The sequence below is a fragment of the Allobosea sp. OAE752 genome (assembly GCF_050433265.1).
GTDB classification, from domain to species: domain Bacteria; phylum Pseudomonadota; class Alphaproteobacteria; order Rhizobiales; family Beijerinckiaceae; genus Allobosea; species Allobosea spartocytisi.
In genome coordinates, this window is sequence record NZ_JBNPXO010000014.1 from 1 (window position 1) to 55391 (window position 55391).

The 55391-nt window shown below is 66.5% G+C and carries 52 protein-coding genes (1 of these 52 running past the window's edge); 21 read left to right on the forward strand and 31 right to left on the reverse strand.

Annotated elements, in window-relative coordinates; translation table 11 throughout:
* The first annotated feature begins 398 nt into the window (after positions 1-398).
* Entirely contained in the window at positions 399-749 is a 351-nt protein-coding gene (locus tag GGC47_RS25350) for an Atu4866 domain-containing protein (protein WP_038359458.1), read from the forward strand.
* 82 nt (positions 750-831) lie between these two features.
* Here the strand turns inward: GGC47_RS25350 and GGC47_RS25355 are convergent, their stop codons facing one another.
* A complete protein-coding gene (locus GGC47_RS25355) occupies positions 832-1443 on the reverse strand; it encodes an NAD(P)-dependent oxidoreductase (RefSeq protein ID WP_133561208.1) in 612 nt (203 codons plus the stop codon).
* A 124-nt stretch (positions 1444-1567) separates the two neighbouring features.
* On the opposite strand from GGC47_RS25355, the gene GGC47_RS25360 reads away from it, so the two are divergent.
* The 4 genes from GGC47_RS25360 (at position 1568) to GGC47_RS25375 (ending at position 5877) form a co-directional block, all read left to right on the forward strand.
* Entirely contained in the window at positions 1568-1975 is a 408-nt protein-coding gene (locus GGC47_RS25360; RefSeq protein WP_142023481.1) for a winged helix-turn-helix transcriptional regulator, read from the forward strand.
* Between the two features lie 323 nt (positions 1976-2298).
* Positions 2299-2568 (forward strand): 30S ribosomal protein S15, encoded by a 270-nt coding sequence (gene rpsO / locus GGC47_RS25365; protein WP_038359463.1) that lies wholly within the window; start codon positions 2299-2301, stop codon positions 2566-2568.
* 263 nt (positions 2569-2831) lie between these two features.
* Positions 2832-5003 (forward strand): polyribonucleotide nucleotidyltransferase, encoded by a 2172-nt coding sequence (gene pnp / locus GGC47_RS25370; RefSeq protein ID WP_142023480.1) that lies wholly within the window; start codon positions 2832-2834, stop codon positions 5001-5003.
* A gap of 238 nt (positions 5004-5241) precedes the next feature.
* Positions 5242-5877 (forward strand): pyridoxamine 5'-phosphate oxidase family protein, encoded by a 636-nt coding sequence (locus GGC47_RS25375; protein ID WP_038359471.1) that lies wholly within the window; start codon positions 5242-5244, stop codon positions 5875-5877.
* A 161-nt stretch (positions 5878-6038) separates the two neighbouring features.
* Here the strand turns inward: GGC47_RS25375 and GGC47_RS25380 are convergent, their stop codons facing one another.
* The 5 genes from GGC47_RS25380 to GGC47_RS25400 all read right to left on the reverse strand — a co-directional run bounded on the left by GGC47_RS25380 (position 6039) and on the right by GGC47_RS25400 (position 9973).
* Positions 6039-7037 (reverse strand): adenosine kinase, encoded by a 999-nt coding sequence (locus GGC47_RS25380; protein ID WP_038359474.1) that lies wholly within the window; start codon positions 7035-7037, stop codon positions 6039-6041.
* A 105-nt stretch (positions 7038-7142) separates the two neighbouring features.
* Entirely contained in the window at positions 7143-7520 is a 378-nt protein-coding gene (locus tag GGC47_RS25385; protein ID WP_038359477.1) for a helix-turn-helix domain-containing protein, read from the reverse strand.
* Positions 7517-7912 carry a Smr/MutS family protein gene (locus tag GGC47_RS25390; protein ID WP_318652318.1) on the reverse strand — a complete coding sequence of 132 codons (396 nt, stop codon included), beginning with the start codon at positions 7910-7912 and terminating at the stop codon, positions 7517-7519. The genes GGC47_RS25385 and GGC47_RS25390 overlap by 4 nt, the downstream gene beginning before the upstream one ends.
* 169 nt (positions 7913-8081) lie before the next feature.
* On the reverse strand, positions 8082-9248 hold the full coding sequence (mltA, locus tag GGC47_RS25395; protein WP_429069544.1) for a murein transglycosylase A: 1167 nt from the start codon (positions 9246-9248) through the stop codon (positions 8082-8084).
* Entirely contained in the window at positions 9245-9973 is a 729-nt protein-coding gene (locus tag GGC47_RS25400; protein WP_038359484.1) for a Tim44/TimA family putative adaptor protein, read from the reverse strand. Before GGC47_RS25400 ends, mltA begins: the two co-directional genes overlap by 4 nt.
* 255 nt (positions 9974-10228) lie before the next feature.
* Here GGC47_RS25400 and secB point away from each other — a divergent pair, with 255 nt between their 5' ends.
* Together secB and GGC47_RS25410 are read left to right on the forward strand one after the other, a co-directional pair.
* Positions 10229-10717: a protein-export chaperone SecB gene (gene secB / locus GGC47_RS25405; RefSeq protein ID WP_038359486.1), complete on the forward strand. Its 489-nt coding sequence runs from the start codon at positions 10229-10231 to the stop codon at positions 10715-10717.
* A gap of 168 nt (positions 10718-10885) precedes the next feature.
* Positions 10886-11617 carry a TerC family protein gene (locus GGC47_RS25410; RefSeq protein WP_142023478.1) on the forward strand — a complete coding sequence of 244 codons (732 nt, stop codon included), beginning with the start codon at positions 10886-10888 and terminating at the stop codon, positions 11615-11617.
* Between the two features lie 131 nt (positions 11618-11748).
* On the opposite strand, the gene dnaQ is transcribed toward GGC47_RS25410, so the two are convergent.
* From dnaQ to GGC47_RS25435, 5 genes are read right to left on the reverse strand one after another with little or no spacing between them, the layout of a single operon-like run.
* Entirely contained in the window at positions 11749-12465 is a 717-nt protein-coding gene (dnaQ, locus tag GGC47_RS25415) for a DNA polymerase III subunit epsilon (protein ID WP_038359491.1), read from the reverse strand.
* A complete protein-coding gene (gene coaE, locus GGC47_RS25420; protein WP_051987562.1) occupies positions 12458-13096 on the reverse strand; it encodes a dephospho-CoA kinase in 639 nt (212 codons plus the stop codon). The genes dnaQ and coaE overlap by 8 nt, the downstream gene beginning before the upstream one ends.
* Positions 13097-13112: 16 nt before the next feature.
* Positions 13113-13946, reverse strand: a complete 834-nt coding sequence (locus tag GGC47_RS25425) for a shikimate dehydrogenase (RefSeq protein ID WP_142023477.1) — start codon at positions 13944-13946, stop codon at positions 13113-13115.
* 12 nt (positions 13947-13958) lie between these two features.
* Positions 13959-14576, reverse strand: a complete 618-nt coding sequence (locus GGC47_RS25430; RefSeq protein WP_142023476.1) for a Maf family protein — start codon at positions 14574-14576, stop codon at positions 13959-13961.
* Positions 14573-15403 (reverse strand): pyruvate, water dikinase regulatory protein, encoded by an 831-nt coding sequence (locus GGC47_RS25435; RefSeq protein ID WP_038359499.1) that lies wholly within the window; start codon positions 15401-15403, stop codon positions 14573-14575. The genes GGC47_RS25430 and GGC47_RS25435 overlap by 4 nt, the downstream gene beginning before the upstream one ends.
* Before the next feature lie 424 nt (positions 15404-15827).
* Between GGC47_RS25435 and hemE the strand changes: the two genes are divergently transcribed.
* The 3 genes from hemE (at position 15828) to rho (ending at position 18799) form a co-directional block, all read left to right on the forward strand.
* Entirely contained in the window at positions 15828-16880 is a 1053-nt protein-coding gene (gene hemE / locus GGC47_RS25440) for a uroporphyrinogen decarboxylase (protein ID WP_142023475.1), read from the forward strand.
* A gap of 12 nt (positions 16881-16892) precedes the next feature.
* A complete protein-coding gene (gene hemJ, locus GGC47_RS25445) occupies positions 16893-17315 on the forward strand; it encodes a protoporphyrinogen oxidase HemJ (protein ID WP_113254747.1) in 423 nt (140 codons plus the stop codon).
* Positions 17316-17533: 218 nt separating this feature from the next.
* Positions 17534-18799, forward strand: coding sequence for a transcription termination factor Rho (rho, locus tag GGC47_RS25450; protein WP_038359505.1), 1266 nt, complete (start codon positions 17534-17536; stop codon positions 18797-18799).
* 98 nt (positions 18800-18897) lie between these two features.
* Here the strand turns inward: rho and GGC47_RS25455 are convergent, their stop codons facing one another.
* Entirely contained in the window at positions 18898-20901 is a 2004-nt protein-coding gene (locus tag GGC47_RS25455) for a thioredoxin domain-containing protein (RefSeq protein WP_142023474.1), read from the reverse strand.
* Positions 20902-20933: 32 nt separating this feature from the next.
* Here GGC47_RS25455 and mnmE point away from each other — a divergent pair, with 32 nt between their 5' ends.
* The 5 genes from mnmE (at position 20934) to GGC47_RS25480 (ending at position 26588) form a co-directional block, all read left to right on the forward strand.
* Complete coding sequence (gene mnmE, locus GGC47_RS25460) at positions 20934-22247, forward strand: tRNA uridine-5-carboxymethylaminomethyl(34) synthesis GTPase MnmE (protein ID WP_142023473.1); 1314 nt, start codon at positions 20934-20936, stop codon at positions 22245-22247.
* 68 nt (positions 22248-22315) lie between these two features.
* Positions 22316-24202 carry a tRNA uridine-5-carboxymethylaminomethyl(34) synthesis enzyme MnmG gene (gene mnmG, locus GGC47_RS25465; protein ID WP_142023472.1) on the forward strand — a complete coding sequence of 629 codons (1887 nt, stop codon included), beginning with the start codon at positions 22316-22318 and terminating at the stop codon, positions 24200-24202.
* Entirely contained in the window at positions 24199-24846 is a 648-nt protein-coding gene (gene rsmG, locus GGC47_RS25470; protein ID WP_370955748.1) for a 16S rRNA (guanine(527)-N(7))-methyltransferase RsmG, read from the forward strand. Before mnmG ends, rsmG begins: the two co-directional genes overlap by 4 nt.
* Positions 24843-25673, forward strand: a complete 831-nt coding sequence (locus GGC47_RS25475; protein WP_038359513.1) for a ParA family protein — start codon at positions 24843-24845, stop codon at positions 25671-25673. The genes rsmG and GGC47_RS25475 overlap by 4 nt, the downstream gene beginning before the upstream one ends.
* Positions 25674-25706: 33 nt before the next feature.
* On the forward strand, positions 25707-26588 hold the full coding sequence (locus GGC47_RS25480; RefSeq protein ID WP_133561182.1) for a ParB/RepB/Spo0J family partition protein: 882 nt from the start codon (positions 25707-25709) through the stop codon (positions 26586-26588).
* Here the strand turns inward: GGC47_RS25480 and holA are convergent, their stop codons facing one another.
* The 3 genes from holA to leuS are packed head-to-tail and all read right to left on the reverse strand — an operon-like array spanning position 26589 to position 30786.
* Complete coding sequence (gene holA / locus GGC47_RS25485; RefSeq protein WP_142023470.1) at positions 26589-27617, reverse strand: DNA polymerase III subunit delta; 1029 nt, start codon at positions 27615-27617, stop codon at positions 26589-26591.
* Positions 27618-27623: 6 nt separating this feature from the next.
* On the reverse strand, positions 27624-28175 hold the full coding sequence (locus tag GGC47_RS25490; RefSeq protein ID WP_112765099.1) for an LPS assembly lipoprotein LptE: 552 nt from the start codon (positions 28173-28175) through the stop codon (positions 27624-27626).
* The gene (leuS, locus tag GGC47_RS25495) at positions 28162-30786 is read right to left on the reverse strand and encodes a leucine--tRNA ligase (RefSeq protein WP_142023469.1); all 2625 of its coding nucleotides are present in this window, start codon (positions 30784-30786) and stop codon (positions 28162-28164) included. The genes GGC47_RS25490 and leuS overlap by 14 nt, the downstream gene beginning before the upstream one ends.
* A 166-nt stretch (positions 30787-30952) precedes the next feature.
* On the opposite strand from leuS, the gene GGC47_RS25500 reads away from it, so the two are divergent.
* Complete coding sequence (locus GGC47_RS25500) at positions 30953-31618, forward strand: YggS family pyridoxal phosphate-dependent enzyme (RefSeq protein ID WP_142023468.1); 666 nt, start codon at positions 30953-30955, stop codon at positions 31616-31618.
* Between the two features lie 164 nt (positions 31619-31782).
* On the opposite strand, the gene GGC47_RS25505 is transcribed toward GGC47_RS25500, so the two are convergent.
* Together GGC47_RS25505 and GGC47_RS25510 are read right to left on the reverse strand one after the other, a co-directional pair.
* Positions 31783-32160 (reverse strand): VOC family protein, encoded by a 378-nt coding sequence (locus GGC47_RS25505; RefSeq protein ID WP_185748083.1) that lies wholly within the window; start codon positions 32158-32160, stop codon positions 31783-31785.
* A 107-nt stretch (positions 32161-32267) separates the two neighbouring features.
* Entirely contained in the window at positions 32268-32834 is a 567-nt protein-coding gene (locus GGC47_RS25510; protein ID WP_370955747.1) for a L,D-transpeptidase family protein, read from the reverse strand.
* Positions 32835-32915: 81 nt separating this feature from the next.
* On the opposite strand from GGC47_RS25510, the gene GGC47_RS25515 reads away from it, so the two are divergent.
* Positions 32916-33602, forward strand: coding sequence for a response regulator transcription factor (locus GGC47_RS25515; protein ID WP_038359526.1), 687 nt, complete (start codon positions 32916-32918; stop codon positions 33600-33602).
* A 3-nt stretch (positions 33603-33605) separates the two neighbouring features.
* The gene (locus tag GGC47_RS25520; RefSeq protein WP_038359529.1) at positions 33606-34070 is read left to right on the forward strand and encodes a cyclic nucleotide-binding domain-containing protein; all 465 of its coding nucleotides are present in this window, start codon (positions 33606-33608) and stop codon (positions 34068-34070) included.
* A 15-nt stretch (positions 34071-34085) separates the two neighbouring features.
* On the opposite strand, the gene GGC47_RS25525 is transcribed toward GGC47_RS25520, so the two are convergent.
* The 7 genes from GGC47_RS25525 to tesB all read right to left on the reverse strand — a co-directional run bounded on the left by GGC47_RS25525 (position 34086) and on the right by tesB (position 42702).
* Positions 34086-35003, reverse strand: coding sequence for an EamA family transporter (locus tag GGC47_RS25525; protein WP_429069557.1), 918 nt, complete (start codon positions 35001-35003; stop codon positions 34086-34088).
* A 145-nt stretch (positions 35004-35148) separates the two neighbouring features.
* Positions 35149-35964 carry an exodeoxyribonuclease III gene (gene xth, locus GGC47_RS25530; RefSeq protein ID WP_142023467.1) on the reverse strand — a complete coding sequence of 272 codons (816 nt, stop codon included), beginning with the start codon at positions 35962-35964 and terminating at the stop codon, positions 35149-35151.
* Between the two features lie 107 nt (positions 35965-36071).
* The gene (locus GGC47_RS25535; RefSeq protein WP_142023466.1) at positions 36072-36932 is read right to left on the reverse strand and encodes a LolA family protein; all 861 of its coding nucleotides are present in this window, start codon (positions 36930-36932) and stop codon (positions 36072-36074) included.
* Between the two features lie 191 nt (positions 36933-37123).
* Positions 37124-39685, reverse strand: coding sequence for a DNA translocase FtsK (locus tag GGC47_RS25540; protein ID WP_429069559.1), 2562 nt, complete (start codon positions 39683-39685; stop codon positions 37124-37126).
* 183 nt (positions 39686-39868) lie between these two features.
* Positions 39869-41227: an ammonium transporter gene (locus GGC47_RS25545; RefSeq protein ID WP_429069560.1), complete on the reverse strand. Its 1359-nt coding sequence runs from the start codon at positions 41225-41227 to the stop codon at positions 39869-39871.
* A gap of 28 nt (positions 41228-41255) precedes the next feature.
* Positions 41256-41594 carry a P-II family nitrogen regulator gene (locus tag GGC47_RS25550; RefSeq protein WP_038358178.1) on the reverse strand — a complete coding sequence of 113 codons (339 nt, stop codon included), beginning with the start codon at positions 41592-41594 and terminating at the stop codon, positions 41256-41258.
* A 238-nt stretch (positions 41595-41832) separates the two neighbouring features.
* Positions 41833-42702, reverse strand: a complete 870-nt coding sequence (tesB, locus tag GGC47_RS25555) for an acyl-CoA thioesterase II (protein WP_038358177.1) — start codon at positions 42700-42702, stop codon at positions 41833-41835.
* Between the two features lie 223 nt (positions 42703-42925).
* Between tesB and GGC47_RS25560 the strand changes: the two genes are divergently transcribed.
* Complete coding sequence (locus GGC47_RS25560) at positions 42926-44173, forward strand: ubiquinone biosynthesis hydroxylase (protein ID WP_142023462.1); 1248 nt, start codon at positions 42926-42928, stop codon at positions 44171-44173.
* Between the two features lie 10 nt (positions 44174-44183).
* On the opposite strand, the gene GGC47_RS25565 is transcribed toward GGC47_RS25560, so the two are convergent.
* From GGC47_RS25565 to GGC47_RS25580, 4 genes are all read right to left on the reverse strand, one after another.
* Entirely contained in the window at positions 44184-44489 is a 306-nt protein-coding gene (locus tag GGC47_RS25565) for a type II toxin-antitoxin system RelE/ParE family toxin (RefSeq protein WP_142023461.1), read from the reverse strand.
* A complete protein-coding gene (locus GGC47_RS25570; RefSeq protein ID WP_038358171.1) occupies positions 44486-44755 on the reverse strand; it encodes a CopG family ribbon-helix-helix protein in 270 nt (89 codons plus the stop codon). The genes GGC47_RS25565 and GGC47_RS25570 overlap by 4 nt, the downstream gene beginning before the upstream one ends.
* Before the next feature lie 65 nt (positions 44756-44820).
* Entirely contained in the window at positions 44821-45018 is a 198-nt protein-coding gene (locus GGC47_RS25575) for a Trm112 family protein (RefSeq protein WP_038358169.1), read from the reverse strand.
* A gap of 9 nt (positions 45019-45027) precedes the next feature.
* The gene (locus GGC47_RS25580; RefSeq protein WP_429069564.1) at positions 45028-49791 is read right to left on the reverse strand and encodes an NAD-glutamate dehydrogenase; all 4764 of its coding nucleotides are present in this window, start codon (positions 49789-49791) and stop codon (positions 45028-45030) included.
* Positions 49792-50051: 260 nt separating this feature from the next.
* Here GGC47_RS25580 and GGC47_RS25585 point away from each other — a divergent pair, with 260 nt between their 5' ends.
* Both GGC47_RS25585 and GGC47_RS25590 read left to right on the forward strand, forming a co-directional pair.
* Positions 50052-50600 carry a peroxidase-related enzyme gene (locus GGC47_RS25585; RefSeq protein ID WP_112765123.1) on the forward strand — a complete coding sequence of 183 codons (549 nt, stop codon included), beginning with the start codon at positions 50052-50054 and terminating at the stop codon, positions 50598-50600.
* Between the two features lie 329 nt (positions 50601-50929).
* Positions 50930-51298, forward strand: coding sequence for a DUF2794 domain-containing protein (locus tag GGC47_RS25590; RefSeq protein WP_038358163.1), 369 nt, complete (start codon positions 50930-50932; stop codon positions 51296-51298).
* Between the two features lie 2 nt (positions 51299-51300).
* On the opposite strand, the gene GGC47_RS25595 is transcribed toward GGC47_RS25590, so the two are convergent.
* The 3 genes from GGC47_RS25595 to GGC47_RS25605 form a co-directional block, all read right to left on the reverse strand.
* Entirely contained in the window at positions 51301-51837 is a 537-nt protein-coding gene (locus tag GGC47_RS25595) for a GNAT family N-acetyltransferase (protein WP_142023459.1), read from the reverse strand.
* A 97-nt stretch (positions 51838-51934) separates the two neighbouring features.
* Positions 51935-52717, reverse strand: coding sequence for a Bax inhibitor-1/YccA family protein (locus tag GGC47_RS25600; protein WP_112765112.1), 783 nt, complete (start codon positions 52715-52717; stop codon positions 51935-51937).
* 218 nt (positions 52718-52935) lie between these two features.
* Positions 52936-55391, reverse strand: the 3' portion of a protein-coding gene (locus tag GGC47_RS25605) for an ABC transporter permease (protein ID WP_142023458.1). Its footprint extends 133 nt past the window's final position; the window shows 2456 of its 2589 coding nt (coding positions 134-2589); its start codon lies off the right edge, out of view; the stop codon is at positions 52936-52938.

Here is a 55391-nt window from a genome sequence, read left to right on the forward strand (position 1 = left end):
CCGCCTTCGTCCAGTCCCGGACCGCCCCAGCCCCCCGCAAGGTCGCCAATGGCCGCGCCATCGACACCGGATGGGAAGAGTTCTGAGGGAGCCCGCGCGCCGCGAACCCGGCATCGCCACAGATCCTAACGGCGCCGAAAGGCGCCGTTTCCTTTAGGCATCAACGGCTTGGATCGACCGAGCCCGGTCGCGGACGGCCGCGGCTCTTGCAATGAGGCGCTTCGCGCCTATCTAAGCTTTGTGCCGCCGCAATCATGCCCAGCAGGCGCCACCTTCGACAATCATTCTTCATACGGCTTCGACATCGCAGGTTTCGCCAGCGCGTGCTCGTCGTCGAATCCCTGTTCCGCTCACCAGAGCGGGCGCAGGGTTTTCTCATTTTCAGGGAGACCGGACCGATGCAGCTCAGCCAGGTTCTTCAGGCTCTCGGCCAGCTCGCCACCGGCATTGCGCCGCGCAGCCGAGACATTCGCCCGCTCGAAATCGATTTCCACGAGACCGACGCCCCTTCCCCCTTCGAGCAGGCCGCCATCGGCACCTGGAAGACGGAAGACGGCGCCATCCTGATCGATCTGAGGCCGGACGGGCAGTTCCACAAGCAGAAGCCCGAGCTCGGGGCCCGGCATAGCGGACGCTACGCCGTCGATCGCTCGAAGCTCTATTTCGAAGGCGAATCCGGCTGGGTCGCCCTCGGCAAGCTCAAGCGCGGTACGCTCAGCATCGGCGAGAAGCGCTTCCACAAGGCTTGAGGCAGCGCCGGACAGGTTAAAAAGGCCGCGCCTTCGAGAGAGGGCGCGGCCTTTTCATTTTCGGAACAGTGCGGAGAATCGCTCAGTAGCCGACGGTGAAGCGGCGACGGCTATGAGCCGGCTTTTCCAATTCGTCGACCAGCGCCACGGCATAATCCTCGGCCGAGATCGCGCTGTTGCCCTTGGCATCGACCAGGAGCTGGTCCGTTCCCAGACGGAACTTCCCCGTGCGCTCGCCGGGCTGGATCAGGGCCGAGGGCGACAGGAAGGTCCAGTCCAGACCCTGCTCCGGCTTCAGGAGATCGAGGAACGCGCCGCCCTTCCGGGCTTCGTCGAGATAGGCGGCCGGGAAATCCGGCGTGTCGAAGAGTTTGACGCCGGGCGCCACCTCGAGGCTGCCGGCGCCGCCGACCACGAGATAGCGCTTCACGCCCGACTGCTTCACCGCCGCAAGCAGGGTCTGCGGATCGCTGGCGGAGAAGTGCACGGCGCTGATCACCGCATCATGGCCGGCGAGAAGCTTCGCGAGCCCATCCTTGTCGAAGACGTCGCCCTTGACGGCGGTGACGCCCGGCTTGGCCGCAACCTTCTCAGGATTGCGGACGATGGCGGTCACGGTGTGGCCGCGGGAGGCGAGCTCGGCGAGCAGGCGCGAGCCGATGAATCCGCTGGCGCCGATCAATGCGATTTTCATGACATGGGTTCCTTTTTCCGGTATCTTCTGGATACCTGCATTCCAATGGAACCTATCTGATCACGCCGCGACGTTCCGTAAAGAAGGCACTTTCGCGCGACATGGTCACCTACCGGAAACCGCCATGCTCGGACGTCCCGACCCTTTTCAGGCCCTCTGCCCGACGCGCCGTGTGCTCGACCGCATCGGCGATACCTGGGCCGTATTGATCCTGATCGCGCTCGACGACGGCACGCTGCGTTTCAACGAGCTGAGACGCCGGATCGAGAACATCTCGCAGAAGATGCTGTCGCAGACGCTGAAGAGCCTCGAACGCGACGGGCTGGTCCGGCGCGAGGTCTTCGCGACCGTGCCGGTCACGGTCGAGTACTCGCTGACCGAACTCGGCCGCACCTTATCACAGACGGTGCATCAGCTCACGCTCTGGGCCGAAACCCATATCGGCGAGATCGAGGAGGCGCAGCAGCGCTATGATCGCGGGCTGACACCATCGGCAAGCGGCCGGGTCCCGCTCCCGCTCAACCTCCCGTGAGCGCCAGCCCGCGATGCCGTTTAGCGTGCTCAGGAGGCTGAGCGGGCGACCGACGACGAAGCGCCGCATCGGCGGCCAGAGCGGCTTGTCGGGTTCGTCAGCTCCATCCCGATCTCCTGCGGGTGCCGTGGCGAAACCGGGGTCCGACGGTCCTGTTCCGCGAGGCGCTGGCGTTTCCGCCGATTTCGTGTATATGCCCCCCATCCGGACCGAAAAGGCCGGCTGCGCGACGCTTCCACGATGAAGCGCTCGCGGGCTTCGGACCTCGCTGGACGACATCCCGGCCTGGCCCGCCAGATCAACCCGAACACGAGGATATCCCGATGTCGATCACTGCCGAGCGCAAGACCGCGCTGCTTCAGGAATACGCCACCAAGCCGAACGACACCGGCTCGCCGGAAGTCCAGGTCGCGATCCTGACCGAGCGCATCAACAACCTGACCGGCCACTTCAAGTCGCACGCGAAGGACAACCACTCGCGCCGTGGCCTGCTCAAGCTGGTTTCGCAGCGTCGTTCGCTGCTCGACTATCTCAAGGGCAAGGACGAAGGCCGCTACAAGACGCTGATCGAACGGCTCGGCATCCGCCGCTGATCGAAGGCTGAAAACCGTTTCCGCCCGGTGCATCGCGCTCCGGGCGGCTCCTTTTCGGGCGAGGCCGCCAGGGGCGGCGCGCCTGCCTGCCGCGGCGGCCGCATGGGGCGGCTTTCCCGCGTGACCCGCCGGGCGCCGAAAGACGTCCATGGCAGGATCGCCGAGCGCTCGGGCGCATAACCTTTCCCACCCGAGCGTTCCGCCGTCTTGCCCATGGGCCTGAAGGCACCGGACGGGTCGAACCCGACCGAAAGACAAAACACATGTTCGACATCCAAACCGAAGAACTGATCTGGGGCGGCCGCAAGCTCGTCCTCGAGACCGGCAAGGTCGCCCGCCAGGCGGACGGCGCCGTGATGGCCACCTATGGCGAGACCGTCGTGCTCGCGACCGTCGTCTCGGCCAAGGAGCCGAAGCCCGGCTTCGACTTCTTCCCGCTGACCGTCAACTACCAGGAAAAGACCTTCGCGGCCGGCCGCATTCCCGGCGGCTATTTCAAGCGCGAAGGCCGTCCGAGCGAGAAGGAGACGCTGGTCTCCCGCCTGATCGACCGCCCGATCCGCCCGCTCTTCGTCGAAGGCTACAAGAACGACACGCAGGTCGTCGTCACCGTGCTCCAGCATGATCTGGAGAACGATCCCGACATTCTGGCGATGGTCGCGACCTCCGCCGCTCTGACGCTCTCCGGCGTGCCCTTCATGGGCCCGATCGGCGGTGCCCGCGTCGGCTATATCGACGGCGCCTACAAGCTGAACCCGACCATCGAAGAGATGAAGGACTCGGTTCTCGACCTCGTCGTCGCCGGCACCCAGGACGCCGTGCTGATGGTCGAGTCGGAAGCCAAGGAGCTTCCCGAGAACGTGATGCTCGGCGCCGTGATGTTCGGCCACAAGCATTTCCAGCCGGTGATCGACGCCATCATCCGCCTGGCCGAGAAGGCCGCCAAGGAGCCGCGCGACTATACCCCGGCCGACAACTCCGTGGTTCTGGACGCCGTCCTCAAGCTCGTCGACGCCGATCTGCGCGCCGCCTACAAGATCACCACCAAGGCCGAGCGCTACAAGGCGCTGGACGCCGCCAAGGCCAAGGTCGCCTCGCTGATCTCGGCCGAGCCGGACGGCAAGACCACCTTCACCAAGGAGCAGGTCAGCGGCCAGTTCAAGGAAGCCCAGGCCAAGGTCGTGCGCTGGACCATCCTCGACGACGGCACCCGCATCGACGGCCGCGACCTGAAGACCGTGCGCAAGATCGTGGCCGAGGCCGGCATGCTGCCGCGCACCCACGGCTCGGCCCTGTTCACCCGCGGCGAGACGCAGGCGCTGGTCGTGACCACGCTCGGCACGGGCGATGACGAGCAGTTCATCGACTCGCTGGAAGGCACCTACAAGGAAACCTTCCTGCTGCACTACAACTTCCCTCCCTACTCCGTCGGCGAGACCGGCCGGATGGGTTCGCCCGGCCGCCGCGAAATCGGCCATGGCAAGCTCGCCTGGCGCGCCATCCGCCCGATGCTGCCGGCGAAGTCGGAGTTCCCCTACACGATCCGCGTCGTCTCGGAGATCACCGAGTCGAACGGCTCCTCCTCGATGGCCACCGTCTGCGGTACCTCGCTGGCGCTGATGGATGCCGGCGTGCCGCTGAAGGCGCCGGTCGCGGGCATCGCCATGGGCCTCATCCTCGAGGGTGAGCGCTTCGCCGTGCTCTCCGACATCCTCGGCGACGAGGATCATCTCGGCGACATGGACTTCAAGGTGGCCGGCACTGCGGACGGCATCACCTCGCTGCAGATGGACATCAAGATCGCCGGCATCACCGAGGAGATCATGAAGGTCGCCCTCGACCAGGCCAAGGGCGGTCGCGACCACATCCTCGGCGAGATGAACAAGGCGCTCTCCGCCTCGCGCAGCCAGCTCGGCGAGTTCGCGCCGCGCATCGAGACGATGAAGATCCCGGTCGACAAGATCCGCGAAGTCATCGGCTCCGGCGGCAAGGTCATCCGCGAGATCGTCGAAAAGACCGGCGCCAAGGTCAACATCGAGGACGACGGCACCATCAAGATCGCCTCGGCCGACGGCAAGTCGATCGAAGCCGCGATCAAGTGGATCAAGTCGATCGTCTCGGAAGCCGAAGTCGGCGTGATCTATGACGGCACCGTCGTCAAGATCATGGAGTTCGGCGCCTTCGTGAACTTCTTCGGCGCCAAGGACGGCCTCGTCCACATCTCGGAGCTGGCTCCGCAGCGCGTTCAGAAGGTCTCGGACGTCGTCAAGGAAGGCGACAAGGTCAAGGTCAAGTTCCTCGGCCAGGACGAGCGCGGCAAGATCCGCCTCTCGATGAAGGTCGTCGACCAGGCGACTGGCGAGGACCTCACGGAGAAGCTCAAGGCGCAGCGCGAGGCCGAGAAGTCCCGCGAGAAGCAGGGCGCGGCCGAGTAAGCCGACCCATCACGCGATTCACGTGAAACGAGACGCCCCGCATCGCAGGATGCGGGGCGTTTTGCTTTTCGGTGCGCCGTCATTCCGGACAACCCACGAAGCGGCGACGATCCGGAATCCACCGTAGAGTGGTGCGGTACCTTATGATGGATTCCGGATCTGCGCTTCGCTTGCCCGGAATGACGGTGGCGGTGTCACCTTTAATAGTCTAGACATATGCCGTTCCATGGAGACCGGCATGTCCGACCACCGCATCGCTTCGCTCGACGATCTCGCCCGCGCCTATCCCGCTCCCGTCGCGCCGGCTTCGGGATTCAAGGAGATCGATCATGTCGACGAGAATTATGCAGCGCTGATCGCCGCCTCGCCGTTTTTCGTGCTCGCGACGGTCGGTCCGGAGGGCCTGGATTGTTCGCCGCGCGGGGATCTGCCGGGCTTTGTCACGGTCCGGGACGCGAAAACGCTCCTGATTCCCGACCGAAAAGGCAATAACCGGCTGGATTCATTGAAGAATATCCTGTCCGACGATCGAATCGGAATGCTCTTCCTGATCCCCGGTTATGGGGAGACATTGCGCGTGAACGGACGCGCCGAGCTATCCTGCGATCCTGGGTTGTGCGCTCGCTTCGAGATGGCCGGAAAGCTGCCTGCGAGCGTGATGATCGTCCACGTCGAGGCGGTCTACTTCCAATGCTCGCGCGCGGTGGTGCGGGCCGAGCTCTGGAACCCGGAGCGGCAGGTCGACAAGCGGACCCTGCCCTCGCCCGGCACGATCCTGCGCGACATCACCGCGCGCAATGCCGCGGTCGAAACCTTCGACGGCGCGGCCTATGACGCGGCGCTGCCGGCGCGGGTCAAGGCGACGCTGTATTGAAGAGGCCGCGCTTCCTTCTCCCCTCCGGGGGAACAGGTGGCAGCGTGCGGCGCTGAGGGATGAGGGCGCACCTGCCGAAAACAAGAAAGGGCCGCTGACGCGACCCTTCCCTCATCCGTCTGCTCCGCAGACACCTTCTCCCCCGAGGGGAGAAGGAGAACTCACAGCAGCCCTTCGTTCCCGGCCAGCGTCTTCAGGCTGACATCCGGCCGGGCGCCGACATGCGAGATGATCTCGGCCGCGGCCAGCGCGCCGAGACGCAGGCAATCGCGCGTCTCGCGATTCGAGGTCAAGCCATAGAGGAAGCCGGCGGCGAAGAGATCGCCGGCACCGGTCGCATCGACAACGCGCTCGACCGGGAAGACCGGCTCCTCGACGATGCCGTCCGGCGTCACCGCCAGCGCACCCTTCTCCGAGCGGGTCACGACGGCGAGAATGTTCTCGGAACGCAGCCAGGACAGGGCCGTGTCGAAATCCGCGGTCTGGTAGAGGCTCTTCAGCTCGTGCTCATTGGCGAAGACGAGATCGACCATGCGGTTGCGGACGAGGCCGAGGAACTCGTCGCGATAGCGGTCGACGCAGAAGGAATCGGAGAGGGTGATGGCGACGCGCCCGTCACCCTTATGCGCGATCTCCGAGGCCTTGCGGAAGGCCTCCTTCGCCGCCGGCGGATCCCAGAGATAGCCTTCGAGATAGACGATGTCGGCGCTCTCCACGGCGGCTGCATCGACATCGGCGACCGAGAGACCCTGGCAGGCGCCGAGATAGGTGTTCATCGTGCGCTCGCCATCCGGCGTCACGATGATGAAGGAGCGGGCCGTGGCCGGGCCGTCCGCCGCGTCGGCGGTGCCAAACGAGACGCCGAGCGAAGTCAGGTCGTGCCGGTAGAGCTTGCCGAGCTCATCGGCCTTGACCTTGCCGATGAAGGCGCCCTTGCCGCCGAAGGAAGCGAGGCCCGCAATGGTGTTCGCCGCCGAACCGCCGGAGATGACGCGCGCCGGACCCATTGCCGCATAGAGCGATTCCGCGCGCGGCTCGTCGATCAGCATCATCGCGCCTTTGGTCAGCTTCTGCGCGATCAGGAAATCCTCCTCGGCCGAGGCGAGGACATCGACGATGGCGTTGCCGAGGGCGAGGACGTCCGTGCGGGTGCTGGTCATGAGCGGTCGGGTCCGGGTTAGGGTCGGCCGGAAAGGCCGAAAGGTTGGTGGCGCCGTGTCGCATCAGCCCGGCAGCGGGTCAAGCCGGGGACATCCGGGAGAGCTTCAATGGCCCGCATCGCGCCGCGCTGCGACCTCGTCGAGGATACCGGCCATGCGGCGCAGATCCTCGGCATCGAGCCCGCCGATCTCGCGGGCGAGACGATTGGCGAAGAGCGTCGCTTCCGCATCGAGCCCCGCCGTGTCGACGGTGACGCGCGGATGGGAGAGGTCGGCGAGGCGCACGAGCTCGTCCGCCTCGTCCCAGATGATGCCGAGGAGGTGGATGGCGCCCTGGATCAGGGTGAAGGTCGGCCGGCCGCGCTTGCCGTGTTCCAGCGCCGAGAGATAGGCCGGCGTCACGCCGAGCCCCTCGGCCATCTGGGCGAGCGTGAGGCCGCGCTGCTGCCTCAGCTCACGTACGCGCCGGCCGAAGGGCGTCACGGCCCGAACTCCCTGAGCCGCCGCAGGCGTACATAGAGCGCGCCCGAGCCGCCATGGCGCTGCTCGGCCTCCTCGAAGCCCAGCACCAGCGGGCGCAGCTCCGCGAGCCGCAACCAATGCGGCACCATCCGGCGCAGGACGCCGCGCTCCTCGCCGAACAAGGCCGGAGCCGGGCCGCCCTTGCCGGTCACGACGAGGCAGATGCGCGTGCCGCGCGCCTGTTCGCGCCGCAGGAAGGCGCAGAGCGCCAGATGCGCCTCGCCTTGGCGCATGCCGTGCAGGTCGATCGAGGCCTCGACGGTTTGCTGGCCGCGCCGAAGCTGCGTGCGCAGGCGGCGCTCGATCGGTGCGAGCGGCGGAGCGGCCGGCGGGGCCGTCTTCGCCGCGGACATGCTTGCAACGATAAGAACGGAGGTCTCCGTCGACGCGGGCGCTGCGGGCGGCGGAGCGGACTCGGGCTCCACGGGCGCACGACCCGGCAGCGGTTTGACCGAGCGCGCCACCTGTCGCCAGAGCGCGATATCGGCCTCGGTCAGCGTCTTGCCCCGGCGCGACCGCATCTCAGCGCGGCCAGAGCACAGTGAAGGAAACGGGATGCCGGATCAGCCCGGCGCGGTGTCCAGCGGCAGCGCCGGAACCGACGAAGAGATCCATGCGGGCCGCACCAAGGATGGCGGAGCCGGTGTCCTGCGCGACCACCAGCCGGGCGAGATGCGCGTCGCCTCCCTCGCCATCGGGAATGGTCGCATCGATCCAGACCGGCAGGCCATAGGGCCAGATATTGCGATCGATGGCGATGCTGCGCAGCGGCGTCAGCGGCAGCCCGGCGCCGCCGATCGGCCCGGCCTCCGCCGGCAGGTCGTCGCGGCGGGTGAAGAAGACGAAGGAGCGGTTGAGGCGGATGAGGTCGCGCGCGAAGCCGGCATCGGCCTTCAGCCGGGCGACGAGACGGTCCATGGTCATCTGCTCTGGCGGGATATTCTCACGCTGGCTGAGCACGCGGCCGAGCGAGGTATAGGGCAGGCCGTTGCGACCGGAATAGGTGAGCCGCGTCACTGAGCCGTCGGGCAGGCGCACGCGGCCGGAGCCCTGAACCTGCAGCACGAAGCGATCGACGGGATCGCGCAGCCAGAGGATTTCGAGTCCTTGCCCGTCGAGTGCGCCGGTCTCGATCGCGGTGCGGTCGGGGAAGGGTTCGAGGCCGTCACCGGTGCGGCGGGCGGCCGAGAGAGCCTTGTCGAGGCCGGGCCAGTCGTCGCCGGGCTGGCGCGTCACCAGATCCTTCGGGCGGTCATAGAGCGGGGTCGGGAACGCGTCGGAACGCGTCAGCGCGCCCTCGAATTCCGGCTCGAAATACCCGGTCATGAAGCCGGTTTCCGCATCGGCCGGGCGGATGCGACAGAAGCTGAAATTCCGCTCGAAGAAATCGCGCGCCTGCTCGGCGCTGACGGGACCGGCCGCAGCCAGCGCCTTCGCCTTCTCGCAAGCGGCATCCAGCCCATCCGGCAAGGGCACCGCCTGGCGCAATGGCGGGTCCGCCATGCAGCCCTGTGCGAAGATGGCAAAAGCCCTGGCCTGATCGTCCTGCCGCCAGCCGGCGATCTCGCCCGGCGACAGCGGTTCGGCGCGGGCGCCGTCCGGAAGAGGAAAAGGCGAAGCCAGAGCCGTCATGACAGGAAGAGAAGAGGCCGCCAGCAGCGCGAGCGCGGCCGCGGCGCCACGGATCACGCGCCGGCTTCGGTGGCGACGAGAAGCCAGTTGGGGTCCCTGCTGCCAAGCTGGCGCGAGAAGGTCCAGATGTCGTTGACCTCCGAAACCTGATCGGCGCTGCCGTCGACGACGGCGCCTTGCGCGTCGCGCGTCGCGCTGATGAGCTGCGAGACGAAGGCGATCGTCACCTGGGCCGCCTTGCCCTTGACCTCGACCGCGGTCAGATCGGCCTTGTCGATTGAGACGAAGTTGGATTCCGCTTTCTCGTTGCGCTTCTCGCGCTCGGTGATGGCCTGCTCGAAGCCGTCATAGACCTCCTTCGCCAGCAAGCCCTTCAGCATCTTGCGATCGCCGCGGGCGAAGGCCGTGACGATGGTCTCATAGGCGGATTTGGCACCTTCGACGAAGGCGCGCGGATCGAAATCCGGCTCTTGCCGGATGATCGCGTCGATGCCCTGACCGATCGGCGAATCCGGCGGGGCGATGTCCTTCCAGCGCTCGGCCGCCGGGACCGGAACCGCGGCGGGGTCGTTGGCCGCGCCCGGCAGACGGATGACATTGTCGCGCTTGTCGGACGATTGCGCCTGGTCCGGCCGCACCGGCGGCGCCTCGCGACGAATGAAGGGATCCTTCGGCGGCTGCTCGTTGCCGGTCTTCTGACCGAGGACAGAGCGCAGCTTCCAGGCGACGAAAACGGCCAGAGCCAAGAAGACCAGAGTCGTTATGTCGAAGGAATTTTGCATTGAAGGCTGACCCGCGGCTCCCCGTATTGTCATGGTTCTAACCGCTGCCAGATCGCCGGCGGCGGGCCGTCACCACAGTGATATGGTGAGACAGGCTCGTAACATCCACCCCCCGGCTTGTGAAGGCGACTTCTTGTGCCGTTCTCGTGTCCATGATAGCCGACGCGCGCGTCGCCCCGGAGGCGGAGCGCAATCTCGAATGCCCAAGGAGGCGCGGGATTTCCCGAGACAGCCTGCCAGAACAAGATGGGACCGATGGCCAACGAACTTCCCAACGGCAACGGCGCCGGCGCCGCTGATACGGCTCCGAGCCTCAATGCCCTGATCCAGTACACCAAGGATTTCTCCTTCGAGAACCCGAAGGCGCCGCGCGCGCTCGCCCAGCAGGACGCCCAGGCGGGCCCGCAGATGTCGCTGCAGGTCAATGTCGGCACGAGCAATATCGGCGGGATCGATTACGAGACCGTGCTGAAGCTCGAGGGCAAGGCCGAGCTCAACGGCGAGACGCTGTTCGCCTTCGACCTGAGCTATGCCGGCGTCTTCCGGCTGCAGAACATCCCCGAGGAGCACATCCACCCCGTGCTGGTGATCGACTGCGCGCGCCTGCTCTTCCCCTTCGCGCGCCAGATCATCGCCGAAGCGGTGCAGAATGGCGGCTTCCCGGCCTTCTACGTGCCGCCGATCGATTTCGCGGCGCTCTATCAGCAGCAGGTGCAGGGTCAGCCCAGCGCCGCCAATTCCTGAGCGCCGGTACTCCCCACGCCAACAGAAAGGGCCCCTCGCGGGCCCTTTTTCGTTTGTTGCGGATGATTGTTGCCCTTGCGAAGGGTCTGGCCCCTCGCCATGTCGGATGCGCATCTGGCGGACGCCCCAATCGGGACGCCCGCCTTTTCCTTATCCGATGGAGACCCGATGGACGCCCTTATGACGCTTGCTTCCGACCCCGCCGTTTGGGCCGCGCTCGGAGCATTGATCGCCATGGAGGTCGTGCTCGGCATCGACAACCTGATCTTCATCTCGATCCTGACCAACAAGCTGCCGGAGCATCAGCGCTCGAAAGGCCGCAAGATCGGCATCGGGCTTGCGCTCATCCTGCGGCTCGCACTGCTCAGCACGGTTGCGATCATCGTCAAGCTCACCGCCCCGCTCTTCACGGTCCTCGGCCAGCCCTTCTCCTGGCGCGACCTCATCCTGATCGCCGGTGGCCTCTTCCTGGTCTGGAAGGCGACGAAGGAGATCCATCACAAGGTCGATCCCGATCCGGGCCCGGACATGTTCGATGGCGGCCGCGCGGCCGGCGTCACCTTCGGCGGGGTGATCGTCCAGATCCTGCTGCTCGACCTCGTCTTCTCGATCGACTCGATCATCACCGCGGTCGGCATGACCGAGCATGTCCCGGTGATGGTGATCGCGGTGATCGTCGCGGTGCTGACGATGCTGCTCGCCGCCGATCCGCTGGCGCGCTTCATCGAGAGGAACCCGACCATCGTGATGCTGGCGCTCGGCTTCCTGCTGATGATCGGCGGCATGCTGATCGCGGAAGGTTTCGGCGTCCATGTGCCGAAGGGCTATGTCTACGCGGCGATGGCCTTCTCGGCGCTGGTCGAGGCGCTCAACATGATGTCGCGCCGGCGGGCTTCGTAAGCTCCCATCTCGTAGCCAGGCGTCATGCTCGGGCTTGACCCGAGCATCTCTTGCCGACGGAGTCTCGGAGCTTTCTGGTCTCGAGATTCTCGGGTCTGCGCTTCGCTCCGCCCGAGAATGACGCCCAGGGCTTACTGAGCCGCCTCGTCGGTGATGCCGAGATAGCCCTTCCAGAGCGGGGCCTTCAGCGAGCTGAGGATGAAGGCCTCATGCGCCTTGATGGCGGCCTCGTCGAGACGCGGTGCCAGCGGGCGCTGGCGCTGCGGCTTCTCCAGCACGGGCGCGGCGAGGCCAGGCCGCCCCGCCGCCGCCTCGACGCCAAGGCCGAGCGAGGCCTGCTTGCCGCCGATCAGCTCGATATAGACCTCGGCCAGAATCTCGGAGTCGAGCAACGCGCCGTGCTTGGTGCGGCGGCTGTTGTCGATGCCATAGCGCGAGCAGAGCGCGTCGAGGCTGTTGGAGGCGCCGGGATGCTTGCGGCGCGCCATCGACAGCGAATCGACCACGCGGGCCGGCTCGATCGGCGGCAGGCCGAGGCGCTTGAACTCCATGTTGATGAAGCCGACGTCGAAGGCGGCGTTATGGATCACCAACCGGGCATCGGCGATGAAGTCCAGGAACTCCTGGGCGATCTCGGCGAAGACCTGCTTGTCGGAGAGGAACTGCTCCGAGAGCCCGTGGACGTTGAAGGCCTCGACCGGCATCGAGCGTTCGGGATTGATGTAGACGTGGTAGTTGCGCCCGCTCGGGCAGTGGTTGATCAGCTCGACGCAGCCGATCTCGACGATGCGGTCGCCGTTATGGGGCTCGACGCCGGTGGTTTCGGTGTCCAGGACGATCTCACGCATCGGTCGGGACCTTGTTCCGGAGCTCTGGGCCGCCCCTACGTCCGGGGCGCGCGGCCAATGCCGTCAGGATAGAGCGGACTTGCCGTTCGGCCGCCATCAGACCGCGCGAGGTGTCCACAAGGAAATGGGCATGGCGACGCTTCTCCGCATCCGGCATCTGGCGTGACAGGATCGCGGCGAACTTCTCCGCCGTCATGCCGGGGCGCGACAGCACGCGCTCGCGCTGAACCTCGGCCGGGGCGGTCACAACGAGCACGGCGTCACAGCGCCCCTCGCCGCCCGTCTCGAGCAGGAGCGGCACATCGATGACCGCGAGGCCGGCGCCCTCTGCACGACACCGTGCAAGGAACGCCTCCTCCTCCTCGCGCACGAGCGGATGGATGATCGCTTCGAGCTGCTTGAGCGCCTCGGGCTTGCCCAGTACCGCCGCCCCGAGCCTGGCGCGATCGACCACGCCATCGACGACCGTGCCGGGAAAGGCTGCCGCGATCGGCGCCACGGCCCGGCCGCGATGCAGGCGGTGCACAGCGGCATCGGCATCATGCAGTGGCACGCCCTGCTTCACGAAGAGCCCGGCGGTCGTCGATTTGCCCATTCCGATCGAGCCCGTCAGCCCCAGTACGAAGGTCATGTCCACGTCCCGCGAATCAGGCCTTCAGGATATCGGCTTCGATCAGGCCGCGTAGTGTCGGCGTCACCTGCGGCGAGACGCCGAACCAGCGGGCGAAGCCCGGGGTCGCCTGGTGCAGCAACATGCCGAGGCCGTCGACGATGACACCGCCGCGCCGTTCCGCCTCGGCGAGCAGCGCCGTCTTCAGCGGGACGTAGTTGATGTCGTCGACGATGGTGCCCGGCCGCAGAGCCGAGAGGTCCATCTCCAGCGGCGGCTTGCCCTGCAGGCCAAGCGGCGTCGTGTTGACGATGAGATCGACCTGCCCGACGGCCTCGCTCCGACGCTCCCAATCGATCACCTCCAGCGGCGCTCCGAAAGCTGCGGCGAGCTCGTCGGCGCGGGCGCGGCTTCGATTGGCGATCAGGATGCGGCCGATCCCGCGCGACTGGAGACCGAAGGCGACGCCACGCGCAGCGCCGCCGGCACCGAGAACGAGGATCGTGTTCACCCGGCTCTCCCAATGGGGGACGGTCGCGTCGAGATGAGCGAGGAAGCCGGACACGTCGGTGTTATCCGCGATGATCCGGCCGCCATCGCGCCAGAGCGTGTTGACGGCTCCAACCACCCGGCCAGCCTCGCTGACCTCGTCGACCAGCGCCATCATCGCTTCCTTGAGCGGTGCCGTGACATTGCCGCCGGCGAACTCGCCGTCTCGCAGCCTCGCGACGAAGGCCGGCAGATCGACCGGCGCCACGTCGATGCGTTCATAGGAGCCGGCGATCCCGTATTGCCTGAGCCATTCGCGATGGATCAGCGGCGAGCGCGAATGCGCGATGGGGTGGCCGATGACGAAGCACTGAGGAGACATCGCAAAATCCAGTTAGCGGGCGAGATGGCCGAGATCGCGCAGGGCCGAGAGGACGGGCAGCAGCGGCAAGCCGAGGATAGTGAAGTGATCGCCCTCGATCCGCTCGAAGAGCTGCGCGCCGAGCCCTTCGAGCTGATAGCCGCCGACGCTGGAGAGGATGGCCGGGCCGGCGGCTTCGACATAGCGAGCGATGAAAGCGGAATCGAACGGCCGCATCGTCAGCCGTGCAGTTTCGCAGCCACGCGCCAGGACCTCCCCGTCCCGCGCCAGCGCGAAGGCGGAATGCAGCTCATGCCTCCGCCCTGCGAGAGACGCGATCTGGCTGCTTCCCGACGTCGCGTCCTCCGGTTTGTGGAAGGCCACGCCCTCGCAGGTCAGGGTCTGGTCGGCGGCGAGCACGATCCGGCCGGTCCGTTCCTGCGAGACGGAGAGCGCCTTGGCTTCCGCCAGAGCCGCGGCAATCCGGTCCGCCGTCACCCCTTGCGCGGCCAGCGGTTTTTCGACGGCACGCTCGTCGATACCCGGCTTGACGGTCTCGACCGGAAGCCCGGCGGCGACCAGCATGTCGCGGCGGGTGACGCTGCCCGAGGCGAGGATAAGTGGCGCCGGCGATAGCCACAGCCGCGTCATGTCGCGATGAACTTCATACGGTGGTCGCGCAGCAGATCGAGGATCGAGGCGGCCGTCTCCTCGATCGAGCGGCGCGTCACGTCGATCACCGGCCAGCCCTTGCGGGCGCAGAGGCGGCGCGACTGGGCGACCTCGTCGGCAACCGCCGCCGGGTCGACATAGGGCGTCTCGTCATCGGCGCGCAGCGAGAGCAGGCGGTTCTGCCGGATCTGCACGATGCGGTCGGGGCTCGCGACGAGCCCGACGATCAAGGGTTTCCGCGCCCCGTCCAGCTCGACCGGCAGGGGCACGTTCGGCACGAGGGGGATGTTCGCGGTCTTGATGCCGCGATTGGCGAGGTAGATGCTCGTGGGCGTCTTCGAGGTGCGGCTGATGCCGACAAGGATCACGTCGGCGCTCTCGAGGTCCCCGCCCATCTGGCCGTCATCGTGCAACAGCGTGTAGTTCATCGCGTCGATGCGGCGGAAATATTCGGTGTTGAGCACGTGTTGCGCGCCCGGTTTCGTCGCCGAGGTCTGGCCCAGATAGGACTGGAACAAGGACAGCACCGGCTGGAGAACCGACAGGCAGGGACAGCCGAGCTCCCGGCAGAAATTCTCCAGCTTCTCCTGCCACTCCGGCTCGACCAGGGTGTAGAGCACCACGCCGGGCGAGGATTCGATCTCGGCAAGGACGCGGGCGAGCTGCGCTTCTGAACGCACCAGCGGATAGACATGCTCGATCGCCGAGACGGTTTCATATTGCGCGGCCGCGGCGCGGCTGACCGCGATCAGCGTCTCGCCGGTCGCGTCGGAGACGAGATGAAGGTGGAAGTAATTGCGAACCACGGCAGCCCTCGCGGTGAAGCTCGTTTCACCTCTAACGCGAGATACGGCTTTGGCAAATCGGCCTCGCCGATCCGGAGAGCCGATGGGTTATCCCATGGCATCGGGAGTGATGTGGATAAGACTCGCAAGCGACGGGCCCGGGCGCTGCCCCTGTACAACTCGGCCCAACGATCAACAGGCCGGCGGCTGTGCATGGTAAAGAAAGTGTTTCACGTGAATCATTCCGACGGGTCGGAGTGAACCGCCGGATTCCATTCGTTAAGAAAGCCTTAACGGCTTTGGTCCGAGTGAACCGACCGCGACCTGCTGTCCCACCGCCTGTGGAACGGTTGTGGACAGAATTGCGGCGGGCTATCTCCCCTGCCCAAGAGTCAAAGAAAAAGAGTCTTTCTAAGAATCTCTTTGTTTTAATAGAGGATGTGAGATGGATCGCCCGGCAGGCTCTGTGACGACCGAGACACCTGCTATCCTGCGGGCACTTTCAGGCGAGGTTCTGTCGAAGCCGCCAATCTGGTTGATGCGGCAAGCCGGGCGTTTTCTGCCGGAGTACCGCGAGGTTCGGGCGCGTGCCGGCAGCTTCCTGTCGCTGTGCTACAATCCTGAGCTGGCCGCCGAGGTGACGCTCCAGCCGATTCGCCGATTTGGTTTCGACGCGGCCATCCTCTTTTCCGACATTCTCGTGGTGCCTCAGGCGCTGGGCCAGAAGCTCTGGTTCGCGGAGGGCGAGGGGCCGCGTCTCGAACCCGTCGATACGCAGGAGAGGCTCGCAGCCATCGATGAGTTGGCGGATGACGGCAAGCTCACGCCGATCATCGAGACCGTGCAGCGCGTCCGCGGTACCCTGCCCAGGCAGACCGGCTTCATCGGCTTCTGTGGCGCGCCCTGGACGGTGGCGACCTATATGGTCGCCGGCCGCGGTACGCCGGACCAGGGGCCGGCGCGCGCGCTCTTTGGCAGGAACCCGGCGTTGTTCCAGGAGATCATCGACCGGATTGTCGCGGCATCGATCACCTATCTCAACGCCCAGATCGCCGCCGGGGTCGACGCGGTGCAGATTTTCGATAGCTGGGCCGGCGTGCTCGCTCCCGAGGATTTCCAGCGCTGGTGCGTCGCGCCGACGAAACGGATCGTCGACGGGGTTCGGGCGGTGCATTCGCAGGTCCGCATTATCGGTTTCCCCCGAGGGGCCGGCCGGCTGATTCCGGATTATGTCCGGGGAACCGGCGTCGATGCCGTCGGCCTCGAAAGCGCGATCGACCGGGATTTCGTGCGTGACGAGATCCAGTCGCTCGTGCCGGTGCAGGGGCACCTCGATCCGCAGATCCTTCGCGCTGGCGGGCCAGAGCTAGAGCGGGAGACGGAGGCGATCCTGGCCGCTTTCGGTTCGGCTCCCTTCGTGTTCAATCTCGGCCACGGCATCCTGCCGGACACGCCGATTTCCCATGTCGAACGTCTGCTCAGGGCAGTGCGCGGCTGAAAGGCTCAAGCCATGTATGAATGGATCAAGGCTTTCCACGTCATGGCGGTCATCTCCTGGATGGCCGGAATGCTCTATCTGCCGCGATTGATGGTCTATCACGCCGAAGCGCAGATCGGCTCGATCCAGTCCGAGACCTTCAAGGTCATGGAGCGACGGCTGCTCAAGGGCATCATCAATCCGGCGATGATCGCGACCTGGGTGCTCGGGCTCTACCTCGCCTGGTACGCTTTCGCCTTCAAAGGCGGCTGGCTCCACGCCAAGTTCCTGCTCGTCATCCTTCTCTCCGGGATCCATGGCGTCCTGTCCCGGCGGGTGAAGGACTTCGCTGCGGACCGAAACACCAAGTCGGCGCGCTACTATCGCATTCTCAACGAAGTGCCGGCGTTGCTCATGGTCTTCATCGTCATTCTCGTCATCGTGAAGCCGTTCTGACGGGAGCCGTCGTTTCCCGCTTGAGCCCAGCGACATTTCCCGTTATCAGAATGCCACGCTTCTCCAGCGTCCTCCCTGTTGTCGACTGTACGTGAGCCCGCTGCCCCGCAGCAGCTCATGGCGCACAATCCCCCCGCGCAGGTTCGGTTCGAACCCAAGTCGATCACTCCAGTACCATCCCCACCCCGCCTTAGCGGGGCGTTAGATCCGGGTGCCCCATGCGGGAAATCAAGCTCCAAGAGCTCAAGAGCAAGTCTCCGACCGAACTGCTGACCTTTGCCGAGGAGGTGGAGGTCGAGAACGCCAGCACCATGCGCAAGCAGGAGCTGATGTTCGCCATCCTCAAGCAGCTCGCCGCGCGTGAGACGGAAATCCTGGGCGAGGGCGTCGTCGAGGTGTTGCAGGACGGCTTCGGCTTCCTGCGTTCGCCCGATTCGAACTACCTGCCCGGCCCGGACGACATCTATGTCTCGCCTTCGCAGATTCGGAAGTTCGGCCTGCGCACCGGCGATACGGTCGAGGGGCCGATCCGCGGGCCGAAGGATGGCGAACGCTATTTCGCCCTGCTCAAGGTCAATACGGTCAATTTCGAAGACCCGGAGAAGATCAAGCACAAGATCCACTTCGACAACCTGACGCCGCTCTATCCGGATCAGCGGCTCAAGCTCGAGGTGCAGGATCCGACCAAGAAGGATTTCTCGCCGCGCGTCATCGACATCGTGGCGCCGATCGGCAAGGGCCAGCGCGCCCTGATCGTGGCGCCGCCGCGCACCGGCAAGACCGTGCTGCTGCAGAACATCGCGCAGTCGATCACGACCAATCATCCCGAGTGCTATCTGATCGTGCTGCTGATCGACGAGCGGCCGGAGGAGGTCACGGACATGCAGCGTTCGGTGAAGGGCGAGGTCGTGTCCTCGACCTTCGACGAGCCGGCGTCGCGCCACGTCCAGGTTGCGGAAATGGTGATCGAGAAGGCCAAGCGCCTGGTCGAGCATGGCCGTGACGTGGTGATCCTGCTGGATTCGATCACGCGTCTCGGCCGCGCCTACAACACCGTCGTTCCGTCCTCCGGCAAGGTGCTGACCGGCGGTGTCGACGCCAATGCGCTGCAGCGCCCGAAGCGCTTCTTCGGCGCGGCCCGCAACATCGAGGAAGGCGGCTCGCTGACCATCGTGGCCACCGCGCTGATCGATACGGGATCGCGCATGGACGAGGTGATCTTCGAAGAGTTCAAGGGCACCGGCAACTCGGAAATCATTCTCGACCGCAAGGTGGCCGACAAGCGCATCTTCCCGGCGATCGACATCATCAAGTCCGGCACCCGCAAGGAAGAGCTCATCACGCCGCGTTCGGACCTGCAGAAGACCTATGTGCTGCGCCGCATCCTCAACCCGATGGGCCCGCAGGACGCGATCGAGTTCCTGTTGGACAAGCTGCGCCAGACCAAGCAGAACTCGGAATTCTTCGATTCCATGAACACCTGACCGGCTGGTTCCGGCCACTCAGACCCGTTCGATCCGACGCCGCCGCTCTGCGAGGAGCGGCGGCGTTTTCGTTTGGCCGCCATTGGACTCCGCAGGAGCTATCGGCCGGCGGCGATGGCTTCGGCCAATCGATTCGGATCCGTGACGGGCGGCAGGCAACGGCCCTCGAAGCAGATGAAGGCAGCGCCACGCCCGGCCTGTCGCAGCATGGCGGAAGCCGGATGATCCGGCAGCAAGGCCTCGCCATCCGGGCAATCGACCAGGATCGTCGTCGTGTAGGGCAGGCTGCGCGCCGCGGCATGGAAGGCTGCGCGGTCGGGCCCGGCGAGGACGATCTCGACGCCGTTGCGCGCTAGGTCGTAGGCGTTGAGGACCGAGCCATGAGCCATCGGTGCGCGGCCGGCGGCCTGCAAGGCCGCTTTCATCAAGGCCTGGGCTTGCTCCCTGTCCGTCGGAGCGCCGGTCTTGGCCGCGAGCCGCACGAGATTGGCGGCATGGACACCGAGCGCATTGGGTACCGCGTCGTCGTGAGTCGGCCTCGGTAGGACTGGCAGCTCTCCCGATTCAGGCCGAGTCATTCCGAGGAGGCCGGTGTCTGCATCCCGGTAGTGCCGATCGAGATGCCGTGACCAGCGCCGCGCGTCTTCGAGGTAGTGCTGCTCCAGCATCGAATCGTGCAAAGCAAGGGCTGCATCGATCATGGCGGCGTGATCCAGGGCGAAGCCGGGCCTGATCAGCCGTCCGAGGCGGTAGGAATGGGCGAGGCCATCGCCATCCGCCATCGATTCGGCCACGAAACGGTAAGCGCTTCTGGCGAGGTCAAGCCAATGCGGCTGATCCAGCAAGCCGGAAGCGCGGGCGAGCGCGGCGATCATCAACCCGTTCCAATCGGCGAGGATCTTGTCGTCCCGCGCCGGAGGTATGCGCAGAGCCCGCTCCGCGAGCAGCCGCTCCTTCATTGCGGTGAGGCGTAGCGCGGTTTTGGCATCAGGGTCCGGCGTATCGAGCCGGTTGAGGATGTTGGTTTCCTCCCAATTGCCATGGGCGGTGACATTGTAATGCCGGGCGAACAACGCGGCATCGTCCGGCCCGAGAAGCGCGGTGATCTCGGCCAGGGACCAGACATAGAACTTGCCTTCGACGCCTTCGGAATCGGCATCGAGGCTGGCGGCGAAGGCGCCTTCCGGCAGAAGCATCTCGCGCTCGAGCCAGTTGACGATTCCGGCCGCCGCATCCCGCGCCAGCGTGCTTCCGCTGCGCTTCGCCTCGAGGGCATAGAGCGGCAGGAGCTGCGCGTTGTCGTAGAGCATCTTCTCGAAATGGGGCACGAGCCAGCGCCCATCGACGGCATAGCGGGCGAAGCCACCGCCGAGATGATCGCGGATGCCGCCACGGGCCATCCGATCCAGCGTCAGAACGCCCGCCTGCAAGGCGGCTTCGGAAGCCGGCTGCCGGGTTCCCGCGCGCCAGAGTGATTCGACCAGTCCGGCATTCGGGAATTTCGGCGCACCCTTGAAGCCGCCATCGATCGGGTCGAAAGCGCTCGCGATCTGCGCGGCGAGATGGTCGAGATCCGGCTCCCCGATAGCGGCGAGCGTCACGGTTTCGGCCCGCTGCAACGCTTCACGGATCGCCGCGGCATTGCTCGCGATTCGCTCCGGCTCGCGCTGGAAGATTGCGGAAAGCTGTCGCAGCACGGCCGTGAAGGACGGCCGGCCGTGGCGGGGCTCCGGCGGGAAATAGGTGCCACCCCAAAAGGCGTCGCCATCCGGCGTCAGGAACATGGTCAGTGGCCAGCCGCCGTGTTCGCCGAGGCTGTGCAGCGCGGTCATGTAGACATGGTCGATGTCCGGGCGCTCCTCGCGATCGACCTTGATGTTCACGAAGAGCTCGTTCATGACGGCGGCGGTCGCCGCATTCTCGAAGCTCTCATGCGCCATGACATGGCACCAATGGCAGGCGGCATAGCCGATCGAGAGCAGCACGGGGCGGTTGCTGCGCCGGGCTTCGGCGAAGGCCTCCGGGCTCCATTCCCACCACTCGACGGGGTTGTCGCGATGCTGGAGCAGATAGGGGCTGGCAGCGCCGGAGAGGCGGTTCATGCGGCAGTCCTTCCTGGCGCGGGGTGGGCGCCATGAGCGGTCACGACCCGCAATCTACCATTGTCGCGCTGTCCTCGGCACCCGGTCGGGCCGGTGTCGCCGTGCTGCGCGTATCGGGGCCACGTGTTCGATTCGCTCTCGAAACGACGGCCGGAATCATACCGCAGCCGAGGCTGGCGACCTTGCGGGTTCTGCGCGATGCCGAGGGCCAGGTGATCGACCGGGGACTCGTTCTGTTCTTCCCTGGCCCTACCAGCTTTACCGGCGAAGATATCGTTGAATTTCATATACATGGCTCGCGTGCGGTGCTTGCGGCACTACTGCGACATCTCACGGCACTACCGGGTTTGCGGCTGGCGGAAGCCGGCGAATTCACCCGTCGCGCCTTCGAGGCCGGCAAGCTCGATCTGGCGGCGGTGGAGGGTCTCGCCGATCTGATCGATTCGGAAACGGAATGGCAGCGGCGGCAGGCCTTGCGCCAGATGGACGGCGCGCTCGGCGTTCTGGCGGGGCAATGGCACACGCAACTGCTGGAAGCCATGACGCTCCTAGCCGCCGAGATCGACTTCTCCGATGAAGGCGATGTCGAGGGGCCCCTGCATGACGAGGCCATGCGGATCGCAGCTAGCGTCCTGGGATCACTGCGCAGGGCACTCGGCAGTTTCGCGATGGGCGAGCGCGTGCGCGAAGGCTTCGTCGTCGTCCTGGCGGGCCCACCCAATGCCGGCAAGTCGAGCCTGCTGAATGCGCTGGCGCGTCGCGATGTGGCCATCGTCTCGCCCGTTGCCGGAACGACGCGGGATGCGCTCGAGGTCAGGCTCGACCTCGATGGCTTGCCGGTCATCCTGATCGACACGGCCGGTCTGCGGGAGAGCCTCGATCCGATCGAGGTGGAGGGTGTCAGGCGCGCTCGCGCGCTGCTGGAGCGCGCCGACCTCGTCCTCAGCCTGCGCGGGATCGATTCGGAGCCGTACCGGACGGCGGAAGAGGTTCCGCAGATCCCTGTCGCGACGAAGGCCGATCTTGGCGGAACCGTTCTGCCTGGCGAGCGCGCCATTTCGGTGAAGAATGGCGAAGGGCTGCCGGAGCTTCTTGCGGCCATCGGGGAGTATCTGCGCGGGCTCGGGCAAGGTGAGCCCGCGTTGTTGACGCGGGAGCGCCACCGCATCGCAGTCGCCGACGCCATCGCCGCGCTGGAGCGCGCGACCAAATCCGTGGGTGCACCGAGCGAATTGCTGGCCGAGGATATCCGCCTTGCGGTGATGGCGCTGGAGCGGCTGGTGGGACGCATTGGCGTCGAGGATGTGCTGGATCATCTCTTTGCCGGGTTCTGCATCGGCAAGTGAGGGCCGTCCTGGGTCCGGTGGTACAATCGGCGATTGACCGGTACCCTTTGCTTCGCTAGCGAAAACCCATGTCATCCCTCGCGCAAACCTACGATGTCATCGTCGTCGGCGGCGGCCATGCCGGGACGGAAGCCGCTGCGGCCGCGGCGCGGTTCGGCGCGCGGACCGCGCTGGTGACGCACAAGCCCGAAACGATCGGCGTGATGTCCTGCAACCCGGCGATCGGCGGGCTCGGCAAAGGGCATCTCGTGCGCGAGATCGACGCGCTCGACGGCATCATGGGGCGCGCTGCCGATCGCGGCGGTATCCAGTTCCGCATGCTTAACCGCCGCAAGGGGCCGGCGGTACGCGGTCCCCGGGCTCAGGCCGACCGCAAGCTCTACCGATTGGCGGTGCAGGATCTGCTGGCGGAGCAGCCGAATCTCGATGTCATTGCCGGTGACGCGTTCGATATCGAGGTTCAGAACGGGCGTGTCTCGGCAGTTCTGCTCGCCGATGGACGTCGATTCGCTGCCGGAACGGTCGTGTTGACGACCGGGACGTTTTTGCGCGGTCTGATTCATATCGGGGAAACCAAGATTCCGGCGGGGCGCGTCGGGGAGGCGCCGTCACTCGGCCTCTCCGCGACGCTGGAGCGCCATGGCTTTCCGCTGGGCCGGCTCAAGACCGGCACCCCTCCCCGCCTCGATGGTCGCACGATCGACTGGGCGGCGCTGGAGATGCAGCCCGGCGACGAATTGCCCGAGCCGTTCTCGGCGCTGACCGAGAAGATCACCAATCCGCAGATTTCATGCGGCATCACCCGCACGACCATGGCCGGTCACGACCTGATCCGCGCCAATCTCCATCGCGCGCCGATGTTCTCGGGGCAGATCGAGGGGCGCGGTCCGCGCTATTGTCCCTCGATCGAGGACAAGGTCGGCCGCTTCGGCGACCGCGACGGCCATCAGATCTTTCTCGAGCCGGAAGGTCTCGACGACGACACCGTCTATCCCAACGGTATCTCGACCTCGTTGCCGGAGGATGTTCAGCGCGACCTGCTCAAGACCATTCCGGGTCTGGAACGAGCAGCGATGCTGCGGCCGGGCTACGCGATCGAGTATGATTTCATCGATCCGCGCGCATTGAACAACACCCTGGAGACACGCGCCATTGGCGGGCTCTTCCTGGCCGGGCAAATCAACGGTACGACGGGGTATGAGGAGGCCGGGGCCCAGGGATTGCTGGCTGGCCTGAATGCGGCACGCCGCGCGAGCGGGCGGGAGCCGGCAGTCTTCGACCGGGCGCAATCCTATATCGGCGTTCTGGTGGATGATCTGGTGACGCATGGCGTTACGGAACCGTATCGAATGTTCACTTCGCGCGCGGAATTCCGCCTGTCGCTGCGGGTAGACAATGCGGATGAGCGCTTGACGATGCTCGGGACGGAGCTCGGCATCGTCGGTTCGGCCAGGCTGGCGGCTTTCGAGGCACGCAACGGCGCGATCGAAGCTCTGCGTTCTGAACTTCAGGGGCTGCAGCTCACGCCGCAGCAGGCGCAGATCGGGGGGATACAGCTCAACCGCGACGGCTTGCGGCGCAGCGCCTATCAGATCCTGTCCTATCCGGACGTTACCTTTGAGCAGCTGGCCGCGATCTGGCCGCAGCTTCAGGCCCATTCCGCGTCCGTGACTGACCGCGTGACGGCCGATGCCGTCTATGCGGTCTATCTCGATCGGCAGGCGGCGGAGATCCAGGCCTATCGCCGCGACCAGGCACTGAAAGTCCCGACGGATCTCGATCTCGATACGATTTCGGGCCTGTCGAACGAGCTCAAGGCGAAGCTCGCTGCGGTGCGGCCCGCCGATTTGGCACAGGCCGGAAAAATCGAGGGCATGACGCCGGCGGCCCTGACCTTGCTGGCGGCGCATGCCCGCAAAAGCCGCGCGGCGAATTTATCCACAGGCCTATCGTGACTGTTGATAAGAGCGACAGGCAGCGCGCTTTGCGCTTGACGCCTGTTTCACGTGAAACAGAGGAGCGCCTCGCCGCGCTGGTGGCGGAGCTGGAGCGCTGGCAGGCCGCCAAGAATCTGGTCTCCTCGGCCACTCTGGGGGACGTCTGGACACGGCACATCGCCGACTCGCTCCAGCTCTTCAATCTGGCCTCCGAGCGGGAGCATTGGCTCGATCTCGGCTCGGGCGGTGGCTTTCCGGGCCTCGTCATCGGCATTTGCCTGGCCGAACGTGGCATCGGCCAGATCGACCTCGTCGAAAGCAATGCCCGCAAATGCGCCTTCCTGCGTCATGCGGCGCGGGTCACCGGGGCACGGGTCAAAGTTCACAATGCGCGGATCGAGGATGCGGTCGGCGGCTTCGCCGGCAAGGTCGATGTCGTGACGGCTCGCGCGCTCGCGCCGCTTGTTCAACTGCTCGACTGGTGCGAAGAGCTGTTGAGAACCGGTGCGCTCGGTCTCTTTCCCAAGGGACAACATCTAGATACGGAATTGACCGACTCGGCCAGATATTGGAAGATTCAAGCAACAACCGTTTCTTCCGTGACCGACGACGCTGCGCGAATCCTGATGATTCGCTCGGCCGAGAGACGAGCCGATCCATGACAGACGTCATATCCGTGATCCCGCAGCGCCGTCCGCGCGTGATCGCGCTCGCAAACCAGAAGGGTGGCGTCGGCAAGACGACGACCGCGATCAATCTGGGCACGGCGCTGGCAGCCATCGGGGAGAAGGTGCTGATCGTCGACCTCGACCCGCAGGGCAATGCCTCTACGGGTCTTGGCGTCGACCGGCGCAGCCGCAAATCCTCGACCTATGACGTGCTCTGCGGGGATGTCGGCCTCGGGCAGGCCTTGCAGCCGACGGCGGTGCCGGGGCTGTCGCTGGCACCCTCGACGCTCGACCTCCTCGGCGTCGAGCTCGAGATCGCCTCGGCCAAGGACCGCGCGCATCGCCTCAAGAAGGCGATCGACGAGCTGGTCTATGATCAGCGCTGTCAGGACCTGACCTATGTCCTGATCGATTGCCCGCCTTCGCTTAGCCTGATCACGATCAATGCGATGACTGCGGCCGATGCGGTGCTGGTGCCGCTGCAATGTGAGTTCTTCGCGCTCGAAGGCCTCAGTCAGCTCCTGAAGACGGTGGAGCAGGTCAAGGCCGGGCTCAATCCGCGGCTGATCATCCAGGGCGTGGTGCTGACGATGTTCGATCCGCGCAACAACCTGTCCGGACAGGTCATGGCCGATGTGAGGAGCTTCCTCGGCGACAAGGTCTATGAGACCGTGATTCCGCGCAATGTGAGGATTTCGGAGGCGCCGTCCTATGGCAAGCCGGCGCTGCTCTACGATCTGCGCTGCTCGGGGTCGCAGGCCTATCTGCGCCTGGCTTCGGAAGTGATCAAGCGCGAGCGCACCCTGCGCGCCGCGGCCTAACAGTCAAGAACGCAGAGGTTGACAGGAATGGCGATGGCCGAAGAACAGGGGCGTTCCCGCCTTGGCCGCGGCTTGGCGGCGCTGATCGGCGATGTCGGCGAGGAAATCGGCGCGATCGAGCGGGCCCGTGGCCAGCGCCGCGTGCCGGTCGAGTTCCTGCGGCCGAGCGCGCGCAATCCACGCCGCAACTTCGCGGAAGAGGAGCTCGACGATCTCACGGCTTCGGTCCGCGAGCGCGGTATCCTGCAGCCGATCATCGTGCGTTCAATCCCGGGGATGCTCGATGCCTATGAGATCATCGCCGGAGAACGGCGTTGGCGGGCGGCGCAGCGGGCCGAGCTACACGATGTGCCGGTGATCCTGGTCGAAGCCGATGATCGTGAGGCGCTCGAGATCGCCATCGTCGAGAACGTGCAGCGCTCCGACCTCAACCCGATGGAAGAGGCGGCGGGCTATGAGCGCCTGATCGCCGAATTCAGTTATACCCAGAACGATCTGGCGCGGGTCATCGGCAAGAGCCGCAGCCATGTCGCCAATACGCTGCGGCTGTCGAAGCTGCCGGAGCCGGTGCGCGCCTTGGTCAGCGGAGGCGCCGTCTCGGCCGGCCATGCCCGTGCGCTGCTATCTGTTTCGGACCCGGAACTGATGGCGAAACGGATTGTCGAACAGGGGCTTAGCGTCCGCGATATCGAACGCATCGCCCAGGATGAGGCGCGCGGCGAGACCAAGAGCGCGGTTGCCGCAAAGCCGAAGCCCGAGAAGGATCCGGATACGCGCGCCCTGGAAAAGGCGCTGGAGGAGGCCCTCGGCCTTTCCGTCGTCATCAGCCATCGCCCCAGCGGCGCGGGCGAGGTCAAGATCGCCTACAGGACGCTGGAGCAGCTCGACGCGCTCTGCCGCCGGCTGAAGGCCTGATCAATCGGCCCGGCCATTGCGGCCGAGGCGGGCGAGTGTCCACAATGCACGGGTCGCGGTCGCGCGGCCCGTTTCGCTGTTCTGGCGGGTCGCAAGGACCGCGTTGCCGAGCAGGGCAACAGCCTCGGTCAATCTGGCGCTGGTCCAGGCGTTGAGCGCGGCCTCGGTGGTGGCGATGCGCGGATAGGGTAGCCGCATGGTGCCGACCACATCCTTGACGCCGCGTCCGGCATCGACGCTCTGCCGGGCCTTGAGCAGAGCCAGGGCCTGCCGCAGCACGGCGCCGAGCATCACGCCGGGATCGAGCCCCTCGCTGAAAAGCTTGGCCTGCGCCAGATCGAGCACCGGCAGCTTCCCGGCGAAGACGGCGTCGACCAGCATGGCTTGCTCGCGCTGGGCGGTGTCGCCGACGATGGCGTCGATATGGGCCTCCGTGACGGAGGGATCGTTGCCGACATAGAGCAGGAGCTTCTCGATCTCGCGCCGCGACGTCTGGCGGTCACCGCCGAGCAGGCCGGCGAGGTGGTCGCGGCTGCCGCGGTCGATGTTCTTGCCGGCGGTGCGAATCATCTCGTCGATGATCGAGCCCAGATCGCGGGCTGCGTCGCCGTAGCAGGGCACTGCGAGCGCGCTTTTGGCCTTCTCGCAGGCAGTGCGCAAGGGGTTGGAGCGCTGCAGGTCGCCGGCCTCGATGATGACGAGCGCGTCCTGCGAAGGCGTGGCCAGCAGCGGCTCGACGGCTGCAAGAAGCGGCTTCGACGTCGACGAGACGCGGATGGCGCGGCGGCCACCGAACAGGCCGATCGTGTTGGCCTCGTCGACGAGTTTCAGCGGGTCGGCCGCGACGGCGTCGCCATCCATGCGGATGAGCTGGAAGGCGTCGTTGGGGTCGTCGACGCTTTTGCGGGCGAGATGGCCGGCGCGCTCGGAAACGAGGCCGGCATCCGGGCCGTAGAACAGGATCAACCGCCAGGCGGGGTCGAGGCGCGCAAGCGTTCGGTCGGCTTCATGCGCCTTGATCGCGACCATGGCGGATCAGGAGGTGAGATCGGCCGAGATCTGCCCGCGAATCAGCCCGGCGAGGTTCTTGGCGGCGCGAATCTGGGCGTCGCGGGCGGCGCGGACCGTGGCGAAGCGCTGCGAGGAACGCTCATAGGGCTCGCGCACGGAGTTGGTGCCGGAGGAGACGACCTCGCCCGTGCCGATCCGCGTCACCTTCCAGGTCGCGGTGGCGACGAGCACAGCCGAATCAGCGCGGCCGTTGGCGTAATCGACGGTGACGACCTCGACCGACTCGGCCAGGGCGGAGTCGAATTTCAGTGTCTTCTGCGCATCCGGCTCATTGCCGCCGTCGAACTCGAAGACCAGTTCGTTGCGCAGATAATGCCCGATCAGGCCCTTGAGCTCGGCAAACTCGATGCTGCGCAGCGCGCCCTTGACGCTGCCGCCGACCGTGCTTGCGGTATACTCCGAATAGAGCGGCTGGAAGCAGCCCCCGGCGAGCGCGGCCATGCCCAGCACTGCGGCCAGAGCCAGGCCGCGGCGGCTCGGCTTGATGATTCGCGCCGCAGTCTCAGACGACGACATTCACGATTCTCCCGGGAACCACGATGATCTTGCGGATGGAACGGCCTTCGAGGGCCCGCTGAACCGCCTCGTTGGCATGAACAGCAGCTTCCACCGCCATGGTATCGGCATCGGCTGGAACAGTCACCTCCGCCCGCTTCTTGCCGTTGAGCTGGACGGGCAGCGTGATGCTGTCGTCCTTCAGCAAGGCAGCCTCGGCCTCGGGCCAGGATGCCTCGCCGACGAGGCCGGACTGGCCGAGCGCGTGCCAGCATTCCTCGGCCAGATGAGGCATCATCGGCGCGACAAGCTGGGTGATGATCGTGGCGGCCTCAAGGAGCGCATAGGCCATATCCGCGCCGAGCTCAGGCTTTTCGGCCGCCGCATCGAGCGCTTTGCCGATGGCGTTGGTCAGCGTGTAGATATGGGCGATGCAGCGGTTGAAGGCGAGGCGCTCGATATCGGCGCCGACGGCATCGAGCGCGCGATGGCTCGCCTTGCGCAGCGCCAGCGCCACGTCACCGATCTGAGCCGGTTTCCCGGCCTTGCCGTGGGTCCGCTCGGCGATTTCGCCGATCAGGCGCCAGAGGCGCTGGACGAAGCGGGCGGCGCCCTGCACGCCCTCATCAGTCCAGATCACGTCGCGATCCGGCGGCGAGTCGGAGAGCATGAACCAGCGAGCCGTGTCGGCGCCGTAGGAGGCGATGATGTCGTCGGGGTCCACCACGTTCTTCTTGGACTTCGACATCTTCTCGATCGGGCCGATCTCGATCGGCGCACCGGTCTCGACGTCGAAGCCGCGCCGGTCAGTGCCGGAGACCTCGATGCGGACATTGCCGGGTTCGACCCAGTCGCCATTCGCGGCGCGATAGGTCTCGTGCACGACCATGCCTTGCGTGAACATGCCGGCGAAGGGCTCATCCAGCCCGGCATGGCCGGTCTTCTTCATGGCGCGGGTGAAGAAGCGTGAATAGAGCAGGTGCAGGATCGCGTGCTCGACGCCGCCGATATATTGGTCGACCGGCAGGAAGCGGTCGACCGCCTTGCGGTCGGTCGGGCTGTCGGTGCGCCAAGGATCCGTGAAGCGGGCGAAATACCAGGACGAATCGACGAAGGTGTCCATCGTGTCCGTCTCGCGGCGCGCCGGCTTGCCGCATTGCGGGCAGGCGACGTGCTTCCAGCTCGGGTGATGATCGAGCGGGTTGCCCGGTTTGTCGAAGGAGACGTCGTCGGGCAGCTTCACCGGCAGGTCGGCATCCGGCACGGGAATCGTTCCGCAGTCGGAACAATGGATGATCGGGATCGGGCAGCCCCAATAGCGCTGGCGCGAGATGCCCCAGTCGCGCAGGCGGAAATTGACCTTGCGCTGGCCGACGGGGCGATTGCCGCGGATCTCGCTCTCGAGACGGCGGGCAACCTCTTCCTTCGCCTCGGCAATGGTCTTGCCGTCGAGGAAGCGCGAATTGATCATGCGGCCATCACCGTCATAGGCGATGTCGGTGATCACGAAGCCGGCGGGATCGGTGCCTTCCGGCGCCACGACTGGAATATTGCCCAGGCCATATTTGTTGACGAAGTCGAGGTCGCGCTGGTCATGAGCCGGGCAGCCGAAGATGGCGCCGGTGCCGTACTCCATCAGGACGAAGTTCGCGACATAGACCGGCAGCGTCCAGTTCGGATCGAGCGGATGAACGGCGCGCAGGCCCGTGTCGAAGCCGAGCTTCTCGGCCTTGTCGATCGCCTCCTGCGCCGTGCCGGTGCGCTTGCACTCCTCGATGAAGGCCTGCAGTTCCGGGTTACCGGCGGCAATCGCCTTGGCGATTGGGTGATCCGGGGCGACGGCGACGAATTTCGCGCCGAACAGCGTGTCCGGGCGGGTCGTATAGACCTCGACCTCATCCTGCTTCGCCGCATTCGATTCGAGAGCGAAACGAACCAGCAGGCCCTCGGAACGGCCGATCCAGTTCTTCTGCATCAGCCGGACCTTGTCGGGCCAGCGGGTCAAGCCGTCGAGCGCGTCGTTCAGCTCCTGGCCGTATTCCGTGATCTTGAAGAACCACTGGGTCAGCTCGCGAATCTCGACCGGGGCGCCGGAGCGCCAGCCACGGCCGTCGATGACCTGCTCGTTCGCCAGAACGGTCTCGTCCACCGGGTCCCAGTTGACCTTGGCCGTCTTGCGGTCGACCAGCCCGGCCTTCAGGAAGTCCAGGAACATCTTCTGCTGGTGGCGATAATAGCTGGGGTCGCAGGTCGCGAGCTCGCGGCTCCAATCCAGGGAGAGGCCCATCGATTTGAGCTGGCTGCGCATCGCCGCGATATTGGCGTAGGTCCATTCGCGCGGGTGGACCTTCTTCTGCTTGGCTGCGTTCTCGGCCGGCAGGCCGAAGGCGTCCCAGCCCATCGGATGCAGCACCGCGAAGCCCTTGGCCCGCTTGTAGCGCGCAACGACGTCGCCCATCGCATAGTTGCGGACATGGCCCATATGGATGCGCCCCGACGGATAGGGGAACATCTCGAGGACATAGTAGCTCGGCCGTGTGTCGTCGTTCCTCGTCTCGAAGAGCTTGCGCTCATCCCAGACGGCGCGCCATTTCGGCTCGGATTCTTTCGGGTTGTAGCGTTCGACGGCCATGTCAGCGAGCAATCACGTCAGCAAGCATTCTTGCGGGATTTGCCGGTCGGGACGCGGCCGGCGCAGGGGTCTATTGCGAAAAACCGGGTGAGGTTTTCCACATCCTGTTCTAGGACACCATTGCGCGCACGCGGTCAACGGCGCGCTCGGCATGAGAGGCTGCGATATGAGCGATACGGTTACGCGTCTGGAGGCGATTCGCGCCTCGGTCGCGCGTGCGGCGCGTGATTTCGGACGCAAGCCGCAGAGCGTGACGCTCATCGCTGTGTCGAAGACGAAGCCGGCGGAGCAGATCGCCGAGGTGCTCGAAGCGGGGCAGCGCGTCTTCGGCGAGAATTACGTCCAGGAGGCCAAGGCCAAGTGGCCGGCGCTGAAGGCGCGCTTTCCCGATGCCGAACTCCACATGATCGGCCCGCTGCAATCGAACAAGGCCCGCGAGGCTGTGGAACTCTTCGACGCGATCCATTCGCTCGACCGCGAGAGCCTGGCGAAAGAGCTGGCGCGCGAGATCGCCAGGTCCGGCCGGGCGCCGCGGCTCTTCGTGCAGGTCAATACCGGCGAGGAGCCGCAGAAGGGCGGCATCGCGCCGGGCGAGACGGACGCCTTCCTCGCGCGCTGTCGCGATGTCCACGGCCTCGCGATCGAGGGTCTGATGTGCATCCCGCCGGAAGCGGAGCCGCCCTCGCCGCACTTCGCGCTGCTCGCCAAGATCGCGGCGCGCAACGGGCTCAAGGGCCTGTCCATGGGCATGAGCGCCGATTACGAGGCGGCGATCCAGCTCGGTGCGACGCATGTGCGCATCGGCAGCGCCATTTTCGGCGCGCGGGGGTGAGACTCGCCTTCTCCCCTTGCGGGAGAAGGCGCTCGATGAAGCCGAGACGGATGAGGGGGTCTCTCTGGCGGGAATCGCCTGCGGTTTGAACGCCATTGATTGGCGCGACTCCTCACCCCGACCCTCTCCCGCAAGGGGAGAGGGGCAGGTTGCGTCTCTGCGCCTTATGTCAACGGCTCCCCGACATCGATGCGGTTGCCGTCCGGGTCCTCGAAGACGAAGGCGCGCAGGCCGTAATCCTTGTCGTGCAGGCCCTTGACGATGCGCAGGCCGCGTTCGCGGACGAGGGCGTGCACCGCGTCGATATCTTCGACCAGCATATGCGCGACGTTGAAGGGCGCCGGCTTGTGCCCGGGCTGGAGTGTCAGGTGCAATTCGGCGGCGTCGCGCTTCAGGATCATGAAGCCGACGGGATCGCCGTTCTGGAAGGCTTTCCGGAAGCCAAGCGCCTCGATGTAGAAATCGCAGGCGCGGGCCATATCGGCGACGGGCAACGTGGCGGCGATCCGCCCGAAGCGGAAGGAGGAAACCGAATCAATCATCGCAGAGTCTCAAGGCTGGGAGCGATACAGCGATGCAGGACAGTGCCTGCACGCGCCGATCGGTTCCGAAGAGGATGATCGAGACGGTGCTCGGCGCCAGTCCTAGCTCACCTGACCAGAATCCGGCAATGGCGCGCGAGCCGCGGCAGCACCTTGGCGAAGACGTGCCCCTCGACGGCGACGCAGCCGGCAGTCGGCGTGAAGCCCGGTCGCGCCAGATGCCAGAAGATCGCACTGCCGCGCCCGCGAATCACCGGCCGGTCGTTCCAGCCGAGCTCGACGATGACGTCGTAGAGATGGTCCTCACGCTGCAGCCGCTCCTCGGCCTCACCCGGCGGGCGGTCGATCAGGCGGTTGTAGCGGCGGTCGGTCTGGTCGTCGCACCAGGCGTCGCGCGGGCCGATCTGTTTCAGCGGCAGCAGGCTGCGAGGCCGGGCGAGGCGGTCGGCCCGGTAGAACACGCTGCGCAGCGGCAAATGCGTCCGCGGCGTGCCGCCGTCGCCCTCGCGCTTGATCGTGCGGATGCCGGAGCGGCCGAGCGCGCAGGGAAAGACCGCGCCGCCCGCGATGAGGAAGCCCTTGCGGCGGTCACGTACCGAGGCGAAGACCCGCAGTGAGGTGAGGTTGCGCGGGCGAAAGCCGGGGCGCGCGAGGGCGATTTCACGGTTTCTCACGGGGATTCCAGAATGCGTGACTTGCGATGACGACTCAGCGGGCTCATGTTGCCCTACTCATTGCGTCCGAGCGAACAGCCCATGTCCGTCGTCCATCATATTCTCCTGGTCGATGACGACCAGACCCTGCGCGATGCCCTGGCAGAGCAATTGGCTCTTTATGACGAGTTCCGGCTGACGACCGCGGGCAACGCCACGGCTGCGGTGAAGGCCGCACAGAACGAGCGGATCGACCTCGTGGTGATGGATGTCGGCCTGCCGGATATGGACGGCCGCGAGGCCGTCAAGGTGATGCGCAAGAACGGCTTCAAGAGCCCGGTGGTGATGCTGACGGCGCAGAGCTCGGATGCCGACACGGTGCTGGGGCTCGAGGCCGGCGCCAACGACTATGTGGTCAAGCCGTTCAAATTCGCCGTGCTGCTGGCGCGCATCCGGGCGCATTTGCGTCAGTATGAGGCGAGCGAGGACGCGATCTTTCAGGTTGGCCCTTACACGTTCCACCCCGGCTCCAAGCTGCTCGTCAGCGAGAAAGGCTCGAAGACCAAGCTGACCGAGAAGGAAACCGCGATCCTGCGCTTCCTCTACCGCGCGGGGCGCAAGCCGATCGCGCGCGAGGTGCTGCTGCAGGAGGTCTGGGGCTATAACAGCCAGGTGACGACGCATACGCTCGAAACCCACATTTACCGGCTGCGCCAGAAGATCGAGCCCGATCCCGGCAATGCCCGCCTGCTCGTGACCGATGCCGGCGGCTACCGGCTGAATCCCTGACGGATGGCCCTCGACGACGACATGGCCCTGCTGGCCCGGCAGCCGCTGCTGAGCCTGATGGAACGCGATGCGTTGAGGCTGCTCGCCTTCGCGGCGGAGAGCCGCATCCTGCGCGCCGGCGATGTGCTGTTCCGTGCCGGCGAGCCTTCGGACGGCGCTTTCCTGGTCGTCTCGGGCGCGGTGGCGCTGACGGCGCAGGATGATGGCCAGCCCGCAAGCGAGATCGCCGGGCCTGGCGCGATGATCGGCGAGCTCGCGCTGTTCACTTCGGTGCCGCGGCAGGTCACGGCGATCGCGCGCGAGCCGACGCAGATCATGCGGTTGCCACGCAGCGTGATGCGGCGTGTGCTCGGCGAATCGCCGGATTCGGCCGAAGCGATCGCCCAGGCGATCGGGGATCGTTTGCGCGGTTTCGTGGAAGAGCTCGTCTCCGTGCGGGCTGCGCTCGGCGCGATCGACCGGAAATAAGTTTGCCGCGCCGAATCAGGCGGCCGGCGGATGTCTTGCGGCGCGGATCGCGGCGAATTTCGGCCAGAGGATGTTGATGCACAGGCCCGCCAGCACGAGCCCGCCGGCCAGGAACTTCCAGCCCGGCAAGGGTTCGCCCAGCCAGATGGCGGCGGCGCCCATGCCGAAGACCGGGACCAGCATTGCGGTCGGCGCCACGGTGGCGGCGGTATAGCGCGAGAGCAGCCAGCCCCAGACGGCATAGCCGAACATCACATTGCCGACGGCCTGCCAGATCGCGGCCGCCCAGGCGCTGGGTGGCGCGGCGGTCAGGCTGTCGCGAATGGCTGGCCAGCCCTCGACGAACCACGACAGCACGAAAAGCGGCGGCACCGCGAACAGGCTCGTCCAGACGACATAAGCGAGCATGTCGATGCCGGGTGCTCCGCGAACCACGATATTGCCGCCGGACCAGCAGAGCGCGGCGCCAAGGATCAGGACGACGCCCAGCGGCGTCGTGGTGCCGTCGGTGTGCCAGAGGATCACGGCGATGCCGATGCAGGCCAGGACGAGGCCGACGAACTGGAAGGGCTGGACGCGTTCGCGGGTGATCGCCGCGGCCAGCAGGATCGTGAAGAAGACCTGCGACTGCACCACCAGCGAGGCCAGGCCCGGCGTGATGAAGCCCTTGATCGCGATGTAGAGCAGGCCGAACTGGCCGGCCCCGATCAGCAGGCCGTAGGCGGCGAGATTGCTCCAGGGCACGGCCGGCCGCTTGAGGAAGAACACCGCCGGCAGCAGCGTGAAGGCGAAGCGCAGGCAGGCGAAGAGCAGCGGCGGGAAATGGTCGACGCCGATGTGGATGACGACGAAATTCGTGCCCCAGACCACCATCACGGCCAGGGTCAGCAGCGCATCCCGCGGCGAGAGCGAAGTCGAGAGCGCGCGCTGCAATGATCTGGCCTTCCGGTGAACGGGCCGTGCCGATGTTGCCGCGCGCTATAGCACGATCGCGAAATGGCCGGGCGGATGGCCCGGCATGGCCGAAGCGCGGCCGGGGCATGGACCGACCCGTCCATGAAGGCGCCGGCGCCGGGCCTCAAAGCTGCAGCGTCACCGTGACCGGGACGTGATCGGAGGGACGCTCCCAGGCGCGTGCCTCGCGCAGGAAGGAGAGGTCGCGCAGCGTCGGCTTCAACGCGTCGGAGAGCCAGATATGGTCGAGCCGGCGGCCGCGATTGGAGGCCTCCCAATCCTGCGCGCGATAGCTCCACCAGGAATAGAGCTTCTCGGGCTCGGGGCGCAGCGTGCGTGCGGCGTCGGTCCAGCCGAGCTCGGAGCGCAGCTTCTCCAGCGTGGTCGTCTCGATCGGCGTGTGGCTGACCACGTCGAGGAGCTGCTTGTGGCTCCAGACATCGTGCTCATAGGGCGCAATGTTGAGGTCGCCGAGCAGGATCGCGGGCCGGTCCGTCGGCTTCTTCGTCACGCCCCAGGCGCCGATCTCGTCGAGGAAGGCGAGCTTGTGGGCGAATTTGTCGTTCTTGGCCGGATCGGGAATGTCGCCGCCAGCCGGGATGTAGAAGTTATGGATGGCGATGCCGGCCGCCGCGCCCGCCGCCTTGTCGAGCGTCACCGTCATGTGCCGGGCATCGTTGCGGCCGCACATCGACATCGCTTCCTTCTCGCTGAAGGGCAGCTTCGAGACGATGGCGACGCCGTTATAGCCCTTCTGGCCGATGAAGGCCTGATGGACATAGCCAAGCTGGTGGAAGGCCTTGGCCGGGAATTGCTCGTCCGGCGTCTTGGTTTCCTGCAGGCAGAGGATGTCGGGCGCGTAGCGGGTGAGGAACTCGCCGACCATGCCGATACGCAGGCGGACGGAATTGATGTTCCAGCTCGTGACAGTCAGTTGCACGCGGAGATTCCGGCAAGGAGAGGTGGCCGGAAACTGGGTCGTTGCGTGCCAAAAGGCAAGCCGTTTCGGCGCCCGACTATCCGCGCCGAACTAGCCTTGGCCGGCGATCACAGCGTGCGCTGGTGATCGATCACGAAGTTCTTCGGGTCGGTCTGACGCTGCAGGCTGAGATTGTAGAGCGACACAGCCGTTTCATAACCCTGCGGATCGACGACCACCCATTGCCTGAGCTCGTTGGCGACGAGGTCGAACTTCAGCGTGATCTTCGAGGTTCCGCCGAGCGTCGAGCGATCCTCGATCCGGACGGAGAGGATATCGCCGTCGACGCTGGCACCGGTGATGGTGCCTTCGCGGTTGAGATCCATCTTCTCGCGCACGAGGAATTTCAGCGGCGTCTGGCCGATCGAATAGACGTCCTGCGTGCCGAGGCGCTTGTCGCGTACGGCCACGGAGGTGCCGTCGGCGATGACCTCGGTGGTCGCGGGCGGCTCGTATTCGAAACGCATCTTGCCCGGGCGCTGGATGTAGATCCGACCCTCGAGCCGCTTCCCGTTGGGATTGAACTGGATGAAGTTGCCCTGCAGCGTCGTGAAGCTGTTGAGATAGGTATTGAGCCGCTCGATCGCTTCCTCGCGCGTCGCGGGCGCGGCGAGCTTGGTCTTGGCCGGCGTCGTCTTGGACGCTTCGGGCTTCGCCGTCTGCGCGACAGGTGCGGCCGTTGCAGCCTGTGGGGAACCCGCCGCCTGCGCAGCCGGCGCATCGTTCATCGCCGTGCGCGGCAGGCCGAGATTGGCCGGGCGGACCGGCGGGAGCGGGATCGCGCGCGGCGCGGCCGGTCTGGCGACCGCGGGCTTGGCCGCGGCAGGCGGCTGCAACTGCAGGGGTTGTGCCCCGAGCGGCGCTGCCGCCAGGCCGTAGCCAAACGCCGCCGTCAGAACCGAAACCCGAAGAATCGGGATCACTCTCATGAGCAAGTCTGCTCCATTCCCTGTGCCACGGCGATCCTCATGCCGGACGAGATACGTCGTGGCTCCGGTTGTTGCGGAGCGCTCGTGTCTTCGGGGCCTCAACGCTCTCCATGCCGCCGAGGTTGCAGCATCGTGATGGCTATTTGAGGACCGGCGCCCGCCCGTGCAAGTCCTCCGACCGAATGATGCGGCTATTCGTCCTCGCCGTGGCCCTGCGTCTCGACGAGGATCTCTCGTTTCCCGGCGTGATTGGCGGGCCCGACGATGCCCTCGTTCTCCATGCGCTCCATGATGGATGCGGCGCGGTTGTAGCCGATCTGGAGGCGGCGCTGGATGTAGGAGGTCGAGGCCTTCTTGTCGCGCAGCACGACCGCGACGGCCTGCTCATAGGGATCGTCCGAGTCGAGCGAGCCCATGCCGGTCTTGTCGAAGACGGCGCCGTCCTCGTCCTCGGCCGCCTCCTCCTCCTCGGAGGTGACGGCGTCGAGATATTGCGGCCGGCCTTGCGTCTTGAGATGGGCGACGACCTTCTCGACCTCGTTGTCCGAGACGAAGGGGCCGTGGACGCGGGTGATGCGCCCGCCGCCGGCCATGTAGAGCATGTCGCCCTGGCCCAGAAGCTGCTCGGCGCCCATCTCGCCCAGGATCGTGCGCGAGTCGATCTTGCTGGTGACCTGGAAGGAGATCCGGGTCGGGAAGTTCGCCTTGATCGTGCCGGTGATGACGTCGACCGAAGGGCGCTGCGTGGCGAGCACGACATGGATGCCGGCGGCGCGGGCCATCTGGGCGAGGCGCTGGATCGTGCCCTCGATCTCCTTGCCGGCGACCATCATCAGATCGGCCATCTCGTCGACGATGACGACGATATAGGGCAGAGGCTCGAGGTCCATGACCTCCTCCTCATAAACAGCCTCGCCACTGTGCTTGTCGAAGCCGGTCTGGACGGTGCGGGTGATGACCTCGCCCGCCGCCTTGGCCTCGCCGACGCGGGCATTGAAGCCGTCGATGTTGCGCACCGAGAGCTTCGACATCTTCTTGTAGCGCTCCTCCATCTCGCGCACCGCCCATTTCAGGGCGACGACCGCCTTCTTGGGATCGGTGACGACGGGGGTGAGCAGATGCGGGATACCGTCATAGACGGAGAGCTCGAGCATCTTGGGATCGACCATGATCAGGCGGCATTCCTCCGGCTTCAGCCGGTAGAGGATCGACAGGATCATGGTGTTGATGGCGACGGACTTGCCCGAGCCGGTGGTGCCGGCGACGAGCAGGTGCGGCATGCGGGCGAGATCGGCGATGACCGGCTCGCCGCCGATGGTCTTGCCCAGGCACAGTGCGAGCTTGTGCTTGGTCGCCTCGAAGTCCTGGCTGGCGAGGAGCTCGCGCAGGAAGACGGTCTCGCGCTTGGCGTTGGGCAGTTCGATGCCGATGGCGTTCTTGCCCTGCACCACCGCGACGCGCGCCGAGACCGCGCTCATCGAACGCGCGATGTCGTCGGCCAGCGAAATCACCCGCGACGACTTCGTGCCAGGCGCCGGCTCAAGCTCGTAAAGCGTCACCACAGGGCCGGGGCGGACCTGCGTGATCTCGCCGCGCACGCCGAAATCCTCCAGCACGCCTTCGAGCAGGGTCGCGTTCTGTTCCAGCGCGTCCGTCGAGACAGTGTTGGCGAGCGATTTCTTCGGCTCGGCCAGATAGGTCAGCGGCGGCAACTCGAAGGAATCGCGCTCGAGAAAGGAGGGTTGGGCCTCCCGCTGCATGCGCTTGCCGGGCTTGGGCGCGGGAGCGGGGGCGGCGACGCGCGGAGCGTTGAGGTCGCGCAGGTCCTGTGCATCGTCGATGTCGAAGGGCGGATCGTCGTCGACGTCGCGGGAAGCCGGCGCGCGCGTGCCCGGCAGCGGTGTCGGGTCGAAATTCGGCAGGGGCTGACGCGGCGCGGGACCGGCGCCGAATTGCGGCTCGCGGCGGACGCGGCCTGCACCGGCCTGCGGCGCGGGGCCGGTGTCGACGGCGGGCTCGGGCGGGTGGGGCAGGCGGCGCAGGATCGCCGCGCGCAGCGCCATCGCACCATGGGCGAGCCAGCCGATCAGGATGACGGCGATGCCGGGCTCCTCGTCGCCGCGCTCCTCGCCATCGGAGAGGCCGTCATCGGCCTCGTCGTCAAGGGCCGGATCCTCGTCATGGACGAAGCCGAAGCCGGCGGCGGCGGTGACGGCGAGAATGGCGATGCCGGCATAAAGGAAGCCGACGAGGCTCGCGACGGCGCCTCCGGCGATGCCTGCGATGTTGCGGGTGCCGAAGAGCAGCCCGTCGCCGATGACGCCGCCCATGCCGGTCGGCAGCGGCCAGCGCGGCGTCGCCGGCAGGGCGCTGGCGACGGCGGCAGCGGCGGCGACGCCAACGACCCAGAGGCCGAGCTTGAGCGCGCCGCGGTCGAAGAGGTGGAAGCGGACCAGCCGCAATGCCCAGATCATCGGCGGGAAGAGCAGGGCGATGACGCCGAGCCCGACGAGCTGCATCAGCAGGTCGGCGATCATGGCGCCCGGACGGCCGAGCCAGTTGCGGACCGCGCCATTGGTGGCGTTGTTGAGGCTCGGATCGTTGGCCGACCAGCTCGCGAGGGCCAAGGCGACGACCGCCATCAGCGCGAGCAGCCCCAGCCCGGTCAGCTCGGCGGCGCGGCGCGACAGGAACTCCCGCACCGGATCGGGCAGGCGGTCCATAAGCGATCGGGAGCGGCGGATGGTGCGCATGCGGCTTCGAGTCGTATTCCGGGCTTTGGGCCGCATCATGCCGGCCATATCCTCCACGTTAGGAAGCTGTGGTTAAGGCCCGCTTAACCTTGAAGCACGTCGATCTTGCGGCAGTGCACAGACATGAAAAAACCCCGGCGGTTTCCCGCCGGGGTCGGTTTCACGTGAATCGCTGAGCGATGATCACATGTTGTAGGCGCGCTCGCCATGCTCGGCGATGTCGAGGCCCTCGCGCTCCTGATCGGGCGTGACGCGCAGGCCGACGACGACATCGACGATCTTGTAGAGGATGAAGGAGCCGACGCCGCACCAGACGACGGCGACGGCGACCGCGACGAACTGCTTCCAGACCTGCGCGCCCATGGCGTAGTCGGCGACGCCGACGCCGCCGAGTGCCGGGGCGACGAAGATGCCGGTGCTGATCGAGCCGATGATGCCGCCGACGCCGTGGACGCCGAAGACATCGAGCGAGTCGTCATAGCCGAGCGCGTTCTTCACCGTGGTGCAGAAGAAGAAGCAGACGATGCCCGCGACGGCGCCGAGCACGATCGCGCCCATCGGCCCGATGAGGCCGGCGGCCGGGGTGACGGCGACGAGGCCGGCGACGATACCCGAGAGCATGCCGAGCAGCGAGGGCTTGCCCTTGACGATCCACTCGATGAAGAGCCAGCCGAGGCCCGCTCCGGCCGTGGCCGTGAAGGTGTTGATCATGGCGAGCGCGGCGCCGCCGGTGGCTTCGAGATTGGAGCCGGCATTGAAGCCGAACCAGCCGACCCACAGGACTGCGGTGCCGATGAAGGTCATCGTCAGCGAGTGCGGCGACATCAGCTCCTTGCCGTAGCCGATGCGCTTGCCGACCAGGAGCGCGCCCACCAGCGCCGCGATACCGGCATTGATGTGGACGACCGTGCCGCCGGCGAAGTCGAGCGCGCCGAGGGTGAAGAGGTAACCCTCCGAGAACCAGACCATATGGGCCATCGGGAAGTAGACGAAGGTGCCCCAGAGGATGACGAAGAGGATCATCGCGGAGAACTTCATGCGCTCGACCAACCCGCCGACGATCAGGGCGGGCGTGATCATCGCGAAGGTCATCTGGAAGCAGATGAAGACGTATTCAGGGATCACGACGCCCTTGGTGAAGGTGTCGGAGGTGGAATCCGGCGTCACGCCGGCGAGGAAGGCCTTGGAGAAGGAGCCGATGAAGCTCGTCAGCGAACCGCCCGAGGTGAAGGCGAGGCTGTAGCCGTAGATCACCCAGACGATGCACATGATCGCGGCGATCGCCGTGATCTGCGTCATCACCGAGAGCATGTTCTTGGTCCGGGAGAGGCCGCCATAGAACAGCGCCAGCCCCGGCAGCGTCATGAAGAGGACGAGGAGCGAGGACACCAGCATCCAGGCGGTGTCGCCCTTGTTGGGCACGGCCGCGGCGGCGGCCGCCGGCGCCTCGGGAGCCGCCGTCTGGGCCAGGGCCGCGCCGGCGCAGAGCGCGGCGAGCGTGAGGCCGGTCAGCCCGGCCCGCAGGGAAGTCCTGAAATTCATTGCTTGAAACTCCTGAAGGGTCGGGGGCTCAGAGGGCGTCGCCGTCGGTCTCGCCGGTGCGGATGCGCACCGCCTTCTCGATCGAGGAGACGAAGATCTTGCCGTCACCGATCTGGCCGGTACGGGCGGCGGCGGTGATCGCCTCGATCACCTTGCCGACGAGCTCGTCGGCGACAGCCACCTCGATCTTGATCTTGGGCAGGAAGCTCACGGCGTATTCGGCGCCGCGGTAGATCTCGGTATGACCCTTCTGCCGGCCATAGCCCTTCACTTCAGTCACTGTCAGGCCGTGCACGCCGATGGCGGTGAGCCCGTCGCGCACCTCCTCCAGCTTGAACGGCTTGATGATCGCCATCACGATTTTCATCTGCTGGGTTTCCCCTTTACGCCGCCTGGTCGTCAGCCCCGGCGAACTCGTTGCGCCTCGCCCGCCCTGCGATGCGCAGTGCGACGCAGCGCATAATTCAAGGGACGTGCCAAAGCGCTCCGCGGGCCGGCGTCAGCCTCCGGGCGGGGGAATCGGGCGCAGATCAGCCGAAAATCGAATCCGGTATGCCTATTCGATAGGCGTTTGCTTTCTTGTTATGCAATTGCCTGAAAAGGCGTCAGGCGCGATCCGGCCGTGGGCGGATCAGGCCTTCCTGCGCCACGGAGGCCACCAGCCGCCCCTCGCGGTCGAAGACGAGGCCGCGCGAGAAGCCGCGCGCGCCCGAGGTCGAGGGGCTGTCCTGTGCATAGAGCAGCCACTCATCGGCGCGGAAGGGGCGGTGGAACCAGAGAGCGTGGTCGAGGCTCGCGCCCTGGATCTTCTGGTCGAAAACGGTCGTGCCATGCGCGATGAGGCTGGAATCGAGCAGCATGAGGTCCGAGGCGTAGGCGAGAACGCTGCGATGCAGGGCTGGCTCGTCGGGCAGGGTCTCCATCGCCCGGATCCAAACGTTGAACTTCGGCTCCATCTTGCCGCCGGTGCGGTAGCGCTCGAGCTCGACGGGGCGGATCTCGATCGGCCGCTTGCGCTGGTAATAGGCCTGCACCGCATCCGGCATATGCGGCAGCACGGTCTTCGCCATCTCCTCGCGATCCGGCAAGTCCTCGGGCATCGGGACGTCCGGCATCGGCATCTGATGCTCGTAGCCGGGCTCGTCGACCTGGAAGGAGGCCGACATGGCGAAGATCGCCTCGCCCTTCTGGATGGCGAGCACGCGCCGCGTCGTGAAGGAGCGGCCGTCGCGCAGGCGGTCGACTTCATAGACGATCGGCATTTCGGGATCGCCGGGCAGCAGAAAATAAGCGTGCAGCGAATGCGGTTGGCGGTCTTCCACGGTCTTGCAGGCGGCATAGAGCGACTGCGCGATCACCTGGCCGCCGAAGACGCGCGGCCAAGTCGACTTCGGGCTGCGACCGCGGAACAGATTGCTTTCGAGCTGCTCGAGGTCGAGGATCGCCGTCAGGGAAGCGCTGATCTGCTGTGACATGAGGCCGTATCGCGGTCGGGTTGACGTTGGCGTCGGCGGCCCGCAGAGGAACAGCCGGGTTTACCCGCATCAGCACCGAGGCGGCTTGCCTCGTCAAGCGGGCCGCTGTGGCATCGGGCCGAAAAGTGGAATCCGCTTTTCGGAAGAAACCGATGCGATAACAAATGGATAGATCACGGTTATCGCGTCCGTCAGGATGCGCGGCGATCCAGGGAGAAGCAGAATGGCCGTCGTGCCGGACGCAAGCATGCGCATCGTCATCGCCGGTGGCGGCATCGCCGGATTGAGTCTCGCGCTCGCCTTGAAGCAGGCGCTCGGAGCGGGCTTCGCGGTGGTGCTGGCCGATCCGGGGGTGAACGCCGCTCCCAAGCCAGACAATCGCGCCTATGCGGTGGCGGCCGGCGCCCGCTCGATGCTGGAGACGCTCGGTGTCTGGGAAGCGGTCTCCGGCCATGCCCAGGCGATGATGGAGATGGTGATCTCGGACAGCCGGACGAACGATGCCGTCCGGCCCGTCTTCCTCACCTTCGACGGCGAGGTCGAGCCCGGCCAGCCTTTCGCTCATATGGTCGAGAATGCCGCGCTGGTGGCGGAGCTGAAGGCCGCCTGCGAGCGGGCCGGGGTCGATCTGAGGCCGGTCGGCGTGCGCGGTTTCGCCGTCGAGGACGAGGCTGTCGCGATCACCTTCGCCGATGGTGCTGAGGACAAGGCGGCGCTGCTGGTCGCAGCCGATGGCGCCCGCTCGCGGCTGCGCGAGCAGGCCGGGATCGGCTGGGTCGGCTGGAATTATCCGCAATCCGGCATCGTCGCGACGATCGGCCATGAGCGGCCGCATCACGGCAGGGCGGTCGAGCACTTCCTGCCTTCGGGGCCCTTCGCCATCCTACCGCTCACGGATGGCGGCAGGCTCGGCCACCGCTCCTCGATCGTCTGGACGGAAAGGACCGGGAACGTCGCGCCGCTGCTGTCGCTCGATGCGCAGGACATGTTGGCCGAGATCGAGATGCGCTTCGGGCTCGAGCTCGGCGAGATCACGCTGGAGAGCCCGGTGAGCGCTCATCCGCTCGGCTTCGGCGTGGCGCGGCGCTTCGTCGACCGGCGGTTCGCGCTGCTGGGCGATGCCGCCCATCTCATCCACCCGATCGCGGGACAGGGGCTCAATCTCGGGCTGAAGGATGTCGCGGCGCTGGCGGAGGTCATCGTCGATGCCGCGCGCCTCGGGCTCGATGCCGGCGCGCTCGACGTGCTCGAGGATTACGAGAAGGCGCGCCGCTTCGACACGGTCGCGATGGGCGCAGTGACGGACGGGCTCAACCGGCTGTTCTCGAACGATGCGACGCCGCTGCGGCTGGCGCGCGATCTCGGGCTCGGGCTGGTCGATCGGCTGCCGGGGCTGAAGCGCTTCTTCATCCGCGAGGCCGCCGGTGTCGCCGGAGCGCCGCCGCGGCTGTTGCGGGGCGAGACGCTCTGAGCGCGCCCGCTCAGCCTGGCCAGCCCTCCTCGGGCCAGTCGCGTGCGGTGTGGATGACGCGCAGGATCGCGACGACCTCGCGTCCGCCCTGGAGCGCGAGCGCATAGGCCAGGATGTAGGGCAGGCGGGGAACCAGTTTCTCGTAGACGCCACTCACGCGTCCCGGCCGTCCGGTCGCGAAATCACCGAGCTCGTTCCCGGCCTGCTCGATTGCATCGACGACCCGCTCAGCCGCGTCGGGGTTGTCTTCGGCGATGTATCGAAGGATATCGAGGTAGTCGCGTCTGGCATCGTCCGACCAGATGACGGGCCTCATCCTCGGCCGGCCTTCCTCAGCCTCGCATCCGCGACGATTTGGCGAGCGTCGGCGGTGACCTGGTCGTGCGCGACGACCCGTCCGGCCTCGACGTCGCCCAAGCCCCGTTTGATCCCCTCGATGATCTCAAGCTCGCGGTCGACATAGGCTGACACCGCCTCGCCCGCGAGGAAGGATTTGCTGCGCCGGGTGTCGGTCGCGATTCGCTCCAGCTTGCGCTTCGTCTCGGCCGAAACCCGAATCGTCATCGTTTCCGTCGCGGCCATCGTTCCTACTCCTGTGTTGTCGTGTGTACATCTTAACACAAGGGAGAGGAGCTAGCGACACAGCTTCAATCCTCCAGCGGTCGGGCCTCTTCCGGCAGCATGATCGGGATGCCGTCGCGGATCGGGTAGGCGAGCTTCGCGGCGCGGCTGATCAGTTCCTGCCTCGCCGCGTCGTATTCCAGCGTGCTCTTGGTCAGCGGGCAGACCAGGATCTCGAGCAGCTTGGGATCGACGCGGGTGGTCGTGTCGGTTTCGTTGGTCATGCGGTTTCCTTAGCTCTTGCGCGGCAGATCGGCCAGCATCCCGGCCGCGACCATCAGCTTCGGCAGGGTGAGGCCCGAGGTGGCGATGGCGTTGATCGTGCTGCGGGTGCGCTCGACATCCTGGCCGCGCTCGGCGAGCCAGCTTTCGAGCGAGCCCTTGCCGCCATCCGAGGAGGCGATCTCCTGCGTCATCTGCGCATGGGCGTCGTCGAGCGTCTCCACGGCCCGTTCGCGGGCGAGACGCTCATAGTCGTCCGTCGCCGGCACCGCCGCCGCGGCCGCCTCGAGATTCGAGAGGCCGAAGAAGGCATCGACGCCGAAATGGATGCGGGCGACATCGCCGATCTTGCGCTTGCTGCGCTCGGCGATGTCGACGATATCCGTCGCCTGGGCGAGCGAGGGCAGGCTGGCGACGCGGGTGGCGAGCGCCTCGGGCACGCCCTCGGAGGAGAGGACGGCGATGCGGGCGAGCCGCGCCTGGGCGGCGGCTTCCGGCAGCAGCGCATCGAGCTCGGCCGAGAGATCGGTAACACCCCTGGCGTAATGCGCGATGGTCTGCTCGATCGTGCCGGGCTTGGCCGCGCCGCGCCGCAGGAACCAGCCCATGCGGTCGATGACGAGCTCCTGCGCGGCGGCATAGAGGCCGAGCTGGGTCTTGCCGGGAATCTTCGCATCGAGCGTGTCGATCTCGCCGTTGAGGCCGATGAGATCGAACGAATCGCGCGCGATCGCGTAGGCGGCGGCGATGGCCGGCACCTCCGAACGGGTCAGCGCCGCCAGGATCGGGACCAGCGCCGGCCCGCCGCGATTGACGATGGCGTTGGCGAGCTGGGTCGCGACGATCTCGCGGCGCAGCCTGTGGCCGGCGATCTCGTCCGGATAGGCGTCGCGCAGCGCCTTCGGGAAATAGCGGACCAGTTCGGTGGCGAGATAGGGGTCATCAGGCACGCTCGATTCGAGCAGCGCGTCGTGCAGCGCGAGCTTGGCATAGGCCAGCAGCACGGAGAGTTCCGGCCGCGTCAGCCCCTCGCCGCGCTTCTCGCGCTCGACGAGCTGGGCGTCGCTCGGCAGGAACTCGACGCCGCGGTCGAGCCGGCCGTCCTGCTCCAGCGTCTGCATCAGGAAGCGCAGGCCGGGCGTCGCAGCCACGCCCTTGGCCTCGGTGAGCGAGAGTGCCAGCGTCTGCAGATAGTTGTTGCGCAGGACGAGCAGCCCGACCTCGTCGGTCATCGCTGCGAGCAATTCGTTGCGCTTTTCCTCCTTGAGGCGGCCGTCCTTCACCGGGTTGGCGAGCGCGATCTTGATGTTGACCTCGACGTCCGAGGTGTTGACGCCGGCGGAGTTATCGATGGCGTCGGTGTTGAGCTTGACGCCCTTGCGCGCCGCCTCGATGCGGCCGCGCTGGGTCACGCCGAGATTGGCGCCCTCGCCGATGACGCGGGCCCGGAGATCGTTGCCGGCGATGCGGATCGCGTCGTTGGCGCGGTCGCCGACCTGGGCGTCACTCTCGTCCGTGGCGCGGATATAGGTGCCGATGCCGCCGAACCAGAGCAGGTCGACGCGGCTTTTCAGGATCGCGGTCATCAGCTCGGGCGGCGAGACCTCCTTTTTGTCGAGGTCGAGCAGCGCCCGGATCTCGGCCGACAGCGGGATGCTCTTGGCCTGGCGCGAGAAGATGCCGCCGCCCTTCGAGATCAGGCTCTTGTCGTAGTCCTGCCAGGACGAGCGCGGCAGGGCGAAGAGGCGCTGGCGCTCGGCCAGCGAGGTGGCCGGATCGGGATCGGGATCGAGGAAGATGTCGCGGTGGTCGAAGGCAGCGACGAGCTTGATCTCGGGGGAGAGCAGCATGCCGTTGCCGAAGACGTCGCCCGACATGTCGCCGACGCCGGCGACGGTGAAGGGCGTGGTCTGGATGTCGACATCGACCTCGCGGAAATGGCGCTTCACCGCCTCCCAGGCGCCGCGCGCCGTGATGCCCATGCCCTTGTGGTCGTACCCTTGAGAGCCGCCGGAGGCGAAGGCGTCGCCGAGCCAGTGATGCTTCTCCAGCGAGATCGCGTTGGCGGTGTCGGAGAAGGTCGCCGTGCCCTTGTCGGCAGCGACGACGAGATAGGGGTCGTCGCCATCATGGCGCACCGTGTCCGGCGGCGGCACGATGGTCTCGCCGTCGAGATTGTCGGTCAATTCGAGCAGGTTGCGGACGAAGATGCGGTAGCTCTCGGTGCCCTCGGCGAGCCAGGCGGCGCGGTCGGATGCCGGCGGAAGCTGCTTCGGCACGAAGCCGCCCTTGGCGCCGACTGGAACGATCACCGCGTTCTTGACCTGCTGCGCCTTGACCAGGCCGAGCACCTCGGTGCGGAAATCCTGCGGGCGGTCGGACCAGCGCAGGCCGCCGCGCGCGACCTTGCCGAAGCGCAGATGAATGCCCTCGACGCGCGGCGAATAGACGAAGATCTCGTAGAGCGGGCGCGGCAGCGGCAGGCCGTCGACCTGAGCGCAGTCGAATTTGAAGGTGATGGTGCCGCGCGGCTGGCCGTCCGGACCGATCTGGAAGAAGTTGGTGCGCAGTGCGGCATCGACCAGATTGACCAGACGGCGCAGGATGCGGTCCTCGTCGAGGCTGGTGACGGCGTCGAGCGCGCCCTCGATTTCGGCGCGCTTCTGCGCCATGCGCTGCTCGCGCTCCTCCGGCTTGATGCGCGGATCGAACTTGGCGGTGAAATAGCCGACGAGATCGGCGGCGATGCCGGGGTGGCGCGTCAGCGCGTCGGCGATGTAGCCCTGCGCATAGGGCGCGCCGACCTGCCGGAGATAGCGCCCGAAGGCGCGCAGCAGCGCGGCTTCCCGCCAGCCGAGGCCGGCGGCGAGCACGAGCTGGTCGAAGCGGTCCGATTCGGCCAGCCCACGGAACTGCGCCATCAGCGCGGCTTCGATGGTCGGGTCGAGATGCTCGATGTCGATCTCGCCGTCGTCGGCGCGCTCCAGCGTCATGTCGTGGAGCCAGACGCGGACATCCTCGCCCGCGCCGCCATTGCCCTGCGGCAAGACGTTGTAGGTCCGCTCGTTGACGACGCGGAAGCCCATATTCTCCAGCAGCGGGACGCGAGCCGAGAGCGAGATCGCGCCCCCGCGCGAGAATACCTTGAGATTGGCGCGCGTCGCGGCGTCACCCTCGCGGCGGTAGAGGTTGACGGCGCGAGGACGCTCGGCCGAGAGCTGCTGCAGCATCTCGATGTCGATCAGTGCATCCGTGGCGGAGAAGCGCTCGCGATAGGCGGCGCCGAAGGCGGCGGCGTAGCGCTCGGCGAGCGCGCGGGCGGCGGGCCCGGCCTTCTCCTGGTCGAGGACGTCCTTCAGCCCGTCGCTCCAGGTGCGGACGATCGCGCCGATGCCGGCTTCGAGCGTGGCGCGGTCGATCCGGGGCGTTTTCCCCTCGTCGCGGCCGATGATGTAATGGGTGCGCGAGAGCGGCCCTTCCGGATAGGCGGGATAGGCAGCCGAGATCCGCCCGTTATAGATGCGGGCGAGGAATTCGCCGACGCGCAGGCGGACATTGGTGTCGTAGCGGTCCTTCGGGATGAAGACGAGGATCGAGACGAAGCGGTCGAACTCATCGACACGGGCGAGCGCCCGGATGCGCGGCCGCTCGGTGAGCTGCAGGATGTCGAGCGCGAACTGCTCCAGCGTCGGCACGTCGATCTGGAAGAGCTCGTCGCGCGGATAGGCATCGAGCACGTTCAGCAGGGCGCGGCCGGAATAGCTCGCCGGGTCGAAGCCGATATTCTTGGCGACGCGGGCGACTTTGAGGCGCAGATAGGGGATGGCGCGGGCCGAACCGGTATAGGCGTTCGAGGTCAGCAGGCCTACGATGCGCAATTCGCCATCGAGCCGCCCTTCCGGCGTGAAAAGCTTGACCCCGACATAGTCGAGATGGACGCGCCGGTGGACGCGGCTCTTGACGTTGGCCTTGGTGATGATGAGCGCCTGCGGCCGGGCCAGGAAGGCGCGGATCTCGGGCGTGGTCGTCACCAGCTCGCGGCCGCGGCGCAGCACCTTGACGGCGGGGTCGCGCAGGATGCCGAGGCCGGAGCCCTCGATCGGGTCGGCGGCGACGTCGCCGCCGGGGAAACGATAGGCCCGCGCGCCGAGCAGGGTGAAATTGTCGCCGGCGATCCATTCGAGGAATTGCAGCGCCTCGGCGATTTCGTCCTCGGGCAGCGGCGGCGGATTGGCGCGATAGGCCTGGATGACCTCGGTGATGCGCCCGCGCATCGCCGCCCAGTCGTCGACCGCGAGGCCGACATCGGCATAGACTTGGCCGAGCCCATGCTCGAGACGCTGGCGCGCCTCCGCCGAATCGATTCGATCGAGATGGATATGGATCAGGCTCTCGCGACGGGTGCCTTCCGGCGCCCTGCCTGCCGCCTCGCCGGCGAGCGAGACGAATCGGCCCTTGGCGTCGCGGGCCACGGCCAGGATCGGGTGGGCGACGAGGCGCGGCTCGTAGCCCTGGTCCTGCAATTCCGCCAGCGTCGAATCGAGCAGGAACGGCTTGTTGTCGTTGACGACCTCGAGGATCGTGATCTGGTGCTTGCGCCCATCCGCCTCGAACTCGTCGTCGCGGAAGCGCAGATTGATTGTCTCGGGCTCGCGCGGCTCGGTGAGGTGCTCATAGGCAGCCGCTGCCGCGCGGGCGAGCAGCTCCGGCGGCAGGATTTCGAGATCCTCGGCGACGGAGCGACCGTAGAGCAGCCTTGGAAATTCGGCGGGCATGGGCGATTTCAGCCCGGCGGCAGCAGCTTCAATGGCGGCAACCGCCGCGGCCGTGGCATTCGTGACCCGCTTGCCCATGCTCAACCCCCGTTGTTTTGCCGCAGCGATGACATAGGCTGCACGGCCTTTCAACTTTGCCTTGCCCAACAAAGCGGCAAAATTGCTGTTCCCGGACCAAGACAGGACGCACCATGGCGACGAAGCATGACAAACCAAAGGTCGGAGAGGAACCTGCGAAGCAGGATGCGCCGCCGGCCGTGATGGCGCTCGCTCTCGATCCGGGCGCGCTTTCGGCGGAGAATCAAGCTTATTTCGAGAAATGCCAGGAAAAGCTCGGCTTCGTGCCGAATGTGCTGGCGTCCTATGCCCATGACGACGCCAAGCTCTCGGCCTTCGCCGCCTTCTACAACGACCTGATGCTGGCCCCCTCGGGGCTCTCGAAGCTGGAGCGCGAGATGATCGCGGTGGCGGTGTCGAGCGTGAACCGCTGCTATTACTGCCTCACCGCCCATGGCGCCGCGGTGCGCCAGCTCTCGGGCGATCCCGTGCTCGGCGAGCTGATGGTGATGAACTACCGCGCGGCCGCGCTTTCCAGGCGCCATCGCGCCATGCTGGATTTCGCGGTGAAGCTGACCGAGACGCCACATCTGATCGGCGAGGAGGATCGCGCAGTGCTGCGCGAAGCCGGCTTCAGCGAGCGCGACATCTGGGACATCGGCGCGGTGGCGGCCTTCTACAACATGTCGAACCGAATGGCCTCGGCGGTCGATATGCGCCCGAATGCGGACTATCACCGGCAGGCGCGCTGAGGCCCAAAAAGAAAACGGCCGGCGCAATGCCAGCCGCTAGTTGGCCTCGACCCGATGGCCCGGCTCCACCAGAACTCCGGGGGGCTGGGGGCTGACAAGCCGGGGCTCAGCAGAACCGGGCCGTCGAGGCAACGACCGTAATTGAGCGGCGCAACTTGGCGGGTCGTTGGCGCGTTGACGGCGAAATTGCGGCATTGCTGACGAAGCCGCGAGGAGCGGCGGCACGCGATCTCCGCTGCCGGTGCGGTGTCCCTTGCCAGCTCGCTATCGCGGGCGCATCATCGCGGCATGTCGAGTTCGCGTTTCATCCACCGGAGCGGGGAGGCGCCATGAGCGAAAGCGAAACGCCACAATCGCGGCCGGCCGACGCCGTCGTGACTTTTCCGGCGCCGGCACGGCCCACCACCGTCACCTTCGATCGACGCGAGCTTTCCGAACTGCTCAATCTCTATGGCCGCATGGTCGCGGCCGGTGAGTGGCGCGACTACGCCATCGATTTCCTGAAAGACAAGGCGCAGTTCTCGGTCTTCCGCCGCTCCTCCGAAATGCCGCTCTACCGCATCGTGAAGGACCCGGCGCTGGCGCGCCGGCAGGGAGCCTATTCGGTGGTGGCGGCGACGGGGCTGATCCTGAAGCGCGGCTCGGAATTGTCGCGCGTGCTCAGGGTGCTCGACAGGCAGCTCAGCATCGTGAACTGAGATCAGAAGCCCGGCGGCGAGCGGTCGGCCTCGCCGAGCTCCTTCTGCATCAGCATCTGGTCGAGCCAGCGGCCATGCTTGAAGCCGACCTTCTCGGCGACCCCGATCAGCCGGAAACCCGCCTTCTCATGCAGGCGCCGCGAGCCGATCGAGGCGCCGGTGCCGTCGCCGATGACGGCGATCATCTGGCGGAAGCCGCGCTTCGTGCACTCCGCGATCAGCGCATCGAGCAGCAGGCTGCCGATCCCGAGCCCCTGCGCGGCGGGCGCGAGGTAGATCGAGTTCTCGACAGTGGCGCGATAGGCCGGGCGGGGGCGGTAGGCCCCGGCATAGGCATAGCCGAGCAGGGAGCCATCGCGCTCGGCGGCGAGATAGGGGTAACCGCCGGCCAGGGTCGCTTCGAGGCGGCGCAGCATCTCGGCCTCGCCCGGCGGGTCGAGCTCCCAGGAGGCGGTGCCGTTGCACACCGCATGGGCATAGATCGCCGCGATAGCGGGAATGTCGGCAGGGGCGGCCGGGCGGATCGAAGGCAGTGTCATGCCTGCAGATTGAGCAACGGCCGTGCCAAAACAAATGCCCCGGCCTTGCGGCCGGGGCATGTCGGCTCCGTGGAAGGAGCAGGTCCGTCTCGCTCGCTTACTCGCGGTTGCCGAGCAGCGAGAGCAGGAACTGGAACATGTTGACGAAGTTCAGGTACAGCGACAGCGCGCCGTTGACCGAAAGCTTCGCGGCTTCCTCGGGGTTCATGTCCGAGGAGAGGTACATCTCCTTCAGACGCTGGGTGTCCCAGGCGGTGAGGCCGGCGAAGATGCCGACGCCGACCAGCGAGATCACGAAGCCGAGCCCGCTCGAGGCGAGGAAGATGTTCACCAGCGAGGCCAGGATCAGGCCGATCAGGCCCATGACCAGGAACGAGCCCATGCCCGACAGCGACTTGCTGGTGGTGTAGCCGTAGAGGCTGAGGCCACCGAAGGCCGCCGCCGTGATGAAGAACACCTGCACCACCGAGGCGCCGGTGTAGCGGATCAGCAGCGTCGACATCGAGACGCCCATGACCGCCGCGAAGGCGAAGAACATGGAACGGGCCGAGGAGGCCGACATCCGGTCAATCCGGAACGAGAAGAAGAAGATGAAGGCCAGCGGCGCGAGCGCGAACACCCACATCAGCGGCGTGCCGTACATCAGCTGGCCGAAGGAGGTGAGATAGGTGTTGCCGATACGCGCGACGGCGTTGGCCTGGTCGGTGACGGCCATCTTGTTGACGCCCAGCGCGAACAGCGCCGAGATCGCCAGACCGATCACCATGTTGTTGTAGACGCCGAGCATGAACGAGCGCAGGCCCTGATCCATCTCGACGGCGCTGGTCTGCTGTGCGCGGCCGGCACCCCAGACTGGAGCATTGCGGTCGAAGTTGCTCATCGAGCGAGTTTCCCCTGACGTAGTTTCGGACGACGGAAGGCACGCAATGCCACCCGTCCTCGCGCACAATCATCGCGATGGAGGGAATATGAGGGGGTTTCGCCTTCCTTACAAGAGCCGGCCATGGTTAAGGCCGGTGCGAGCATAGAAGTTCGGCCGGCGCCGCATGCAGAATTACAGGATTTTAATGTCTATCCCGGTGATGCTTCGGTCAGTCATCATAAATTCCTGAGATGAGAAGCCGGCGCTTTCGACAGTATTTTTATCGTACCGACGAGCCCGAACAGGACGGTAACCACGATGGCGGCAGTCGCAGCCAGTAAAGCACCGGTCGGATCACTGACGAATTCGATGCGCATCACTTGCGTGACGACACCCCAGCCGGCCGCAGTACCCGCGACAACGCCGAACAGCGCCGCGACCAGTCCGATGGCGGCGTATTCAAGGGCGTACGACGAAAGTATAAAGCGACGGGTCGCGCCGAGGGTCTTCAGGATCATCGCGTCATAGAGCCGCGCCCTCTGTCCGGCCGCCAGCGCGCCACCCAGAACCAGCAGGCTGGCGGCGATGGCGAGGCCCGAGGCGCCGCGGATCGCGGTGGCGAGCTGTTCGACGATGGTGTTGACCGCCTCCAGCGCATCCTTGACCCGCACGGCGGTGACGGCCGGGAACTCGGTTGCGAGCCGGCGCATCAGAGCGGGGTCGCCGGAGCCGTTGCCATTCGGGGCCGCGGTGATGGTGGCGAGATCGGTATGCGGGGCGCCCGCGAAGGTGTTGGGCGAGAACACCATGACGAAATTGATGCCGAAGGAACGCCAGTCGATGCTGCGGAAATTGGCGACGCGGGCAGTGATGCTGCGCCCGAGCACGTTGACGGTGAGCCGGTCACCGATCTTGAGGCCGATGCCGGCGGCGTTCTGCGCGTCGAAGGACACCAGCGGCTCGCCCTTGTAGTCGGCCGGCCACCATTCTCCCGCTGCGATCTTCGAGCCCTCGGGCAGGTTTGCCGCATAGGTAATGCCGCGGTCGCCATCGAGCACCCAGGCGGATTGCTCGCTCGCCTTGACGTCCTCGGCGCGGGTGTCGTTCACCGCCAGGATGCGCCCGCGCATCATCGGCACGCGCTCGACGGCCGCGCCCGGTCTTTCCTGCGCGAGGAAAGCGTCGAAGCGAGCGGAATCTCGGCTGGGGATGTCGAGGAAGAAGAAGCTCGGCGCCTTGGCCGGCAGCGCGCCGGTGAGCTGGCGCGTTAGGCTGACATCGATGAAGGCGAGCGCGGAGAGCAGGGCGACGCCCAAGCCCAGCGAAAGCACCAGCGACGGGGTCAGGGCGCCCGGGCGATGGCTGTTGGCGAGCGCCATCCTGAGCGACGGGCTGCGCGGGCGGGGCAGGCGGCGGGCGAGCGCCATCAGTCCGACCGAGACTCCGCGCAAGAGCACGAAGACGCCGAACATGACGCCGATATAGATCAGCGCGATGCGCCGGTCATAGGCAAAGCCGAGCGCGACGCCGACCAATCCGGCCAGCGCTAGCAGGCAGAGAACAAGGTAGATCGCGCGCGGACGACGCGGATCGGGCTCGACCTGGTCGCGGAACAGGGCCGAAACCGGCACGTCATGGGCGCGGCCGAGCGGGATGATGGCGAAGACCAGGGCCGTCAGCAGGCCGTAAAGCGCGGCGATGGCGAGCTCTCCAGGCGCCAGCGTCGGCTCGAAGGGCACGGGCAGGATGCTTTGCAGCAGGGCGCCGAGCGCGAAGGGGGCGGCAGCGCCGAGCACGAGGCCGATCGCGGTGCCGATGGCGGCGACGAGCATCACCTCGGTCAGATGGATCGCGACGACGCGTCCGCCGGTGGCGCCGACGGCTTTCATGGTGGCGAAGTCGAGCTTCTTGGCCTCGACGAAGCGGCGCACCGCATTGGCGACGCCGACGCCGCCGACCAGCAGGGCAGTGAGGCCGACCAGCGTCAGGAACTGGGTGAAGCGTTCGAGGTTGCGCTGGAAGCTTGGCGCGGCATTGGCGCGGGAGCGGATTTCCCAGCCGGCGTCGCGCTGCTGCGTGCCGGCATCCGCGATCAGCCTGTCGAGATCGGCGTCACCAGACGCAGCCTGCGGCAGTTGGAGGCGGTAGGTCCAGCGGATCAGGCTGCCGGGCTGGATCAGGCCGGTGGCGCGCAGCGCGTCCTGCGAGATGAGGAGGCGCGGGCCGAAGCCGACTCCGGCGGCGATCTTGTCGGGCTCGGAGACGAGATTGGCGCGGAGCTGGATCTTCGCGCCGCCGACCGTGACGGTGTCGCCGGGTTTGAGGTCGAGCCGGCCGAACAGGATGGGGTCGGCGACTGCGCCATAGGTGCCGTCGCGCTCGCCGAGCAGGCCGGCGATCGGCTGCCGAGGGTCGGTCTCGACCGTGCCGATGCTGGGATAACCGGCATCGACGGCCTTGATCTCGACAAGGGCCGCGCCCTTCTCGCCGGCATTGGCCATGGCGCGCATCGTGGCGATGGTCGAGACCGTGCCGCGAGCCGTCAGGAAGGTGAGCTCCTGCGGTGTCGCCTCGCGCTGGATCAGGCTGAAGGAGGCGTCGCCGCCGAGGATGCGCCGGCCTTCGCGCGCCAGCCCCTCGGTGAGGCCGCGCGAGGCGGAGGCGACGGCGGCGATGGTCATGACGCCCAGCG

Excerpts from the sequence above, each read along its gene's own strand:
- GGC47_RS25560 (WP_142023462.1), top strand. The coding sequence starts at position 42,926 with ATGGCCGTCGTGCCGGACGCAAGCATGCGCATCGTCATCGCCGGTGGC.
- rpsO (WP_038359463.1), top strand. The coding sequence starts at position 2,299 with ATGTCGATCACTGCCGAGCGCAAGACCGCGCTGCTTCAGGAATACGCC.
- GGC47_RS25585 (WP_112765123.1), top strand. The coding sequence starts at position 50,052 with ATGGCGCTCGCTCTCGATCCGGGCGCGCTTTCGGCGGAGAATCAAGCT.
- GGC47_RS25360 (WP_142023481.1), top strand. The coding sequence starts at position 1,568 with ATGCTCGGACGTCCCGACCCTTTTCAGGCCCTCTGCCCGACGCGCCGT.
- GGC47_RS25520 (WP_038359529.1), top strand. The coding sequence starts at position 33,606 with ATGGCCCTCGACGACGACATGGCCCTGCTGGCCCGGCAGCCGCTGCTG.
- GGC47_RS25565 (WP_142023461.1), bottom strand. The coding sequence starts at position 44,489 with ATGAGGCCCGTCATCTGGTCGGACGATGCCAGACGCGACTACCTCGAT.
- GGC47_RS25480 (WP_133561182.1), top strand. The coding sequence starts at position 25,707 with ATGGCCGAAGAACAGGGGCGTTCCCGCCTTGGCCGCGGCTTGGCGGCG.
- leuS (WP_142023469.1), bottom strand. The coding sequence starts at position 30,786 with ATGGCCGTCGAACGCTACAACCCGAAAGAATCCGAGCCGAAATGGCGC.
- GGC47_RS25430 (WP_142023476.1), bottom strand. The coding sequence starts at position 14,576 with ATGACGCGGCTGTGGCTATCGCCGGCGCCACTTATCCTCGCCTCGGGC.
- mnmE (WP_142023473.1), top strand. The coding sequence starts at position 20,934 with ATGAGCGGTCACGACCCGCAATCTACCATTGTCGCGCTGTCCTCGGCA.
- GGC47_RS25575 (WP_038358169.1), bottom strand. The coding sequence starts at position 45,018 with ATGACCAACGAAACCGACACGACCACCCGCGTCGATCCCAAGCTGCTC.
- GGC47_RS25390 (WP_318652318.1), bottom strand. The coding sequence starts at position 7,912 with ATGTCCGCGGCGAAGACGGCCCCGCCGGCCGCTCCGCCGCTCGCACCG.
- GGC47_RS25380 (WP_038359474.1), bottom strand. The coding sequence starts at position 7,037 with ATGACCAGCACCCGCACGGACGTCCTCGCCCTCGGCAACGCCATCGTC.
- GGC47_RS25425 (WP_142023477.1), bottom strand. The coding sequence starts at position 13,946 with ATGTCTCCTCAGTGCTTCGTCATCGGCCACCCCATCGCGCATTCGCGC.
- secB (WP_038359486.1), top strand. The coding sequence starts at position 10,229 with ATGGCCAACGAACTTCCCAACGGCAACGGCGCCGGCGCCGCTGATACG.
- dnaQ (WP_038359491.1), bottom strand. The coding sequence starts at position 12,465 with ATGCGTGAGATCGTCCTGGACACCGAAACCACCGGCGTCGAGCCCCAT.
- GGC47_RS25595 (WP_142023459.1), bottom strand. The coding sequence starts at position 51,837 with ATGACACTGCCTTCGATCCGCCCGGCCGCCCCTGCCGACATTCCCGCT.
- GGC47_RS25545 (WP_429069560.1), bottom strand. The coding sequence starts at position 41,227 with ATGAATTTCAGGACTTCCCTGCGGGCCGGGCTGACCGGCCTCACGCTC.
- GGC47_RS25535 (WP_142023466.1), bottom strand. The coding sequence starts at position 36,932 with ATGAGAGTGATCCCGATTCTTCGGGTTTCGGTTCTGACGGCGGCGTTT.
- GGC47_RS25540 (WP_429069559.1), bottom strand. The coding sequence starts at position 39,685 with ATGCGCACCATCCGCCGCTCCCGATCGCTTATGGACCGCCTGCCCGAT.
- holA (WP_142023470.1), bottom strand. The coding sequence starts at position 27,617 with ATGGTCGCGATCAAGGCGCATGAAGCCGACCGAACGCTTGCGCGCCTC.
- GGC47_RS25580 (WP_429069564.1), bottom strand. The coding sequence starts at position 49,791 with ATGCCCGCCGAATTTCCAAGGCTGCTCTACGGTCGCTCCGTCGCCGAG.
- GGC47_RS25600 (WP_112765112.1), bottom strand. The coding sequence starts at position 52,717 with ATGAGCAACTTCGACCGCAATGCTCCAGTCTGGGGTGCCGGCCGCGCA.
- GGC47_RS25490 (WP_112765099.1), bottom strand. The coding sequence starts at position 28,175 with ATGTCGTCGTCTGAGACTGCGGCGCGAATCATCAAGCCGAGCCGCCGC.
- hemJ (WP_113254747.1), top strand. The coding sequence starts at position 16,893 with ATGTATGAATGGATCAAGGCTTTCCACGTCATGGCGGTCATCTCCTGG.
- GGC47_RS25410 (WP_142023478.1), top strand. The coding sequence starts at position 10,886 with ATGGACGCCCTTATGACGCTTGCTTCCGACCCCGCCGTTTGGGCCGCG.
- GGC47_RS25570 (WP_038358171.1), bottom strand. The coding sequence starts at position 44,755 with ATGGCCGCGACGGAAACGATGACGATTCGGGTTTCGGCCGAGACGAAG.
- GGC47_RS25500 (WP_142023468.1), top strand. The coding sequence starts at position 30,953 with ATGAGCGATACGGTTACGCGTCTGGAGGCGATTCGCGCCTCGGTCGCG.
- GGC47_RS25375 (WP_038359471.1), top strand. The coding sequence starts at position 5,242 with ATGTCCGACCACCGCATCGCTTCGCTCGACGATCTCGCCCGCGCCTAT.
- GGC47_RS25590 (WP_038358163.1), top strand. The coding sequence starts at position 50,930 with ATGAGCGAAAGCGAAACGCCACAATCGCGGCCGGCCGACGCCGTCGTG.
- hemE (WP_142023475.1), top strand. The coding sequence starts at position 15,828 with ATGGATCGCCCGGCAGGCTCTGTGACGACCGAGACACCTGCTATCCTG.
- GGC47_RS25455 (WP_142023474.1), bottom strand. The coding sequence starts at position 20,901 with ATGAACCGCCTCTCCGGCGCTGCCAGCCCCTATCTGCTCCAGCATCGC.
- GGC47_RS25550 (WP_038358178.1), bottom strand. The coding sequence starts at position 41,594 with ATGAAAATCGTGATGGCGATCATCAAGCCGTTCAAGCTGGAGGAGGTG.
- GGC47_RS25355 (WP_133561208.1), bottom strand. The coding sequence starts at position 1,443 with ATGAAAATCGCATTGATCGGCGCCAGCGGATTCATCGGCTCGCGCCTG.
- mnmG (WP_142023472.1), top strand. The coding sequence starts at position 22,316 with ATGTCATCCCTCGCGCAAACCTACGATGTCATCGTCGTCGGCGGCGGC.
- coaE (WP_051987562.1), bottom strand. The coding sequence starts at position 13,096 with ATGACCTTCGTACTGGGGCTGACGGGCTCGATCGGAATGGGCAAATCG.
- GGC47_RS25515 (WP_038359526.1), top strand. The coding sequence starts at position 32,916 with ATGTCCGTCGTCCATCATATTCTCCTGGTCGATGACGACCAGACCCTG.
- GGC47_RS25505 (WP_185748083.1), bottom strand. The coding sequence starts at position 32,160 with ATGATTGATTCGGTTTCCTCCTTCCGCTTCGGGCGGATCGCCGCCACG.
- tesB (WP_038358177.1), bottom strand. The coding sequence starts at position 42,702 with ATGTCACAGCAGATCAGCGCTTCCCTGACGGCGATCCTCGACCTCGAG.
- GGC47_RS25400 (WP_038359484.1), bottom strand. The coding sequence starts at position 9,973 with ATGCAAAATTCCTTCGACATAACGACTCTGGTCTTCTTGGCTCTGGCC.
- rho (WP_038359505.1), top strand. The coding sequence starts at position 17,534 with ATGCGGGAAATCAAGCTCCAAGAGCTCAAGAGCAAGTCTCCGACCGAA.
- GGC47_RS25475 (WP_038359513.1), top strand. The coding sequence starts at position 24,843 with ATGACAGACGTCATATCCGTGATCCCGCAGCGCCGTCCGCGCGTGATC.
- GGC47_RS25350 (WP_038359458.1), top strand. The coding sequence starts at position 399 with ATGCAGCTCAGCCAGGTTCTTCAGGCTCTCGGCCAGCTCGCCACCGGC.
- pnp (WP_142023480.1), top strand. The coding sequence starts at position 2,832 with ATGTTCGACATCCAAACCGAAGAACTGATCTGGGGCGGCCGCAAGCTC.